Origin of the sequence: Cypionkella sp. (genome assembly GCF_028290025.1) — a bacterium.
Classification (GTDB): domain Bacteria; phylum Pseudomonadota; class Alphaproteobacteria; order Rhodobacterales; family Rhodobacteraceae; genus Cypionkella.
This window is the reverse complement of the sequence record NZ_JAQGKQ010000111.1, coordinates 1-57,671: the sequence shown is the minus strand read 5'-3', so window position 1 is coordinate 57,671 and position 57,671 is coordinate 1. Positions and strand designations below refer to the sequence as shown.

Sequence of the window (57,671 nt, the reverse complement as noted above, 5' to 3'; positions counted from 1 at the left end):
GCGCGATTTTTGAACGGTTGATGAGTTTTGACACGGTCAGTTCCAAACCCAATATCGCGCTGATGCAATATGTGCAGAACCTGCTCGCCGAGTCTGGCATCCCCTCCACCCTGATCCCCGATCTGGCAGGCGGCAAAGCCAATCTCTACGCCACGGTGGGCCCGCAAGACCTGCCCGGCGTGATGCTGTCGGGTCATACCGACGTCGTCCCGGTTGAAGGTCAGGCGTGGACGGTGCCGCCGTTTGCGTTGACCGAGAAGGATGCCCGCTACTACGGCCGGGGTGCCACCGATATGAAGGGCTTCGCCGCCTGCGCGATTGAGGCGGTTCTGAACGCAGCCAAACGCCCGCTGAAAGTGCCGCTGCATCTGGCTTTGTCTTATGATGAGGAGATCGGCTGCATGGGCGTGCACAGCCTGATTGATATGCTGCAAACAGCCCCAATCCGCCCACGGCTGTGTATCGTGGGAGAACCTACTGCGATGCAGGTCGCCACTGGTCACAAAGGCAAGATTGCTCTGCGGGCGACCTGTGTGGGCCGCGAAGGCCATTCGGCGCTGGCCCCGCTCGCGCTGAATGCGCTGCATCTGGCGGCGGATTTCGTCAATGTTGTGCGCAACTTGCAGGCGCGGGTGGCGGCGACGGGCTTGCGTGATGGCGACTATGATGTGCCCTACTCGACGCTGCATGTCGGCAAGCTGAACGGCGGCGTTCAGGTTAATATCGTGCCCAACGCGGCGGTGATTGATTTCGAGATCCGCAGCCTCGCGGGTGAGGATACCGACGCTTTGATTGCCGATCTGCGGGCAGGGGCGGCAGCTATTGTGACCCCGCTGCGGACAGAGTTTCCCGAGGCTGAGATCAGGATTGAACGGCTGTGGGATTACCCCGGCTTGGGCACGCCTTCGGATGCGGCGGTGGTCAATTTTGTCAAATCGCTGACCGGGGCGAATGGCACGATCAAGGTGGCTTTCGGCACCGAGGGCGGTTTGTTCAATGCGCGGCTTGGTATCCCGACAGTGATCTGCGGGCCGGGGTCGATGGCGCAGGGCCACAAGCCGGACGAGTTTGTGTCGGTCGAACAGATTGAGCGCTGCCGCGAAATGTTGGCGGCTTTGGTCGATCGCTGCGAGGCCGGTTTTTAATCCCACGCCGCCCCGGACTCGATCCGGGGCCTCATGGCAGCTGAAGCGAGGCCCCGGATCAAGTCCGGGGCGCCGTTGTTTTAGCTATTCCTGCCCCGCCTTCTCGGCCCGTCCGAATAGCCCGGCCAAAGCCCGACTGGTGGTGGCAGAAGTACCGGGCCGGGGCAGTGCGACGAATGGCATCGGGCGCGACAACTCCATCGCGGCCAGACCCACCCGCGCTGTCAAAGCGCCATTCACCACGCCTTCACCAAATCGCCGTGAGATTTTCGCGAGGATACCGCCAGAGGCCACCGAGCCCACCAGATCATCCGCCAAAGCAATCGCGCCTGCGCCCAGAAGCGCCGAAAACACCCGCCGCATCAGGCGAAAACTGCCCATGCTGCCCGAGCGCCCGCCGTAAATCTCCGACAAACGCCGGATCAGCTTGAGGTTGGAATAAAGCGCCGTCGCCACATCGGCCAAAGCCAACGGCACAAAGGCGGTGACGGTGGCGACTTGGCGCGCGGCGGCTTCGACCTCGGCCAAAGCGGCGCGATCCAAGGGGGCCATCAACTCAACCTCGGCCAGCGACAACAATGCGTCGGCATCGAACACATCCGCCTCACGCTCGGCCAGACGGGCGCGGCCCCAAGCGGTATCGGCACGGTCGGTATAAAGGCTGGCGATGCTGGCCACTACGGCGCGGGCCGCTTTAAGATCGGCCGCCAAACGCGCTTCAGCAGCGGCCACCCGCAGCTTGTCCAAGCGCGCCATGCGGGAAAACGCCATCAACTCTTTGCCCGCCAGCACCACCACGACGAACAAAGCCAAGATCAACAGCACAAAGGCCAGCCAACCCAGAGCATTGTTTGCGCTGAACAATCCGATCACAAAATTCCACGCCGAGACTGAAAGCACCAGCGTGAACAGGCTGCCGAATACCCAAAGCGCAAACCGCTTGAAACCCGAACCCCGGCGCTGGGCAAGAAACGCGGCCGTATGCAGCGCACGCGCGGCACCGGCATCGGGCACGGCATCGGCCAAACCGGGATCGGCGGCGTCGCCTTCATATTCCTGCATCAGCGGGCCATGCAGACGGGGTTGGTCTTCAAGCGGGCTCACAACCGATCTCCGATCAGAAATTCGGCGGCACGGTCCAGCCGGATATGCGGCGGGCCTTCGCCGGGGCGCAAAGTGGTGCGGGCGGGCGCAAATTCCATCAGCGCGTAATCGGCATCCAGCCATTTCTCGGCACCCTCACGCGCGGGCGACAGCAGGCGGGCTGGATCGCTGGGCAGTTGGCCCGGATACATCACCGCCTGCTTGCCATTCGACAACAAACGGCCCCGCACAGCATCAAGGCTAACCCCTTCACGCTGCACGGTTTCCTCAATGGTGGTGCGCAAGGATGCCATCGAAATCGCCGCCGTCTGCGCGCCAGCGAAATCGGCGCGGGAGACCGCTTCTCGCAACATCGCGCGCATGATCCCGGTCAACGCCGGGTGCTGGTGATGGTGCAGATGGTCAGCTTTGGTGGCCGCGAACAAGATTTTTTCCACCCGTTTGCCGCCCAAGATACCCGTCAGCCAGCCGTTGCGACCGGGGCGAAACGCTTCCAGAACATCGGCCATCGTGCGGCGCAAATCTTCCACCGCTTGCGGGCCTTGATGGAGGGCGCTTAGCACATCGACCAGCACGATCTGGCGATCAATCTTGGCGAAATGCTCGCGAAAGAACGGCTGGATGACGCGGGATTTATAGGCATCATAACGGCGCTGCATCTCGCGCCAAAGGCTATTGCGCGGGGTCGAGGCAGGCGCAGGCAGTGGCGCGAAGGTCAGCACAGGCGAGCCCGCGAGATCACCCGGCAGCAGGAAGCGACCGGGGGTGCAATCGGACCAACCATCAGCGCGGGCGGCTTTCAGATAGTCGGTGAAGCGCGCCGCGAGGGCTGCCGCGCGCGGTTCCTGCAACCGCAAGGCGCCATCCTCGGCGCGCGCATGTGCCATGAAATCAGCAGCTTGGGGGCGTTTGGTGATACGGTGAAGCGTTTCCTCCGACCACTCGGTGTAGGATTTATCCAGCAAAGCGAGGTCGAGCAACCACTCCCCGGGGTAGTCAACGATATCGACATGCACGGTGCGCGGGCCGGAAAGGCTGTTGATAAACCCCTGCGGCCGGGTGCGAAACGACAGCCGCAACTCAGACACCGCACGCGTCGATTGCGGCCAACGCGGATCATTGCCGGTCATCGCGGCGAGGTGATCTTCATAAGCAAAGCGCGGCAGGGTGTCGTCGGGCTGCGGTTGCAGATACACAGCCTCAATGCGGCCTTGCGCCTGTGCGCTAAGTTGCGGCATCCGGGCGCGGTCCAAAAGGTTGGCCACAAGGCTGGTGATGAACACGGTTTTACCAGCGCGGGAAAGCCCGGTAACGCCGATCCGCAACACGGGTTCATAGCCGGTCAAGGCCGAGGCTGCGGCCTCAATTTGCCGGGCAATGCCGTGGGTTAGTCCAGAAAACAACTGCGCTCATCCTATTGCTTGCGGTGAACATAGGGCGGGGGCGGCGGTTTTGGAAGGCGTGGCGGGTTTCCAAAGCATGGACAGGACGGTATCGGCGCGGTAACTGAAGGCTTATGCCCAGATATGCCATGCTCATCGACTATGACGGCGGACCGTTCAACGGCTGGCAGCGCCAAGCGGCGGGCCAGTTGACGGTGCAAAGCGCGATAGAGGCGGCTTTGGCACGGCTGGAGCCGGGGCCGCATACCATTGCCGCCGCAGGTCGGACGGACTCCGGTGTGCATGCGACCGGACAAGTGGCGCATTGCGATTTGGCGAAAGAGTGGGACCCGTTCCGCCTCGCCTCGGCCCTGAACGCGCATCTGCGGCCGCATCCGGTTTCGGTGCTGGCGGTGGTAAAGGTGGCGGAGGATTTCCACGCGCGGTTCTCGGCGCGGGAGAGGCGCTATCTGTTTCGCCTTGTGGCCCGGCGCGCGCCTGCGACCCATGATATGGGTCGGGTGTGGCGGGTGCACTCGCCGCTGGATGTGGACGCGATGCGGGCGGGAGCTGCGCATCTGATCGGCAAACATGATTTCACCACGTTCCGCTCAACCAACTGTCAGGCGGCAAGCCCGGTAAAGACGCTGGATGAGGTAACGGTTGCAGAGCTGCCCTATCCGGCAGGCGTGGAATACCGCTTCACCCTGCGGGCGCGCAGTTTCTTGCACAACCAAGTGCGCTCGATTGTCGGCACGCTGGAGCGGGTCGGTGCGGGGGCTTGGACGCCCAATCAGGTGGGGGTGGCATTGGAGGCAGCGGATCGCCAAGCCTGTGGGCCAGTGTCGCCGCCCGATGGGTTGTATATGACCGGGGTGGGGTATCCGGTGGACCCGTTTGCGTGGATTTGAGGCGGCAACCAAGCCGGGGGCCAGCCCCCGGACCCCCGGGATATTTATACAGAGAGGATGACGAAAGTTGGTTCAGACGCCCCGGCGTCAGATCTTATCTGGCCCCGGAGCGTCATCCCCTCTGACGGTCATCGGCGTCCCCGGCTGTACCGCTCGTTGAGTTTGAGCGATTCGGGTTAACAGTCGATTAACGTTAATGGTCATCCTCTCTGCTCAAATATCCCGGGGGTGCGGGGGCTGGCCCCCGCCTTGGTGGATGCAGGGCGCAGCGCCTGCTAGACCATCCGCACCCCATCGCCTATTGTTGCGAAAAGCATTGGAGCCTGCATGACCCTTTCTGATCTGTTCCTTAGCCAACTCTCTGATCTCTTCCGCATCGGGCTGCTGATCGCTCTGTTTATCACCATGCTACGGACGCGGGCGGCTTCGGGTGTGTGGATACCACTCGCGGCGGGGGCGGTGTTTGTGGCGGTGATTTTACCGAGCACAATGCAAGCCACCAGCGTCCCGCTGATGCAGGCTATGCTGGTTGGATTGCTCGCAAATCTGGTGATTTTGGCGGTTATTCTGGCAGCTTGGACGTTGTTTCAGCGGTTGCGCGGCTAGGCCCGCGCCGCTTCAACTCACAGCTTCCAAATAGCAAAAGGGCCGGGAGTTTCCTCCCGGCCGTTTTGCTGATCTCAAGTTCTCTTAGCGGTTGTTCGCGTCCGAGAAGATGTCTTTCTTATGCGTCCCGTTTGGCACAAAGATCGTGCCGATCACCACGGTCATCACGGCGATGACAATCGCATACCACAGGCCCGCGTAGATGTTGCCAGACTGCGCCGAGATCGCGAAGGCGGTTGCTGGCAGCAGGCCACCGAACCAGCCGTTGCCGATGTGGTAGGGCAGCGACATGCCCGAATAGCGGATGCGGGTCGGGAACAATTCCACCAACATGGCTGCAATCGGGCCGTATACCATCGTCACCAGCAGGATCAGATAGGTCAGGATCACCACGATCTTCAGTTTTTGCGCGGTGAAGATATCGAAGAAATGCGCAGCTTTAGCCACCGTGGTATTGCCAGCCGCGACAATTGGATAGCCCGCCGTGGTCAGCGCATCATTCAGCGATTTGTCGAACGCGGCTTTGGCAGCTGCGTTCTCCTCTGCTGTGCCTTTTGCAGCATAGCCGGGGATATCGGTTGCTCCGACCTTAACCGAGGTAATCGTGCCGGGTGCCGCGTCAACCGTCTCGGAGTTTGCCGAACGCGAGGTCAGCGCTGCTTTGACGATATCGCAAGAGTTGGTGAACTTCGCAGTGCCAACCGGGTTGAACTGGAACGAGCAGTCAGCCGGATCGGCGCTCACTACAATCGCGGTTTCGTGCGCGTGGGCCAGCATCGGGTTTGCCGTATAGGTCAGCGCTTTAAAGATCGGGAAATAGGTCAGCGCCGCGAGCAAACAGCCTGCCAGAATGATCGGCTTGCGGCCAATCCGGTCCGACAAAGATCCGAAGAACAAAAAGCCACCGGTGCCCAAGATCAGCGACCAAGCCACCAGCACGTTCGAGGTAAAGCTATCGACCTTCACCACGTTCTGAATGAAGAACAGCGCGTAGAACTGCCCGGAATACCAGACAACCGCTTGACCCGCCGTCAGACCAAACAGCGCGATCAGCGCGATTTTGGCGTTTTTCCATTGACCAAAGGCTTCCCGCAACGGTGCTTTCGACGCCGAGCCTTCTTCCTTGATCTTCTTAAACGCCGGGCTTTCGTTCATTTGCAGGCGGATATACAGCGAAATAGCCAGCAAAACGATTGAACCCAAGAACGGAATACGCCAGCCCCAAGCGTTGAAAGCTTTCATCATCGCAGGCGAGCCATCGGCGGCGGTCGTAGCCACTCCCATCGCATCCAGCACCGGCTGGTCAGGATAGTTGCCGTTCACATAGCCCTGCACCATAAGAATGATGATCAGCGACAAAAGCAAACCAAGCGTTGCGGTGGTCTGGATAAACGCGGTGAAATAGCCGCGTTGGTTTTGCGGCGCGTGTTCAGCTACATAAACCGCAGCGCCACCATATTCACCACCCAAAGCCAAGCCCTGCAACATTCGCAAGCCGACAAGGATGATCGGAGCGGCGATGCCCCAAGAGTAATAACTCGGCAACAGACCGACGAGGAAGGTCGAGACACCCATGATCATAATGGTCATCAGGAAGGTGTATTTCCGCCCGATCAAGTCACCCAATGAGCCGAACACCAGCGCGCCGAACGGCCGCACGATAAAGCCCGCTGCAAACGCCAGCAGCGCAAACACGTTGCGGGTGGCTTCGGGGAACGGCGTGAAGAACTGCGCGCCGATGATCGCCGCGAGCGAGCCGTAGAGGTAGAAGTCATACCACTCAAAAATCGTGCCGGCGGACGAGGCCAGAATGACCTTGCGTTCCTCCGCCGTCATTGGACGTGAGCGTGTGCCCACATCTGCTGCATATGCCATTGTCTGGCCTCCCTTGTTGTGCGGCGCGCTGCCGCTTCCCATCCCAATTCAAAGCGGCAAACCTGTCCCCGGTCTTTTTGCAGGGGGTCAGGCTTATGGCCTTGCCGCTTTGCTCTTTCCTCCGCCCCCGCTCCTCAACGGGGGTAGAACTCCCTTAGGCCGTGATGCCTGTTACGATCTGGCCAAGGCTTTGGCGGATCTCAGCGATGGCACCCATCGCATCAATCCGTTCCAACACGCCTTTGCTGTCGTAATACGCAATCAACGGAGCAGTCTGGGCGTGATAGGCAATCAGCCTGTCGCGCACCGTTTCGGCGTTATCGTCGGCGCGGCGTTTGAACTCCGTGCCGCCGCATTTGTCGTAAACCCCCGCGCGGGCAGGTCGTTTGAATTGGTCATGGTAGCCTTCGCCACAAGCCGCACAGTTATGGCGGCCCGCAACCCGGCCCACCATCGCGGCATCGTCAACCTCAAGGCTGATCGCCGCCGTGATCTTTTGCCCGGTTTCAGCCAGCAACTGATCAAGCGCCGCCGCTTGCCCCGCCGTGCGCGGGAACCCGTCCAGAATGATGCCCTTTGCCACATCAGGCTGGCGCAACCGGTCTTTCAGGATCGCCAAAACGATCTCATCCGACACAAGCGCGCCCGCCGCCATCTCAGCTTTCGCCGCCAACCCTGACGGGGTTCCTGCGCTCAGCGCAGCCCGCAGCAAATCACCCGTCGAAAGCTGTATAAGCCCGAAATCCTCCTCCAAAATCCGGGCTTGCGTGCCTTTACCAGCACCGGGCGGACCAAGCAGGATGATAACCGGGGCCATCGCTTACGCCTTGTTCATGCGGTTGGCGATCAGATCATCAACCACCGCCGGATCGGCGAGGGTCGAGATATCGCCCAGCGCACCGAAGTCGTTCTCGGCGATCTTGCGCAAAATCCGCCGCATGATCTTGCCCGAACGGGTCTTCGGCAAGCCCGGAGCCCATTGGATAAGATCTGGCTTGGCTATCGGGCCGATCTCATTGCGCACCCAAGCCTCAAGCTCTTTGCGCAAGGCATCGCTCGGTTCTTCGCCCTTCATCAGCGTCACATAGGCGTAGATGCCTTGGCCTTTGATATCATGCGGATAGCCGACTACCGCGCTTTCAGCGACTTTCGGATGCGCCACCAACGCGGATTCAACCTCCGCCGTGCCCATCCGGTGACCGGAAACGTTGATCACGTCGTCAACCCGGCCGGTGATCCAGTAATAGCCATCGGCGTCGCGCTTGCAGCCGTCTCCGGTGAAGTAATAGCCGGGGTATTGGCTGAAATAGGCTTCCTCAAACCGCGCATGATCACCCCAAAGCGTGCGCATCTGCCCCGGCCAGCTGTCAGCGATGCACAAAACGCCATCGGTTTCGGTGGCGGTCTGAACCTGCGCCGTCGCAGGGTCCAAGATGATCGGCTGCACGCCAAAGAACGGCAGCGTCGCTGAACCCGGCTTTTGCGCGATCGCACCCGGCAAAGGCGTGATCAGATGGCCGCCGGTTTCGGTCTGCCAGAACGTATCCACAATCGGGCAACGGTTGTGGCCGATATGCTGGTTATACCAATTCCAAGCCTCTGGGTTGATCGGCTCCCCCACCGAACCGAGCAGTTTCAAGCTGGAAAGGTCATGCTTGGCGGGCCACTCTGGCCCCAATCCCATCAGCGAGCGGATCGCGGTCGGCGCGGTGTAGAACTGGCTAACCTTATGCTTGGCGCAAACCTCCCAGAAACGTCCGGCATCTGGGAAAGTAGGCACGCCTTCAAACATCACCGTGGTAGCCCCATTCGCCAGCGGGCCGTAGATGATATAGCTGTGGCCCGTCACCCAGCCGACATCGGCGGTGCACCAAAACACATCGCCATCGTGGTAATCAAAGGTGATCTGATGCGTCATCGCGGCGTAAACCAGATAGCCGCCCGAGGTATGCACAACTCCCTTTGGTTTGCCGGTCGAGCCCGAGGTATAAAGAATAAACAACGGGTCTTCCGCGCCCATCTCGACATAGGCGCAGTACGGTTTAGCGGCGGCCATCTCGGCGCGCACATCAATATCGCGGCCATCCACCCAAGAGGTCTGATCACCGGTGTGCTTCACCACCAAGCATTTCACCCGATCATCGCAATGCATCAGCGCCGCATCGGCGTTGTTCTTAAGCCCGGTCTTCTTACCGCCACGCGGCGCAAAATCAGCGGTGATCACCACTTTCGCATCAGAATCGTTGATCCGGTTCGCCAGAGCATCCGGTGAGAAACCCGCGAAAACAATCGAATGAATGGCCCCGATCCTTGCACAAGCCAGCATCGCGTAAGCGGCTTCCGGGATCATCGGCAGATAGATCACCACGCGGTCACCACGCTTGACGCCCTGTGCTTTCAGCACATTGGCCATGCGGCAGGTCTGTTCCAGCAGTTGCGTATAGGTGATGTGCTGCGCGGGGGTTTTTGGATCATCCGGCTCCCATATGATCGCGGTTTGGTTGGCGCGGGTGAGCATATGGCGGTCGATGCAGTTGGCGGACACGTTCAGCGTGCCATCCTCGAACCATTTGATTGAAACTTCGCCGCGCTTGAACGTGGTGTTCTTGACGCGGCTATACGGCTTGATCCAGTCAATGCGCTGGCCTTCCTTGGCCCAAAACGCCACCGGTTCAGCGACCGAAGCCGCATACATCGCTTCGTATTGTGCGGCGTTCACATGCGCGTTGGCAATAAAGTCTTCCGAGGCCGCATATTTCTGCGCAGCAGCGTGATCGGACATAGTTCTCTCTCCATCCCAGTCAAAGCTTTCGCTCTGTCATAACGGCCTGCTGTGTAAGCAGGGCTCCCCCGTTTGCCAAAGCGTTTAGTGGGCATCGGACACAAATTCGCCACCTACAATAAACACATCACAAATGCCGAACTAATCTCAGAACCATAAAGCATCTGTAAAATATTTGGTAACTCTTTTTATTCATGGGATTTTTCTGTAAATAGTTTACAGATCAAGCGGTGAATATTGTAAATATCCAGAAAAGTGGCAATGAAAGTACGAGTACAACGCCGGCTTGCCTCTCAGGCCAATCGGCGGTGTAGCGATTGCTTAGGCCGAGGTTGCGGTGTCCATTCAGCTCATTTCCTGCGATGCCACCAATCCGCCGCTATTTCGTCCGTTCACAAACAGGTGATTCGGATGATAATCAATGGGCTTAGCGCCCGGCAGCCTTAGCGATGCCACCGACGGCCTCCCTTCCTATTCAAAGGCCCGGAATGACCCAAAAGCGCCCCGATCTTGTTGCCGATGCCGATCTCGAAGCCCGCAGGTTGGCGCTGTCGCTGATGCAAGCCAAACACGCCGCGCTGGCGTGGACCGATCCGCAAAGCCAAACCCCCGGTATCAGTCGGATCGCTTATGGTCTGGATGAAAGTGGTATCCCAATCGCATTGATATCGGGTCTAGCACCACATACCCAAGCTTTGCGCGCCAACCCCGCCTGCGCGCTGATGCTGGGAGAGCCGGGTGACAAAGGCGATCCGCTGACCCACCCCCGCCTGATGATCCGCGCCCATGCAGAGTTTGTGGCAGCAGATGATCCGGCGCGCCCAGCCCTGCGCGCGCATTGGCTAAAGGGCCATCCGAAGACGACCCTTTACGTAGATTTGCCCGATTTCGCTTTCGTGCGTCTTGTGCCGCAATCGGCGCTGCTGAACGCCGGATTTGGCAAAGCCTTCAGCCTGACGCCTCAAGACCTGCGCTAACCCTCACGCCGGGTTATCCACCCGCAACGTCACCTGCACCCGGCCCTTCACCGCGCTGGGCCATTTGAGATTGGCAAACTGCCCGCCCACGCCCTGCTCCACCTGTGCATAAGGTGTCACAAACTGCGCCACCCCCGCGCCATTGGTAATCGCCCCCTCCGCCACCACAGCCACCACATTCCGCGCCCGCCCGCCAAATGGCAGCAGGTTGCTGCTGTTCACCGCGCAAGTGTCGGATTCAGTGTTTTGCGTGTGCTCAATCAACATCGGGCTCAGCGCCCGCTTCACCACGCCATTGAAGGTGTTTTGCGCGAAATGCACGTTGCGGAACGAATTGAACGCCAGAGTCGCATAGCTGGTGTCGATGGATTCCGCCCGGTCAATATCACCCGAGCGCGCATAAAACACATTGCTCGTCACCGATAAACCCGAGACGAAATGCCCCGGCCCGCGTGGCGTGATCACGATCCAACTGAACCAAGCCACCACATTCTGCGCGGTAAAGACATCTCCCGTCACTGTAAGGCTGCCAAATGAGAACTCATTGCTGTAATCCGGCGCGGCATCATGCTCGTTCGACAACTCGATAAAACAGTTGTCGATATAATTGCCGGTGAAAAAGCTCTTTGAACTCGGCAGCGTCAGCACGACCCCCGCGCGACGAATGCCATTGCTGCTGTCATCGCCACCAAAGAAATGGTTGCCCGCAAACAATCCGCCCGAACCCGCCACGATGCCAAAATGCCCAAACCGCGACGAGCGGTTGTTGCGGATCTTGATGTCGTTGGCATTGGCATTGAACACGATAGAGTTGCGGTTCTGCGCCAACTGCCCCTGATCCGCCGAGAAAAACTGGCAGCGGTCAATGTGCAAATCCTGACAGCCCTCACCAGTCGAGGTGATCGCGCGGTCTTTCACCAGCCCGAACATACACTCCGACACATCGAAAATCGCCCCCGCCAACGCGAGATTGATACCGCTGGCGATACCGGCGCAGCTAAACTCCACCTCTTTGATCTGAAACCGCGTCAGCACCGCGAAGCCCGAGAAATCGAGCATATAGGCGTAGCGATCAAAGGTGAATGTCCGCGTCCCCGCCGCCGCCCACAACGGTTGGCTCAGGGTGATCGTGCTGGCGGCGATGTTCTTCGAGGTCACATAAACCTCGCGCCCCACCCCGGTGCCGCTGATCCGCGCGCCAACCGGAATCGCCGCGATATTGGCCACCCCCGTCAGCATCAGCGGATTTGCCACCGTATAGGTCGCAAGCGCCGTCATGCTCTGGGTGTTCCACGCCGTCCCCGGCACCGCCACCAGATTGCCATTCACCAAGCTGCGCCGCGTTGAGAAACTGGTCAAACCGCACAAGGCCGCGACGTTGATCGGCGCGGTCAATTCAACCCGCCGCCCGTTCATATCCAGCGTCACATGATCGGTGAAATAGAACAGCACCTGCAGCGCCTTTTTGAACCCGGTCAGCTCACTACCAAACGCCGCCGCATAGGTGTCGAGGTTATAATTACGGGTGCAGGCGAGTCGCTGGCTGTCCGGCATCACAATGGTGCCCTCAAACTGCACAGGATTTTCGAACGTCAGATGCGAGGCGATGTAATAAACTCCCGGTGACACCACCACAGTCTTACCCGACGCCGCCGCATCCGCTGCATCAAACGCCGCGCGATCATCGCTGACACCATCCCCCACCGCGCCGAAATCCCGCACATCCACAAAATCGAACATCTCGGAGTGAAACACATCCGTCACGTCCTCAATCGTGATGTCGTCAATCCGCACCACCCCGCCGGTTGGCCCAGTCAGATCAACGCCAAAATGCCCGAACGCCGGGGCAGTGCCCCACACCATATCCACCCCCGGCCGATTGCCCGAGCCAATGATTGCGCTGACCACCGTCACCGAGCCGTACCCCGTCAGCGCGACATCTGGCCCGACTTGATCGGCACTGCCGACATTGCCACCCGAGCCATTGCCCGCCCATCCGGCAATCCGCACCATTGGTAACGCACCGCTGATCGCCTTCACCCGCGCCGTCACCCGCAGATACATTCCCGGTTGGCACGGGATTGCCTGAAAACACCGCAACTTTTGCACCGCATTGGTCTTTTGCAATTCAAGGCAGCCCGCAAAGTCCTGATCGGCAGGCACATAAGCCGCATTCGGTTGCGCCAAGTAAGAGCCTTGCCCGCTTAAGCCATCCTCACGCGACCAAAGCGCCAGTCCCGCCGAAAACGGTGGCGGCATCAACACCAGACCTTGAGTAATCGCCTTGTTCATCGCCTAACCTCGCCTAGTTGTGCCAACAATCCGACCCGCTCGGGGCTTGAGGCCGAAGTGCTACCGACAAAGCGTTAACCAAGCTCAACTGCAGCGACCGCTGTCTTTGGACTAACGCAAAGGCCAAACTGGGTTTTTTGAGCGACAGATCGCCTAAAATATTGCGGCGATACCCTATAAGCTCGACCGCGTTGCTATTTTCAGGGCCAAGACTATGTTATCAGATTGTTTACTAAATCGGCCAAATCCGGCAAAAATTTCAACTGAAGCGTTAGCGAAGCATGTTAAGCCAAAGTATAACCGAGGTCGCTAAATGAACCCGATGACAGAGCAGCTTCTGGCGATGAGTCGTTCTAACAAAAGAGCCATTCAGGTTGCGGTCGATGTATTGCTTTTGGTGGCGGTATACTTCCTTTCAATGGTTTTGAAGTTTGAAAGCTTTGCCTTTGTGCATGATCTGCAATCTTGGGTTGTGCTAATTCCGGTGTTGCCAACCACGATCTTTATCTTCGTTCGATTGGGCTTTTACCGCGCCGTGCTGCGCTACATCGCCGGACGCGCGCTGATTACAATCCTGAGGGGAGCTATTCTTTCAGGCATTTTGATGAGCGTCGTGATCGAGATGGCTGACCTTCCGGTGCCGCGCGCCGTCCCGCTGATCTACATCATGCTGACTTTTCTCAGCATTGGCGGCATCCGCTTTGGCTTCCGCGAGCTGATGACCTATCAGCAAAACCGTCGCAAGGAACGCGTTGCGATTTACGGGGCAGGGGCTGCGGGTCGGCAGTTGCTGCAAGTGCTGCATCAGCGCAGCGATTATGTGCCCGTCGCGTTCATCGACGACTCGCGGCAGGCGCAAGGCACTCTTGTCGGTGGTATAAGAGTGTATTCGCCGACGCAGATAGAGCGGCTGGTTCGCGACAACGGCGTGAACTTGGTGTTGCTGGCGATCCCTTCTGCAACCAAATTGCGCCGAAATGAAATTCTGAAATCGCTGGAAAATCAACCGGTTCTCATCCAGTCCGTGCCCGGTCTTGATGACATTATGACGGGCAAGGCCCGCATTGATCAGATCAATGACATCAAGATCGAAGATCTGCTGGGACGCGATCCGGTGCCGCCACGCCGCGAGTTGCTGGGTGCCAATATCACCGGCAAAGTGGTGATGGTGACCGGTGCTGGCGGCTCAATCGGCTCTGAATTATGCCGTCAGATTCTGCGGCTGAAACCCGCGCGTCTGGTGCTTTACGAGATTTCTGAACTGGCGCTTTACACAGTTGAGGAAGAACTGACCGACCTCAAGGCCACGCTGCGCTCTGCTGCTGCGATCTCTGCGGTATTGGGCTGCATTAAGTCGGCACGTCTGGTTGATCGCACGCTGCGGCATTTTCAGGTCGAAACCGTCTACCATGCCGCTGCCTACAAGCATGTGCCGCTGGTCGAACACAATATTGCCGAGGGTGTGCGCAACATCGTATTCGGCACCGCGACTTTGGCCGAGGCGTCAATCGCCGCCGGAGTGAAGTCATTCATTCTGATCTCGTCCGACAAATCGGTGCGTCCCACCAACATCATGGGCGCGTCGAAACGCTTGGCCGAACTGGTCTGTCAGGCGCTGGCCGATGCGCCGCGCAACAATGGCACGACGATTTCGATGGTGCGCTTTGGCAATGTGCTCGGCTCGTCAGGCTCGGTGATTCCGCTGTTTCGCCGCCAGATAGAGGCGGGCGGCCCGATGACCGTGACCCATCCCGAAATCACCCGTTACTTTATGACGATCCCCGAAGCCGCCCAGCTTGTTATCCAAGCCGGTGCCATGGCGCAGGGTGGCGAAGTCTTTGTGCTCGACATGGGCGACCCGGTTCTGATCACGGAACTCGCTGCAAAAATGGCGCGTTTGCATGGGCTCAAGCCTGTCATCTTTACCGATCCTTCCGTTGAAAAGCCCGAAGAGGGTGAGATTGGCATTGTGTTCACCCAGCTGCGCCCCGGCGAGAAGCTGCACGAGGAACTGCTGATCGGCAATGACCCGAAATCCACCAGCCATCCCCGGATCATGTCGGCCACCGAAAGCCGTCAGCCGCTGGACGAGCTTTTCGCCGCCCTCGACCAACTCGCCATCGCCTGCGACCGCAATGATATCGAACGCATCCGCAAGATTATGATTGAGCAGCAAACCGCCTACCAGCCACCAGGCGAAATCGTCGATCAATTCTGGAGTGAGGATGACACCACTCAAGATGTGCCCGAGAAAGTCGGTTCGGACCCGCGCCGACTGATTTTGGTGCACGGCTGACCGGGGTTGTTTGCGCTTCAGCCCGCCGAGACCCCATCTGCGCAATATTATTCATCACTGCGCGTACAAAACCGGATCTGCAAAAACCTTACTGCCGCCACCATAGTTTGTCGATTTCTGCGCAGGATCGGTGGCGGTGATTTCAGTTTTCGTTTAAGAATACCACAAGGCGCTGGGCAACTCAGCGCAACTAGGCAGGGTTTACGGGCATGAATCGATCGAAATCGCTATTTTTGTGCGCGCTCTGCGGTTTTGCGGCCTTGCCTGCGCAATCCGAGATGCGCCCAAGTCTGTCGTTTGCGGGTGTCACTGGCCTGATCGACATGCCATCGGGCGATCAGCAAAGCGACGGCACGCTGTCTTTTGTGAAATCCCAGTTCGGCCCAATCGGCCGCAACACGTTGACGTTTCAGATCACGCCGCGTCTGTCGGGTAGCTTTCGGTATGCGTCGGTCAAGGATTGGTACACCAAGGCCAATCCCAATGACATCACCACCTATTACGACCGCAGCTTCGATTTGCGCTTTCAGGTGACGCGTGAGGGTCGCTATGTCCCGGCGATCACGGTTGGGTTGCAAGATATCATCGGCACCGGCATCTTCGCCGGCGAATATATCGCGGCCACCAAGACTTTTGGCGATCGCGTTAAGGTCACCGCTGGTTTGGGTTGGGGCCGCTATGGCACGTATGGCTCAATCGGTGCGCCATTCGGGGATCGTCCAAAAGTTGATTTCGGCCTTGGCGGCAAGCCACGCTCGGGTCAGTGGTTTCGCGGTGACGTAGCCCCCTTCGCGGGCGTCGAATGGCAGCTGAACAAGCAATGGTCGCTCAAGGCCGAATATTCTTCGGACGATTATGTTGAAGAAGCCACCAAGCGCAGCACCTTCGACCGCAACAGCCCGTTTAACTTTGGCGTGGAATACAATCTCGGCAATACTGTGCGTCTCGGTTTGTATTCGCTTTATGGCTCGAAAATCGGATTCGCGGCGCAATTCGTGCTCGACCCGAAGAAAAGTCCGCGCGGCGGCAGTGTTGGCCCCGGCCCATTGCCCGTAACGACGCGCGCCGCTGCCAAAAGTTGGGATCCAAACTGGGTCAATGACCGCGGCAGCCAGACCGCGATGCGTGACCAGACCCAAGCTATCCTGACGCGCGACGGTATCACCATCGAAACCATCGCCATTTCGCCAAGCCGTGTGCATCTGCGCATCCGCAACACCACGCTCGACAATGCGCCGCAAGCCATTGGCCGCACCGCACGCGCGCTTGCAGCCACCATGCCCGCTTCGGTGCAAACGTTTGAGATCGTGCCAATGGCGCAAGGCGTGCCGCTATCGACGGTGGTGATCAAACGGGCCGACCTGGAGGCGCTTGAGTTTGCCCCCGGCCAAGATGTCGCCATGGAGCAACGCACTCAATTCCTGCCCGCAGCCGCCGCGCTGCCGCCGGGTTCCATTCGCTCTGACGGGCTTTATCCGCGCTTCAAATGGGGCATAGCGCCCTATGCCTCGAGCAGTTTGTTCGACCCCGGTAAGCCGGTTCAGATTGACCTTGGTCTGCGCCTTACCGCAACTTATGACATCGCGCCGGGCCTGATTCTTTCCACCGCAATCACCAAGAAAATTGTTTCGGGGATTGAGAAGGGCAGCTTCGACTCCAACACCGAACTGCGGCCCGTCCGCAGCAACGCCGACATTTACGCGACCGAGGGTGATCCGGCGATTCAAAAGCTGACCTTGGCTTGGTATGCCAAACCCGGCCCCGAGCTTTATAGCCGCCTTACCGTCGGCTATCTTGAACGGATGTACGGCGGCGTCTCGGCCGAGTTGTTGTGGCAGAAGACCGACAAACCCTATGCGATTGGCGCAGAGATCAATTACGTCCAACAGCGCGACTTTAATCAGCTGTTTGGCTTTCAGGACTACAACGTCGTGACTGGCCATGTCTCGGGCTACTACAGCTTTGCCGGCGGTTATCACGCGCGGCTTGATATGGGCCGATACCTTGCCGGCGATTACGGTGCTACTTTGGCACTGGACCGCGAGTTTGCCAATGGAATCAAGGTAGGCGCGTTCGCAACCTTGACCGATGTGCCGTTTGATACTTTTGGCGAAGGCTCTTTTGACAAGGGTCTCCGCGTCGAACTGCCACTTTCGTTCCTGACCGGCCAAGCCACGCAAAAATCTGGCAAGTTGACGATACGACCATTGCTGCGCGACGGTGGCGCACGGCTCGATGTGGATGGTCGGCTGTATGAAACCGTGCGAAAATACCAGAAATCCGACCTTGATGCCGCCTGGGGGCGGTTCTGGAGATGACCTTGCGCCGCAGAATGCCCGTTCTTTTCGCCGCGTGTCTGACGCTCGCTGGCTGTGCCACACCGATAGTGCAAAAAACCGTCGGAACCGTCATGGGCACCAACGCCGCCACAGCGCCAATGGTCAAACCCGGCAAGGACGCTCCGCAAATCTGGATGACCATGGTGTCGCTCGGGATAAAGTTTCCGATGTCACAACTGCAGGTCCGCGACGGGGTGACGATCTACGCCTCAAAGGACGGTTCGCAAGCGTTCTTGCGCAATGGAATCTTGATCGGCACGCGCGGTTTTGGCCGCGATCTGATGTCAGCAGAGGCACCCAGCGTGGCGACTTTGCGCGCAGGCGCTCCACATCAGCGCAGCTATTATGATATGGACGGAACAGACACCATGTTCAGGCATCGCTATGCTTGCACGGTTGCGCGCGATCCTGCCGATGCTGGTCATGTTACCGAAGATTGCACCGCCGATATTGGTTCCATTCGCAATCAATTTTGGTTTGATTCTGCCGATTCTATAAGCAAATCGCGGCAATGGGTGTCACAGGGTGTCGGATATGTCGCGGTTGAACGAAAAGCTAAATGAATTTACTTGAGGCAGACTTTTCTTTTAATGTTCACATCTATATGATAAATCACATCATGCTGTAATCGGAGAATTTACATGAATAAGATCGCTTCCTTCGTTGTTGCTTCCTCGCTCGTTCTGGCTTCGACCTCTGCCTTCGCTGGTGGCCTGGTTGAGCCAATCGTCGAAGTGGCACCTGTTGTCGTCGAAGAAAACACTTCCTCGTCGGCTCTGCCGCTTTGGGCTGTTATCGGTGGCGGCGTGCTTGTTGCTGCAGCAGTTCTGTCGAACGACGACGATGACTCGTCCTCGACCACGACCACTGAATAATCGTTTCTGCCCTTCGGGGTAGTTGCGCTAAGTCTAAACGCCTGGGTTTTTGCCCAGGCGTTTTTTTTTAGGCGTTGTGTCAAAGCTTAACAGACGCTTAACAGGGCCATGCTAACCCACTGATCTATATAGAACGAGGCCCTGTCCACGCGTGGCACTGCTTCAAAATACCTTGCCACGCGCCGAAATCGGCCAGACCACCTCAACCCGGCCAGCCCTGACCCCAACATACCAATCATGTAAATTGCAGGTCGGATCGCAATGCCCAGGCACCAAGCGCAGCTTATCGTTGATCTTCAGGGCACCGGCAGGATCGCTGATCTCACCATGCTCGTCTGAGCAGCGCAAGTATTCCAGCCCCTCACGCCCGAACACCACCGGCAGCCCCGAATCCACCGCCAGAGCCTTCAACCCCGCATCGCAAACCGCCCAATTCGGCCGCACATGACTGATCACCGAGGTCAGCACAAACAGCGCGTTTTCCCAGACACCAGCATCAAACCGCCGCCCATCCTGATCCAACACCCGACCGTAATCAGCGTCCATGAACGCATAAGAGCCGCACTGAAGTTCATTATAAACCCCCGAGCCCGCTTCTAACGGCCAACTTCCCGTACCCGCCCCGCCGATAATATCGCACTCCAGCCCAACACCGCGCAGCGCCGCCACAGCCACGCGAACCTTTGCCACCGCAACCTCTGTCGCGGCCTTGCGGTCGGCAAACGAAGTCATGTGCTGCATCGAACCCTGATACGCCTGCACGCCCGAAAACCGCAGCCCATCGGTGCCCGCAATTGCCTGCGCCAGCCCAACCACCGCCTGCGCGCCCTGCACCCCACACCGTCCCGCACCCACATCCATCTCAACCAGACATTCCACAACAACGCCGTGCCGCACCGCCGCAGCTGATAGATCCGCCACATTGCCCGCATCATCAACGCAAACAATCACCCGCGCGCCCCGCAGTACCAGCCGCGCCAGGCGGTCTATCTTCGCAAGGTCCGTCACCTGATTGGACACCAAAATGTCCATCACCCCGCCGCGCACGAACGCCTCGGCTTCAGACACTTTCTGGCAACACACTCCGCAAGACCCGCCCAACCGGGCCTGCAACAGCGCCACATCCACTGATTTGTGCATCTTGCCGTGCACCCGGTGACGCACCCCCATAGCCCGCGCCGCGTCGCCCATCTTGACGATATTGCGCTCCAAAGCGTCAAGATCGAGCACCAAGCAAGGCGTTTGCACCTCGGCCTCGGTCATACCGGGCAGCGCCGGGATGTCGTAACCTACCTCAAACCCGCTGAAATCCATCCGCCGTCTCCTGCATATATCCGCTCAACGTCGCCTAAATCCGGCAGCTTGGCCACCTTCCGCGCGTCCCCCCGAAAGTTTTTTTCGCCCAGCCTGATTCGTGCTACGCTGCGTCTGCATCCTGTCGAATTGCGCCGTCGCGGTGCTGCCTAAAGGTCTCAGCCCATGTCCAACCCTCCCCGTCTGCGCGGCCGCCCGAAGTCAACCACGGACAAGACCGAGCAGAATACGGTACAAGCTCTCGACCGCGCACTGGGATTGTTGAAACTGCTGGCGGACAGTGCTGGCCTGACGCTGTCTGAGTTGACCGAACAAAGCGCGCTGCCTGTCGCGACCGTTTTTCGCGCGCTCGTCACTTTGCAACGTCACGGCATGGTAGAGCTCGAAGACCCCGGGCAAGTTTGGCACATCGGCCCCGGTACCTTTCGCGCTGCATCAGCCTTCCTTAAGCGCACCAAAGTCACCGAACGCGCCCGTGCGCCGATGGAGTCGCTGATGGTTGCCACCGGAGAAACCGTCAGCCTCGGCATTGAAGCCGCCGGAGAAGTGCTGTTTTTAGCGCAGGTCGAAACCACCGCCGACTTACGCGCGTTTTTTCCACCCGGCACCACGGGCCTGATGCATCTTTGTGCCCCTGGCAAAGCCCTGCTGGCTTGGTATCCCGAGAGAAAAACCGCCGAAATCCTCAAACGCAAGGGACTTGCTCGCGCCACCACGCTTTCGCTTTCCAGCATTGAAAGCCTCGAGCGTGACCTTTCCCGCAGCCGCAGCCGCGGCTTTGCCATCGACGATCAAGAGCGCGCTGAAGGCATGCGGGGTGTCGCGGCGCCGATTTTCAACGCCTTCAGTGAGCCCGTTGCAGCGATCGGAATTGCGGGCCCAAGCTTCCGTATGGGGCTGTCTGATGCGACGCGTTTTGGCAGCCTTGTCCGCGCCGCCGCTGACCAAATCACCGAAGCCATCGGCGGCGCAGTTCCGCAATAAGCAAGGCTTGAGCAAAGCCGCAGGTCCCCAAAACCGGTCCGCCCAAACTAGCGCCGTTTATTTGATCAAAACTCTGCCGTACCCATTGAACGGCACCGGCTCCCGTGATCTGACTTGGCCCAATCGTCAGAAGGGGCAAGCGCATGAACCTGTTCATCAACGGCTTCGGTCGTATTGGCCGCTCGGTGCTACGCGCGGCTTTGAAAGGTGCTGTGCCCGGGGTTACGATCACTGGCATAAACGACATCGCCACTCCCGAGATGTGCGCCTATCTGTTCGAGTTTGACTCGGTTTTTGGCCCGTGGCCGGGGCGTGTCAGCCTCGAAGGCGGCGCTTTGCTGATTGACGGTCACGCAATCGTTTTGCACCGCACGCCCGATATTTCCAGTCTGGCGCTGAAGGGCGTAGACGTGGTGCTGGAATGCACCGGCCGCGCCGATGCGCGTGAAATGGCGACGCGTGGCCTGCGAGGCGGTGCCCGCAAGGTGCTGATATCCGGCCCTGCCAAAGCCGCCGATCTGACTGTTGTTCTCGGTGCGAATGACGCAGAACTGACGACGCAGCAAATCGTCTCAAACGCCTCTTGCACCACCAATGCGTTGGCTCCGTTGGCGCGGCTGATCCACGAGAATTGGGGCGTTGTCACCGGTTCGATGACGACGATTCACTGTTATACCGGCAGTCAGCCGACGGTAGATGCCCCTGCCGCCGATTTCGCCCGTTCGCGTGCCGCTGCTTTGTCGATGGTGCCGACGACCACTTCGGCACAACGGCTTTTGGACCAGGTGCTGCCGCAGATCGCCGGACGGATCGAAGGCTCTGCTGTGCGCGTGCCGACAGCATCGGTATCTGCGGTCGATCTCGCCGTGATGACCGAACGCGCGACCACGGTGTCCGAGGTGAATGCTGCGCTGTCTGCCGCAGGTGGCGTCATTGGCGCGACGATGAAAGCCCTCGTCTCCACCGATCTGCGGGCCCGTCCTGAAAGCATTGTAATGGCGCTGCCAGAGACCCGCGTGACCAAAGGTGGTATGCTGCGGGTGTTTGGTTGGTATGACAACGAATGGGGTTTTTCCAACCGTATGCTCGATATTGCTGCACGGATGGCGCGGTGCTGAAATACTTTTTCATCGCTCGCTGCGGCGAGCAGTCCTTACGCAACATTCGGCAAGGTGAATTGGCGTGATCTATCTTTGCCGTCATGGTCAAACCGAATTCAACGCCGTCGGCCGTCGTCAGGGTCAGGTTGACAGCAACCTCACCCCGTTGGGCCAAGCTCAGGCGACCGCGATGGGCCGCCGCCTTGCTGCGATGAAGCTGCCGGATTTTCGCATCGTTGCCAGCCCCTTAGGCCGTGCCCAGCATTCGGCACGACTGATCGCTGCGGAACTCGGCAACCCAGCCATCACGCTTGATCCGCGTCTGAAAGAGATCGGCATGGGGTCTTGGGATGGCAAAACTGACGCCGATATCGACGCCGCTCACCCCGTCCTGCGGCTTTCAGTTCCAGCCGAGGCTTGGTGGTTTCACTCACCCGACGGCGAAAACTACGCCACCTTCGCGACCCGTCTGATGGCCGCTATGGCTGAGATCAAATCCGATCCAGCGCCGGTCAAAATCATCGTGGCTCATGCCGTCGTTGGCCGGGTCATTCGCGCGCAATGGGCTGGGCTGACCGAGGCGGAAAGCTACACGCTGCCAGTGCCGCAAGACGCATTTTATGCGTTAGGTCCGGATCGAACAGTCACCGAAATCCCCGCCTGAACGCGGCCCTTCGGTCATCCTCTCGGCTTTAATATCCCCGCCCGAGGCTTCAACTTTTCCGCCGATACAGCTTACCAAGCCCGCAAGACCGCTTCCACCGCCCGATCGCCGCAAACCCCGGCGTGGTCACGGTCAAGCCCGCAAAGCGTCGCCTTCCAATGCGTCCGACCCCATTGCCAGCACCAAGCTATTCGCACCCCAAACTGCGGATCATGCGCCCGCTCCGCGTCGTTAAAAACCGCAATCATGGTTGCATCAGGGCGCTGAAGCCCGCTCCCTCTAGTATGAATGGATCGGATGCGTCCCGCAGAACAAAGCCCAAGGTCTCATAAAACCCAACCGCCATAACATTGCTGCGCTTCACCATTAAGGCTAAGAAGCTGGGCTGCCAATCTTGCGACTCAGTCAGCGCTGCGGCCAATAGCCCGCGCCCCATCCCCTTACCGCGCGCCGCGTGCCGCAGGTAAATGTCTTGCACAAACAGGCCCATGGCGCCGCGCCAGCTCGAATACTCCGGCAGAAACAGACAAAACCCCAGCGCCACACCGTGTTCTTCCGCCAGCACCACGCGAAACTTAGGCTCTGGCCCAAAGCCGTGCTGCAACAACCCATCAGTGCCGCCGCCGATCACGCCATCCTCGGCCTCTGCCATCTCGGACAGCATCGCGTGGATCAACGCCACATCGCTCGCCACCGCCCGCCGATATGAGATCAAAATACCACCTCGCGCCGACTTGCCAGCCCGACCTTAAAGCGAGCCTTAAACGGCGTATGAACCGACCCGGTGATCGCGCAGCAAATGATGATTTTCGGCATGGACGGCTCCCTCGCAAGGCCACCCTGCCATGAAGCCAAAGCCTTTGCCAGCGTCAGCTCATGGCAGGAACCCCCCGCCGCGACCGGTCGCTCAACTGAAAGCCCGCTTCATCGCAGGCACGTTCTGCAACACCAAAAAGTCCAGCAGCAGCACCGCAATCAGCGTCAGACCGAGCATCGGAAACGCCACGCCCAACAGCAGCGCAATCACCGCGATGCCGCGCAAAGGCACCCCTATGGGCATCGGCGGCGCGGCCAGTCGAAACGCACCCGAAGGCCGCCGCTTCCACCACATCACCACGCCACTGACGCAAACAAACACCACGATCAGGCAGAAACCGATGTTCAGCACAACATTCCACAGCCCCAGCTGACCCTCATGCAATGCGATGCCAACCGCCATCGACTTCGCCGCCAGTCCGTAATCGGCAAAACCGACCTGCGCCAAAATCTTGCCGGTGAATTGGTCAATATGCACTGTGCGGTCAGCGGTCGGGTCTGGCCCGTCATAGCTGTTGGAATCTTGGCTAAGCGTCCAAACCCCAGCCTCATCCGCTGGGAGCGCAACTTGAAACCGGCCCTGAAACCCAATCGCCCGCCCCAATGCCACGATATTCTCCAGCGAAACCGGAACCCCCATCGGCAGGCCCGTCACGCCCATATCCGACCCTGACATCGGCATCGGAGTTTGCTCCAACCCCCACGGCACCGTATCGTCAGCAGTCATATTCATGTCTTTGTGGCGCTTGTCCGACAAAGGCACGTTGTCCCACTTCGCCGCCGGAAATGTCGCCCAAGCCTGCACATATTTCTCGCCCCAAATCCCGCTCCAAGCCAGACCCGAGATCAGAAAAAATACCAGCCCCAGCGAGATCCAGAACCCCATGACGCTATGCATTGCTTTCCACCAAGCCCGACCCTTGGTGCGTAGATCCGGCAGCAACAGCGCGCGTAGCCCCGACCCATTGCGCGGCCAGACCAGATAAAGCCCGGTAATCACCAACAACAGCCCCAGCGAGGCCGCAATCTCGACCAGCCGATCCCCCAGCGTGCCGATCAGCAGCGTGCCATGCACCTCATTCGCCAGCGTATACCACGTCGCACCGTTCTGAGTGTCGCGCAGCACCGCGCCTGAATAGGGGTCCACTGCGATCATCCGCTGGCCGTCGGCCAAATCCACCCGGAAGATCGCCGGAGTTTGGGCGTCATGCGGCGCAATGTATTGGCCGATCTTGCCCGCAGGATGGGTCGCCAGTGCAGCACTCGCCTGATCGGTGATACCGAGGCTCTGCGTTTGCGGCGTAACCGCCAACCGCTCACCATACTCCGGCGCAATCGCGGTGAACCAGACCATGACGATGCCAGTGACCGCCAGCATGATCAGGAACGGGAGCACATAAAGCCCCGCATAAAAGTGCCAGCGCCAGACCGCGAAGTAGAGTTTATTGATGCCCGCAGGTGGGGTTGTCGTCGTTGAAGACATGGGTGCATTCCAGATAAAGCTGAAGAAAACGGGCGCTTAGGCCCGAAAATTGCGCTTAGATCAGGATAGCAGGCGGCCCGCGCGCAGGCGGCGCACGCGGCGGATGCTCGGTCATATCGGCCAGCGCAACAGCGGGCCAAACCACCGCAACTGCGGTCAACTCAACCGGCGGCAGGCTGACGATCGCGGGCAATTCAAGCGCCGCGACAATACGGCAAGCCGGGCAGGGCGCTTGATCTTTCATGCCGTGATCGGACACACCGCCGTCATGGCACAGCTCTGGCATGGTGCCATCCGGCATCGCATAGGCGCTCAGATCAACCGGATCTTGCAGCGCCATGCGGTGCCCAAAGCCCAACGTCACCAAGGCCACCGCCAACAGCAGGGTCATCACATTCTGGGCAAATTGGCGGGCAAAGCGGATCATGCGCTGTGGCTAACCGATCACAGGCGGCAAGATCAAGTCACACTGCACCGCGACAGCAGGCTTTCTTTCTGCCAACCGCCACCTAAGCTGCGCCGAAAACAGGAGCCTTGCCATGTTCTTCACCGAAACCCCGGATTGGGCCGAGCTTTGTACCAGCATCATCTCGGCGCTGATCGGCCTGCTTGGCGCTGAGGGACTTCAGGCGGACAGCTTCGGCCTTGTGCTGCTAACCTCCGGTGCGACTGGTCCCGAGGGTTTTGCCCATCGCGGCGATATCCCGGTTTACCCCTGCTCCTTGGTGAAAACCTTCCATCTGATCCATGCCCTCGCTTTGCTGGAAGACGCCCGCATCGCCCGGCATGGCGAGATGGATCGGGCCCTGCGCGACATGATCCGCTGGTCGTCGAACGGCGCGACCAATTACGCCATCGACCTGATCACTGGCACCACTGGCGACACGCTGCTGCATGGCGCGGAGTATCTCGATTGGGTCAACAAACGCGAACGCCTCAACCGCTTTTTCTGGGCGTTGGGCTGGGATGAATGGCAAGGCTGCACCATTGCGCAAAAGCTGATGGATGACACCCGCTATGGCCGCGAGGCGCAATTCGCAGGCGTGAATGGCGCGCATCTGAACCGCCTGACGCCACTCGCCGCCGCTCGGGTTATGTGGGAGCTGTTTGACGGCACCCTGCCGCTATCGCCGCCGTCAAAAGCCCGCGCGCAGGCGATCTTGCGGCGCGATAAGGCCAGCGAAGACGCCACCAACCCGGCCTATCAATTGTCGGAATATCTCGGCGGCGATTTGCCCGATGGCGTGCAGATTTGGTCGAAGTCGGGGCATAATCTGTGGACGGGCGATGCCAACACCAGTTGGTATAAGCACGATATGATCCGCTTGCAGGCAGAGAGCCGTAAGCCTTTGATCATCGTACTAACCACGCAAGGGCAGGGCATGGCGCAAACGCATCCCCAAGCCTTCCCGCAGATCGGTCGATTGATCTGGGACATGACAGAAGACATCACGAGGCGTTAATCCCCTCGTCACGCCGCCCCGGACTTGATCCGGGGCCTCAGCGTTGCCCATCCAGACTGGCATCAGGTGCGGTGCGCTGTACAGGCCGCCCTCTCTCCAAGCACGACAGGCTATCCAATCACCCGCGCCAGCACGCCTTGCCAATTCCCCCAACACAGCTTTTCCGTCAGCGTCTCGCCATAATGGGCCGCAAGCGCCGCCGTCAGCTTCGGCAACCCACTCGCGTCGGTGACGAAATTCGGCATCATCGCGCCGTCGAAATCCGACCCCAACGCCACGCCATCTTCGCCCAGATGTGCCAGCAGGTGATCAAGGTGGCGCAGCATGTCTTCCGGCCCGGTGCTGGGATCTTTCACCCCATCCAACCGCAGGAACTGACAGCCAAAGTTCAACCCCACCAACCCGCCGCTGGCCCTGATCGCCGCCAACTGCTTGTCGGTCAGATTGCGCGTCGCCGCCGTCACCGCATGAGCGGCGGAATGGGTGGCGACCAGCGGTTTGCCGGAAATACGCGCGACATCCCAGAACCCGGCCTCGTTCAGATGGCTAAGGTCCAGCAATACGCCGAGCGCCTCACATTCCCGCATCAGCCGCACTCCGGCCTCTGTCAGACCCGGTCCGGTGTCCGGGCTGGCTGGAAAGTTGAACGGCACGCCGTGGCCGAAAATGTTCGGGCGACTCCATACCGGGCCCAACGACCGCAAACCCGCCGCGTAGAAAACGTGCAAGGCGTCCAAATTTTCGGCAATCCCCTCGCAGCCTTCAATATGCAGGATCGCCGCAATCGCGCCGACCTCTTGAGCAGCCGCAATCTCGGCAACCGAGCGACACAGCCTTATCGCATCAGGCCGCGCCGCCTGCATTCGCAACAAAATCGCGATCTGCTCCAGGGTCTGACGCTCGGCTCGCACAGGGTCAATCGCGGAAAATTCGCGGTAGGTCGCCATCGGATCCGGCCCGGTTCCCGGCTCTCCACCCACCCAAACCGCGAAGAAACCACCCGCAAAGCCACCCTTACGGCACCTTTCCAAATCGAGATGCCCGGCGCGGCCGCCGAAAAAACCAGCGCCATCAAAGGATTTTTCTGCCCACAGGCTGGACAACAGATCATTGTGCCCGTCGAAGATCGAAAACCCTGACATTTTATCCTGCCTTGCTGTCATTGTGCCCGCTATGCCCAATTCAACGCAAATCCCGCCTGTTGACAAGGCCGGGCAGAAGTTGCCCAATCGGTCAAGGAAGCCCCAGACTCGGGGCGAATGCGTAAACGACAATGAAAAAAAACCAGGGAGTTACCCATGCTACTTGAACCGACGCTGCGCCGCGTGGGCGCTGTTGCTATCGCGGCCCTTATGCTGGGCACAGCACCTGCTGCGCTTATGGCTGCAACCCCGGCGGATACGCTGGTTCTTGCGGGTGCCATCGACGATATCGTCAGCCTTGACCCGCATGAGGCTTACGAATTCTCTGGCCTCGACGTGGTCAACAATACCTATGACGGCTTGGTAGAGCTTGACCCAACCACGCTGAAACTCATCCCCGGTCTGGCCGAAAGTTGGTCTGTCGCCGAAGATGGCCTAACCTATACCTTCAAGATGAAGGCGGGCCTGACCTTCTCCTCCGGCAATCCGGTGACGGCAGAGACCGCCGCTTATTCGCTGCAACGTGCTGTTAAGCTGAACAAAACCCCGGCGTTCATCTTGAACCAGTTTGGTTGGACGGCTGAAACCGTCGATGCGATGATCACTGGTGCGGGCGACACGCTGACCATCAAGGTTGATAAACCCTACGCGCCGACGTTCCTCTATAACTGCCTGACCGCTGGCGTGGCCTCAATCATTGATGCTGATGTTGTCAAAGCCAACGAAGTCGTCACCGATGGCGTCAGCGATCTCGGCAACGAATACCTTAAAACCCATTCGGCAGGCACTGGCGCTTACACGCTGAAATCCTTCAAGCCGAACGAAGGCTATGTTTTGGAGATGCGTCCCGGCTATTGGCGCGGCGATGCCAAGATGGCGAAGGTTTTCGTGACCCATGTGCCAGAAGCCGCAACCGAGCGTCTGCAACTTGAAAAAGGCGATATCGACATCGCCCGCACCCTGACCCCGTCTGATGTTGCGGGTCTGACCGGCAACGCTGATGTGGCCATTCAAGAAGACGTTGGCGGCCAGATTTATTACCTCTCGTTCAACCAGAAGAATGAGAACTACAAGAACGCCAAGTTCCTGGACGCGATGCGCTGGGCGGTGGATTACAACGGTATGGCTGACACCTTTATGAAGGGTGCCGCAGTTGTTCACCAAAACTTCCTGCCGTCGGGCTATCTCGGCGCGCTAGACGATAATCCCTATTCGCTCGATGTTGAGAAAGCCAAGGCGCTGCTCGCTGAATCCGGCATCAAAGACCCGAGCATGACCCTGTCGGTGCGCAATGCGGCTGACCGGATGGATGTGGCGCAGTCGATCCAGAACACCTTCGGCCAAGTCGGCATCAAGGTTGATCTGAACGTCGGCGAAGGTGCTGAACAGCTGAAAGAATACCGCGCCCGTCAGCACGACGCGACGCTGCAAACTTGGGGGCCGGATTATCCCGATCCGAACACCAACTCATCGACCTTCGCCGAGAACCCCGACAACTCGGATGCTGCCAACAACACCGGCTATCTGGCGTGGCGCAACGCTTACGATCCGGGCGAAATGACTGCGGAGTCTAGAGCCGCCGCTTTAGAGCAAGATCCCGCCAAACGCGTTGAAATGTATGCCTCTTTGCAGAAGAAATTCCGCGAAACCGCACCGTTCATCGTGATGTTCCAGCAGGCCCGCCAAACCGGAGTGCGCTCGAACGTCAAGAACTTCATTACTGGTGGCGCAGTTGACCTTGGTGCCACCTATTGGCTCGCGACCAAGTAAGGCATTGGGCGGCCTCGTCAGGGGCCGCCCGTTTTTTTATGACCAGCACACCCGCTCCGCACTCTCGACTGATGCCGTTGCTGCGCCAAATCGGCGCCACGGTTGTCACGCTGTTTGTCACATTTCTCGGCCTGTTGATGGTGACGTTTTTCATCTCCAACGTGATTCCGATAGATCCGGTCCTGTCGATCTTGGGCGAGCGCGCGACAGAGTCCCAAATAGAACAAACCCGAGAGCGATTGGGTCTGAACGAGCCCCTCTGGAAGCAGTTCGGCATCTATGTCAGCAACACCATGCAAGGCGATCTTGGCACCTCGATTCGCACCCGGGAACCTGTGCTGCAAGAGGTGGCTCAACGCTTCCCCGCCACGCTGGAACTCGCCACCCTCGCCACCATCCTCGGCGTCTTGCTCGGCGTCCCTGCCGGAGTCATCGCCGCCACCAAACCCGGCAGTTTCTTCGACCAATCCACCCGCCTGATCGGCCTTATGGGCTATTCGATGCCAGTATTCTGGCTTGGCCTGATGGGCTTGCTGCTATTTTACGGCCAACTCGGCTGGGTCGGCGGCCCCGGTAGGCTTGATGCAGGCTATCAAATGTCGCTCGATTTTGAGCTGACCCAATACACTGGCATGATCCTGCTCGACACCGCGCTGAACAACCGCTGGGATATGTTCGCCAACGCGTTTTCTCACATCATTCTGCCCGCCGGGATTCTCGCCTATATTTCAATGGCTTATATCAGCAGAATGACCCGCAGCTTTATGATGAACGAGTTGGGTCAAGAATACATCACCACCGCCCGCGTCAAAGGTATGCCCGAACGCCGGGTGATCTGGGTTCACGCTTTGAAAAACGTCATGGTGCCGCTGATCACCGTGATCGCCCTTTCCTACGCCTACCTGCTCGAAGGCGCTGTCCTGACTGAGACAATCTTCGCATGGCCGGGCTTGGGCTCTTATATCACCGACGCCCTAATGGTCGCCGATATGCCCGCCGTTCTGGGCGGAACTGTCGTCGTCGGCATCGCCTATATCGGGCTCAACATGCTGTCAGACCTGCTCTACCGCCTCGTCGATCCGAGGGCGCGGGTATGAGCACACTCACCACATGGCTGCGCGACCCGAATCCCGCCTCGCGGATGCAGTCGCGCTTGGGTCAAAGCTACCTCAGCTGGCTCCGCCTCCGCCGCAACCCCCTCGCGATGATCGGCCTGATGATCACCGCCGTCCTGATCTTCGTCGCCATCTTCGCGCCACTCCTCGCCCCGCATGACCCGATCACTCAAGAACTCGGCCGCCGCCTGCTGCCCCCCGGTACCGCTGGCAACATCCTCGGGACCGATGATTTCGGCCGTGATATCCTGTCCCGTATCCTCTACGGCAGCCGCATCACCCTCTATATCGTCCTCCTCGTGATCCTCACCGCCCCCGTCGTAGGGTTAATCATCGGCACCGTCGCGGGCTATTTCGGCGGCTGGGTTGATACCATCCTGATGCGGATCACCGATATTTTCCTCGCCTTCCCGAAACTGATCCTAGCCCTAGCCCTCGTCGCAGTCCTCGGCCCCGGCATGGAAAACGCCGTCCTCGCCATCGCGCTCACCTCATGGCCGCCTTACGCCCGCGTCTCCCGCGCAGAAACGCTGACTGTCCGCAACTCCGACTATATCGCCGCCGTCAAACTGCAAGGTGCTGGCCCCATCCGCATCATCTGGGGCCATGTCATCCCAATGTGCCTGCCTTCAGTGATTATCCGCGTCACCCTCGATATGGCAGGCGTCATCCTCACCGCCGCTGGCCTCGGCTTCCTTGGCCTTGGCGTGCAACCCCCGTTGCCAGAATGGGGCTTGATGATCTCCGCAGGCCGCAAGTTCCTGTTTGAACAATGGTGGGTCGCCACCATGCCCGGCCTCGCCATCTTCATCGTCAGCCTTGGCTTCAACCTGTTAGGTGACGGCCTCCGCGATGTTCTCGATCCAAAAAGCGCCAGCAAATGAGCCTCCTTTCTGTCAAAAACCTCCGCGTCACCTTCGACACCGAAGCAGGCCGGGTTGAAGCCGTGCGCGGCGTCTCGTTCACCCTTGACCGCGAGCGCCTCGGCATCGTAGGCGAATCCGGTTCCGGCAAAACCATGACAGGCCGCTCCGTCCTCCGCCTGATCCGCCCCCCCGGCAAGATCGAAGCCGATGAGATGACTTTCGACGGTATTGATCTCCTGCGCGCTTCTGAGTCCCAAATGCGCAGCCTTCGTGGCCCCCGTATCGCCATGGTGATGCAAGACCCTAAATATTCGCTTAACCCTGTAATGAAAGTCGGCGCGCAATTAACCGAGGGCCTGCGCCAACGCGATAAAGTCTCCAAAGCCGACGCCATCGCCAAAGCCATCGACGCGCTGAACGCCGTGCAAATCCGCGACCCTCAACGCGTGATGGAGGCTTACCCGCACGAACTTTCCGGAGGCATGGGCCAGCGCGTGATGATCGCGATGATGCTGATCCCGAACCCCGACCTGCTGATCGCCGATGAACCCACCTCTGCCCTCGATGTCACCGTCCAAGCCGAAGTCCTGTCGATCCTCGACAACCTTGTGAAAACCCGCGGCATGGGTCTGATCTTCATCTCCCACGACCTCCGCCTCGTCGCCCGCTTCTGCGACCGTGTGTTGGTTATGTACAAAGGCAAAGTCGTCGAGGAACTGGCCGCGAAAGACCTGATGCACGCCAAACACCCCTATACCCAAGGCTTGCTGAACTGCCTCCCCCGCATCGGCGGCTCGCGCGAACCCCTGCCAAGCCTAGACCGCGACGCAAGTTGGGCGCTTTGACATGCTGATAGAAATCGAAAACCTCTCCGTCACCTTCACCGCCCAAGGCCGCCACGTCCGCGCCGTCGAAAACGTATCCCTCAGCGTCAAAGCCAAAGAATCCTTCGGCCTCGTCGGCGAATCCGGTTCCGGCAAATCCACCATCCTGCGCGCGATCTGCGGCCTCGCCCCGATCTCCGGCGGCAGCATCCGCATCAACGGCAAACCGATCACCCACAACCGCGCCTTCTCGCGCAAAGTGCAAATGGTGTTTCAAGACCCCTACGCGAGCCTGCACCCCCGCCACACCATCGACCGCACCCTATCCGAACCCCTCGCCATCCACGGCCTGCCGCTGACCGACCAAGCCATCACAAAGGCCCTCACCGACGTCGGCCTCCCCGCCAACTTCCGCTTCCGCTACCCGCACCAACTGTCAGGCGGCCAACGCCAACGCGTCGCCATCGCCCGCGCTTTGATGCTGCAACCCGAAATCCTGTTGCTGGATGAACCCACCTCCGCCCTTGATGCCAGCGTCCAAGCCGAAACCCTCAACCTGCTAAGCCGCCTGCGCCAAGAACGCGGCCTGACCTTCCTGATGGTCTCCCACGACCTCGCCGTAATCGACCACATGTGCGACCGCATCCTCGTGATGCAGCACGGCCGCGCCGTCGAGGAACTCAGCCGCGAAGCCCTCGCCACCGCCCAAATGACCACACCCTATGCCCGCAGCCTGTTCGCCGCCTCCGCCGACAGGATGCTCGAAGGCTAACCTGCCAATTTCACCTGCTCCTGAATATCCCACGGGGGTGCGGGGGTGTGAAACCCCCGCCCGCCAGCAAAGCAAACATAGGCTCACAAAATGTTCCCCACCTTCGACGGCCACAACGACCTGCTGCTCCGCCTGCACAACCACCCGGAAAACCGCGAAGCGATCTGGCTCACCGGCGAAGGCAAAGGCCACCTAGACCTGCCCCGGATGCAAAAAGCTGGCTTTAAGGCCGGCTTCTTCGCCATCTACATCCCATCCCCCGCCGCCCACGACTCCCCCGACTACATGGCGCAGATGGAGAACCCGCCCTTCAGCATCCCGCTGGGCGACGTGATCCATGAGCCCGACGCTCTCCCCGTAGCCATGTCGATGGCCCGGCAATTCCTGTGGATGGAGCGTAGCTCCAAAGGCCAGTTCAAACTCTGCACCACCACCGCCGAAATCCGCGCCTGCCTTGCCTCAAACACCATCGCAGGCATCCTGCACATGGAGGGCGCCGAAGCCATCGACGCCAACCTCGACAATCTCTACGCCTTCCACGCCCTCGGCCTGCGCTCACTCGGCCCGGTCTGGTCCCGCCCCACCATCTTCGGCAACGGCGTCCCCTTCGCTTACCCCAGCAGCCCCGACACCGGAGAGGGCCTCACAGATGCCGGAAAACGCCTGATCCGCGCCTGCAATGATCTCAAAATCATGATTGACCTCAGCCACATCAACGAGAAAGGCTTCGACGACATAGCCTCCCTCAGCGATGCCCCCCTCGTCGCCACCCACTCCAACGCCCACGCCATCACCCCAAGCAGCCGCAACCTAACCGACCGCCAACTCCACATGATCCGAGACTCCAAAGGCATGGTCGGCCTCAACTTCGCCACCTCATTCCTACGCCGCGATGGCAAACAGTCGGGAGACATGGGCTGGCAAGACGTGCTCGCCCACCTCGATCACCTGCTGAAAAACCTCGGCGAAGATCACCTCGGCCTAGGCTCCGATTTCGACGGCGCAACCCTGCCAAACGGCATCGGCGACGTCACGGGTCTGCCCGCCCTGCAACAAGCTATGCTCGACCACGGCTATGGCGAGGCGCTGATGCAAAAGCTGTGCTACGACAACTGGCTTGCTCTGCTCGACCGCACTTGGGGCAAATAACCTCGGCATTGCTCTTTCCGAAAACTCAGGCCGGATGAATCTCAGTCCGGCCAGCCGGAGGCTCTTTTCTTAACCACAGCACTCCGGCATGGTGCCTGAAACCGCTCAAAGGTCCATCATGCCCAAACTTGCCCTCGTCACCGCAGGCCCCTCCGCCATCGGCCATGCCCTCGTGACCGCGCTCGCCAGCGCAGGCTATGACGTAGGTTTCACCCACCTAAACCAAACCGTATCCGCCCAAACTCTCATCGCCGCCGTCGAGGCCATCGGCCAACGCGCCCGCGCATGGGAGTGTGACGCAGGCGACGCCGCCCAAACCGCCCAATTCCACGCCGAGGCCGCCGCATGGGCCAACGCGGCCCCGTCCGTCCTCGTAAACAACGCAGGCATCCAAACCTGGTCGAGCCTGCTTGACCTCGCCCCCGAAGATTGGGACCGCACCATTGCCACCAACCTGCGCGGCACCTTCCTCAACACCCAAGCCGCCGCAAAAGCCATGATCGCCGCCCGCCAACCCGGCGCGATCATCACCCTCGGTTCCGGCTGCAACAAACTCGCCTTCCCAAAACTGGTCGATTACACCACCTCGAAAGGCGGCATCGAGCAATTCACCAAGATCGCCGCCGTCGAACTCGGCCCCCACAACATTCGCGTCAATTGCATCGCACCCGGAGCCATTGCCACCGCCCGCACTGCAGCCGAGGCCCCCGATTACGACGCCACATGGGCAAAGGTCACGCCCCTCCGCCGCGTAGGCACCCCGCAAGACCTCACCGGCCCGCTGCTATTCCTGATCTCCGACGCAGCCGCTTTCGTCACAGGCCAAACCCTATGGGTCGATGGAGGAGCCTTCAGCCAAGCCAACTGGCCCTACGAAACGTGAACCCTATAAAATTTATCTAAAATTTGCTTTCAGACTGGCTTAAATATCCCCGCGCGGCGCGCGCACCTCTCAACCCGCGGGCCCCAAAATCGCCGCCCGCACCGCATCCCGCACATGCGCCGCCATGAAATCAGTGAACAGCTTCACCTTCGGATCTTTCAACCGGCGATGCTGCGACAGGCTGGAAAGTTGCGTCGGCAAAGGCGGCGTTGCCACAGCCACAGGCACCAGTGCCCCAGATCGCAAATGATCCGCTACCTCAAACACCGGCTTCATCACAATGCCGCGCCCATCCAGCGCCCATCCGGTCAGCACATCGCCATCGTCGCTCTCAAACGGCCCGGTGATCTCATAGCGCCGCACGCCCTCAGCCGTCTGCAACGCCCACTGAAACTCCTTCGCACCGGGAAACCGCAAGTTCAAACACTCATGTTTGTCGCCCACCAAAGCCGCCCCATCCAACGGCATCCCCCGCCGCGCGATATAGGCAGGGGCCGCACAAAGCACCCGCGGGCAATCGGCAATCAACCGCACCTTCAGCGTCGAATCCTCCAAAATCCCCAGATGAAACGCCACATCCAGCCCCTCGGCCGTCACATCAATGATCCGATCCGACAGCCGCAACCGCACGTCGATCTGCGGGTAAATGTCCTTGAAGACTGGCACATGCGGCGCAATGAACCGCCGCCCCACCCCCAGCGGAGCCGACACAAAGATCGTCCCGCGCGGGTTCTGCGTCACATCCATCACCGCAGCCTCGGCCTCGTCAATCGCCTCCAGAACCTTCTTCGCGCCTTCAAAGAAAATCCGCCCGTTCTCGGTCGGCTGCAAACTCCGCGTCGTGCGCGAAAACAGCCGCACCCCCAGATGCTTCTCCAATTCCGAAATCCGCGCCGAGGCCACGGCGGGCGAGGTCCGCTGATCCCGTGCCGCCGCCGACATGCTGCCCAACTCATACACCCGCACAAACATCTTGATCGTGTTGACATAGGACATTTTCGCGCCAATCTTGAAAGTATTCCCCGGTTTTTCAGGATTAACAGATCAATGCGTGGCAGTATAGCTTACTGAAAACACCTATAGCCTGCTGAAAACCAAGATAGCCCAGCCAAAACAGGAGACTACCGATGTATGACTGGGTTGTGCTGTGGGAATGGGTCGAACTCGCGGTGCGCTGGCTGCATGTCACCACCGCAATGGCGTGGATCGGCTCGTCGTTCTACTTCATCGCCCTCGACCTCGGCCTGCGCAAAACCCCCAGCCTGCCGCCCCTCGCGCATGGCGAGGAATGGCAAGTCCACGGCGGCGGCTTTTACCACATCCAGAAATACCTCGTAGCCCCCGAGATGCTGCCCGAGCACCTGATCTGGTTCAAATGGGAAAGCTACACCACATGGCTTTCCGGTTTTGCCATGCTGTTTCTGGTCTACTACCTCGGCGCGAACCTGTATCTGATCGACCCAGCCGTGGCCGACCTAAGCCAAGCCCAAGCCATCGCCATCTCGCTCGGCAGCCTCGCTTTCGGCTGGATCGCCTATGACCTTATCTGCAAAAGCCGCTTCGGCGACAACAGCACCCGCCTGATGATCGGCCTCTATATCATCCTCGTCGGCATGGCGTGGGGCTACACCCAAGTCTTTTCCGGCCGCGCCGCACTGCTCCATCTCGGCGCGTTCACCGCCACCATCATGTCCGCCAACGTCTTTATGATCATCATGCCGAACCAACGCATCGTGGTCGCCGACTTGAAAGCAGGCCGCACGCCTGACCCAAAATACGGCAAGATCGCCAAACAGCGCAGCACGCATAACAACTATCTGACGCTACCTGTGCTGTTCCTGATGCTGTCTAACCACTACCCCTTGGTGTTCGCCACCGAATACAACTGGCTCATCGCAAGCCTCGTCTTCCTGATGGGCGTTACCATTCGGCACTGGTTCAACACCAAACACGCCGGAAAAGGCAACCCGCACTGGACATGGTTCGCCACCGCCGTGATCTTCCTGCTGATCGCATGGCTTTCGACCGCCCCCATGCGCCACCGACCCGAAGAAGCCGCCCTAAACGCCGAAGCCCTGACCTACGCCAGCGCCCAAGGCTTTGATGAAGTCGTTTCCATCGTGCAAGGCCGTTGCTCAATGTGCCACGCCGCCGAGCCGGTTTACGAGGGCATCTACTGGCCCCCGAAAAGCGTCGTCCTCGAAACCCCCGCCCAAATCGCCACCGAGGCCAAACGCATCTACCTGCAAGCCGGCCTCACCCACGCCATGCCCCCCGCAAACCTAAGCTACATGGAGCCTCAGGAACGCGAAGCCATCATCCTTTGGTTCCAATCCGCAGGGCAGGGCGCTCAAAGCAGCTAGTCCCCCAATAAAATGGGCCGCCCATCAATGGACGGCCCATAGGCTAACTAAACCCAAGTCTCAGTCGCCGCTCTGCTTACGCAACTCACGCAGTTGGTCCGCTGTTATATAACCACTCGCCCGGAGTCCCTCATCGCGTTGCCACGCAGTCATCGCCCGCCGCGTATTGGCACCGAAACCGCCATCCACCCCATAGGTGTTATAGCCGAGCGACGTCAGCCGGCGTTGCACCTCGCGCCGCTCGTCGAAGGTCAAGCTCAGCAGCCGCTCCTCAAGCACATCATCGTTCGCTGACGGCGCCTCAGGCGCGCTGCCGACATCCGAACCCGCCTGTTTCGCCAGCAGACTCACCTGACGCGAGGTCACATACCCCGTGACGCCAAGCTTATTGGCCTTCTGCCACCGCGCAATTGCGTCGCGAGTCTTCGACCCCCACAGCCCGTCCGCCCCGCCAGTAGGATAGCCCACCGCCGTCAACTGCCGCTGAATCTGCATCCGCTGGGTCCGGGTAAGCCCGATCGACTCTTCTATCGCCGCTTGGCTTCGTCCTGCGACGGGTGGCGTACTGACCTCTGGAGCAACGGGCACATCAGCGCCCAACTTGGCCAACGCCTGCTCGGCATTTGCCCGATACAAGCCTTGCGGATACTTCGCCAGATAATCACGATAAGCGCGTGTCGTGTTCAGCCGCTGTGCCGAGATATACGCATTCTTCTCGGTTTCTTGCGCAATCAAAGACTGCGCGATGCCCGATACAACCTTCCCAAGGTCGGTTTCCGCATGAACTGGATAAACAGGCCCCACCACCGAAAAACTGGCAGCAAGCATAATCGGCAACGTTACGTTCCGCATGGTCTTGGTCCTCTCACTTGAACAGACGCGCTAAGCCCCCGCATCTATGCGAAAACGCCCGAGATGCCAAATGGTTGCGCCCGTCGGTTTATCGCTCGAAAAACCCCCGGCACCCACCCAAGAATGCCGGGCATGGTTTTAATGCCGGGATGCTTCAAACGCCGCCACAGCATCCGCGCCCGCAGGCGTGAACATCGGGCAATCCGGATCGGTCGCCGCCCGCCACACCCCATGCGCCACGTCTTCAACCAAAGTCCCACCCGATCCCGCCATCGTCCGCGCAAACACCGCCCTCGCAAATTTGGCATAGGCTTCCGGGAAATCGAGCTTCATCCGCCCGCGCGCATTCTCGCCCAGCTTGGTCTTGCCTTGGCCAGGCAGCACCACCTTCACCTCAATGCCAAAATCCGCCACCTCCAGCGCCAAACTCGCACTAAACGCCTCCACCGCCGCCTTCGACGCAGTGTAAACCGCCAGCATCGGCAAAGCCGCCACCGTCACAGTCGAGGTCACATTCACAATCACACCCGACCGCCGAGCCCGCATCTGCGGCAGAACCGCCCGCACCATCGCCATCAGCCCAATGGTATTGGTCTCAAAAATATCGCGCATCACCGCAACTTCGGTGTCCTCGATCACACTCAGCAGCCCGATTCCGGCGTTGTTCACCAGCACATCAATCGGCCCAGCCTGCGCCATAACCGCCGCAATACTGCCCGCATCCGTCACATCCAACGCCATCACCCGCAGCCGCTCCGACACCGGCAACAGGCACGCATCCGGCCTACGCATCGTCGCTACAACCTTCCAGCCCTGCGCCAGAAAATACTCCGCCGTCGCCAGCCCAAAGCCCGAGGAACAGCCAGTAATCAACACGGTTTTCATCACATCATCCTTAAATTGCCTTCACTGAAAGCGATATAGACCCGCAAACAAGGACAGCCTATAATCCATCATGCCGTTTTATTGCGTGAGCGTCCTGTTATGCCCGATTCAGTTCCATCAATCGACCCGCTGGCCGAGATCGTCACCCTGCTGCAACCCCGTGCCCCCTTCGCCAAAGTGGTGCAGGGCGCGGGCGATTGGCGGGTGCGCCGCGAAGCCAGCGGCCATGTCTCGCACTGGCTGATCCTGACCGGAGAGGTCAGCCTGACCATCGACAACCGCCCCCCGATCACCCTGCGCAAGGGCGATTTCGTGCTGGCCCCCGCGTCCTTCGGCTACACCATCAGCAACCCAGACCTGCCGCCAAGCAACCCGCTGCGCAGCCTGCCGCAGCCGCAACCCGATGGCAGTTACCGCTTAGGCCGCCCGGATGGCCCGCCCGAGGTGCAAATGCTGGTCGGCCATTGCGTGTTTGGCGCGCCCGACGCCGCCCTGCTGGTGTCGCTGCTGCCCGAAATTGTCATCGTTAACGGCCAAGATCGCCTCGCCGCCCTCGCCAATCTCGTCAGCGACGAATGCCGCGCCAACCGCCCCGCGCGTGAGGTTATTCTGGAGCGTCTGCTGGAAGTTCTGTTCATCGAAGCCCTGCGCGCCACCCCGCAAACCGCAGCGCCCGGCCTGATCCAAGGTCTCGCCGACCCCCGCCTCGCCCCCGCCCTGCGCGCCATCCACGCCGATCCCGCCCGCAGCTGGACCATCGCCCGTCTCGCCCAAACCGCAAACCTGTCCCGCTCGCCGTTCTGCGCCCGCTTCCACCGCGTGATCGGAGTGCCGCCGATGGAATACCTGCTCAACTGGCGCATGACCCTCGCCAAAGACCTGCTACACAAAGGCCGCACCAGCATCACAGAAATCGCCACAAGCGTAGGCTACGGCTCCCCCAGCGCCTTCAGCACAGCCTTCACCCGCCATCAGGGAATGCCACCCGGAAAGTTCGCGATGGGAATGGTGAGGGCAGGGTGAGCGGTCTAGGTCCAAGGCTAATGCTGGCTCATCCTCTGCGCAAAAATATCGCAGCCGAAGGCAACACAAGATCGCCACGCGCGCTTAGAAATAGATAATCGCAGAAATGACTGCGGCCCAACAACATGCGCTGGGCCGCAACTCCGATAATCGTCGAAACTAGCGCTTACGACCGTCGAGCGAGAAAATCCCCGCACCCGTAGTCGCAATCAACAGGAAGACGAAACAGAACAGGATTGCAGCATCGCCGCCGTTGGCCACTGGATAGAAGCTTTGCGGCGCATGAGCCATGAAATAGGCAAATGCCATATGTCCAGAAAGCACGAAAGCCACCGGACGGGTAAACAGGCCCAGCACGATCAAGGCGCCGCCAACCAGTTCCAAAAGCCCCGATGCAAGTTGCAGGCTGCTCAAATCGCCCGGCCCCGGAATCGGAAAGTTCAGCAGTTTTTGCGTGCCATGCGCGAAGTAAAGCAGGCCCGCCATGATGCGCAGCGCGGCATAGCTGAAAGGTTGCAGGCTGCTGAGATTTTTGATCATTCTTAAGTCCTTATGGCTTGCGGTTGTAAGGTTTGGCTATCAGCCGACAATCGGGCCAACAATGCTGCGATGCAGTATAAACGGCGGAATGGCGACGCAAGAGTTCACTTTTAATCACGTCATCGTGATAAGGCGGCTGCGTTACGCAATTGCTACAGGTGCCTAACTAGGCCGACTTACCAACCACGTGCGGACGTCTTACCCACCGTGTGCGGACTCTGGCAAAACGTCAGATTCCATCCGTCCGAACCCGTGTAGCCAGTCCAAGGGATTGGCAGTCTCCAGATTTCGGCTGCCCGCCCGTTACAACATCGCTGCGGCCTAGTCGTCCATTTGATGCTAAAAGGGACGGCCTCCGATTCTTAACGCGACCTTAACGCAAAACCTATCGCATTGAAATACAACATCAATTACTAGTTGTCCGCACGTGGCCCCCTCAAGTCCCCCGAGGCTTGGCCCGTAAAGTAGGCTCCGCAACCGTCGGGTCTTCCGGCCAAGGATGCCGAGGATACTGCCCCCGCATATCCTTCCTCACGTCCGCATAAGATGACTTCCAGAACCCCGGCAAATCCATCGTCACCTGTATCGTCTTCTGCCCCGGCGAGGTCAAAACTACCCGCAGCGGCAACCGTTTCGCCCCCACCACCGGATGCACCACCACCCCGAACATCTCTTGCAAGCGCACCTCAATCCCCGGCACCTCACCATCGTAATCAATCGGCACCCGCCGCCCCAACGGCGTCTCAAACGCCCCCGGCACCAGTCTGTCCAGCGCCGCCACCTGCTCCCACGAAAGCCGCGCCTTCAACGCCTCCGTCAGATCAAACCCGCGCAAATCAGCTTCCGTCCGCACCCCCGAAAGATGCGGCAGCAACCAGTCCTCCGCCGTCTCCAGCAACCCCTGATCACTAAAGTCCGGCCACGCATCCCCACCGCCCCGCGCCAGTTCCACCCGAGCCCGAAGCCGCCGCGCCGCCGCCGTGAAATGCAGCCCATTCAACGGCATCCCCTCCAAAGCCGCCCGCGCCACAGCCTCCGCAGGCGCATCCCAATGCAGATCCGCCAGCACCAGCGCGCCGAAACATTCCTGCCGCCGCGCCATCACGCGGCCCTCACGTTTCGACCAGAAACACACCTCGCGCCACGCGATCTGATCGCCGAAAACCGCCCGCAACTCGGCTTCAGAAATACCGACCGCCTGCCGCACCGCAGCCTCCCGCGCATCGCCGTCCAAATCCGTAGCCACAATCAGCCGCGCCCCGGCCAGCGGCGCGCCAGCCGCCATCACCGCCCCCTTACCGCCCGACAACACCCAACGCGGAGCCTCACCTTTTCGCCGCAGCCCAATTCGGTCCGGATAAGCCAGCGCCGCCATCTGCGCCAAACTATACCCCGCGTCCGGCCCGGCAGCAGCCCGCGCCAACCGCCGCGCCTCCAGCTTCACCCGCTCCACCACCGGCCGCAAAACCGGCCACGGATGCGCAGCCTCAAACCGCCGCACATCCGCCACCGCTGCCACCCGCAGCGCCAGATCCGGCGGCGCACCCTTCAGCACATCCCGCTCACCCAACACCGCCGCCAAAGTCGCGGCCTCCGGCCCCGCCACCGCCAGCATATGCGCCAACCGGGGATGCAACGGCAAAGCCGCCAGCACCCGGCCATGCGGCGTGATCCGCCCGCCCGAAAGCGCGCCCAACCCCTCCAACAGCAACCGAGCCTCCGCCATCGCCCCCACATTGGGTGCAGTCAGAAACCCCACATCACCGCCCCACAAAGCCAGCTCCAACGCCAACCCCGTCAAATCCGCCGCCTCAATCTCCGCCGGAGGATACGCCGCGAGCCCACCTTCCTCGCCCTTGGTCCAATAGCGATAACAAACCCCCGCAGCGACACGCCCCGCGCGCCCGCGTCGCTGCTCGGCCTCCGCCTTGGTCACCCGCTCGGTCACCAAGCGCGACATCCCAGAGTTCGGATCAAACCGCATACGCCGCGCCCGCCCGCCATCAATCACCACGCGAATATCCGGGATGGTCAGCGAAGTTTCCGCAATCGACGTCGCCAACACCACCTTGCGCCCCACCGACGGCCCCAAAGCCGCCCGCTGCGCCGCAAACTCCATCGCCCCAAACAAAGGCCGCACCTCACACCCCGGCAGCCCCGAAAGCATCGCCTCCACCCGCCGAATTTCCCCCTCACCCGGCAAAAACACCAACACCCCGCCGGTCGTCTCCTCCACCGCCTGCCGCACCAAACCCGCCACCCCGGCCTCAAACCGCAAAGACGCATCCGGCACCCGCCCCAGCCACCGCGTCTCCACCGCAAATGCCCGCCCCATTGAGGTCACCACCGGCGCATCGCCCATCAAAGCCGCCACTGGTCCCGCATCCAACGTCGCCGACATCACCACCAACACCAGATCGTCCCGCAAAGCGCCGCGAATTTCCAACGCCAAAGCCAACCCGAGATCGGCATTCAAACTGCGCTCGTGGAACTCGTCAAAGATCAGCGCCCCAACGCCTTCCAACCCCGGATCGCTCTGGATCATCCGGGTCAAAATCCCCTCAGTCACCACCTCAATCCGCGTCGCTTTCGATACCTTCGCCTCACCCCGTATCCGGTAGCCCACCGTCACGCCAACAGCCTCGCCCAACGTCTCCGCCATCCGCTCTGCCGCGGCCCGAGCCGCCAATCGCCGTGGCTCCAGCATCACGATCCGACCAGAAATCAACCCCGACGCCAGCAAATCCAACGGCACCAGCGTCGTCTTGCCTGCCCCCGGCGGTGCCTGCAAAACCACCATCCCGCGCGCCGCAACCGCAGCCCGCACCTCGCCCAACACATCTTCTATCGGCAATCTGATCATACCAGCCTTATCCCGCAACCGCCCCGGCTTGGCCAGCACCCACAACTTCCTTCATATTTCACCTATTCACAAATATCCCCGCCGGAGGCTCCCAAACATCCACCAGCACGCCCTTTCAAATCCATCTCCCGGCAGCGCGACCGAGCGGGGGCTCGATGCCCCCCGAGGTCGCCCCTGTTTCAACTCACACTGGCAAAACCCAGCGTCATCGGGCAAAACCAATAAAAGGAGACGCCATGGATCTCGCCACCCTAGCCCGCAACCTGCAATCCGGCGATCGCCGCAGCCTGGCCCGCGCTATTACGCTGGTCGAAAGCGCGCGCAAAGATCATCGCGCGCAGGCGCTGGACTTGCTGCAAATGCTAGGCAACCAAAAACAAGCCTTGCGCATCGGGCTTTCCGGCACGCCGGGCGTTGGCAAATCCACCTTCATCGAAAGCTTCGGGCTGATGCTCACCGCGCAAGCCAAGCGCGTCGCCGTCCTCGCTGTCGATCCGTCCTCGGCGCGCAATGGCGGCTCCATCCTCGGCGATAAAACCCGGATGGAGCGGCTCGCCCGTGATCCGCTCGCCTTCATCCGCCCCTCGCCCAGCCAAGCCCAGATGGGCGGCGTCGCCCGTCGCACCCGTGAAGCCGTGGCGCTTTGCGAGGCTGCGGGCTTTGACATCATCCTGATCGAAACCGTTGGCGTCGGCCAATCCGAAACCGTGGTCGCCGAGCTTTGCGATCTGTTCATCCTGCTGCTCGCCCCCGCTGGCGGTGATGAACTGCAAGGCGTCAAGCGCGGCATCATGGAGATGGCCGATCTGATCCTCGTCAACAAAGCCGACGGCGATCTGAAATCCGCCGCGATGCGCACCTGCGCCGATTACGCGGGCGCGCTTCGCCTGCTGCGCAAACGTCCGCAAGATCCGCCGGGCTATCCCAAAGCGATGACCGTCTCGGCGCTGGAACAAGCCAACCTAAGCCTCGCGTGGACAGAGATGCAGGCGCTGGCCGAATGGCGACGCGCCCAGGGTCATTGGGCAACGCGGCGTGGCCAACAGGCTCAGCATTGGTTTGGCGAGGAATTGCGGCAGGGCCTGCTCGCCGTGTTGCAACAAGAGCCTACCAAAGGCATTGTTGCAGAACACGGCCGCGCTGTCGCCGAAGGCCGCACCACCCCAGAAGCCGCCGCACGGCAAGTCTTGACGCTGCTGCACCGGCTTTGAGAATAGAAGTCTTTCCTGCACATCCTGTCACGGGTCTTATGGGTATCCCGCTTCGAAACTTTAGGATTGGCGACTCTTTAGGCGCAAAACCTACCGTCGAACGCAAGTTCCACTCACATAAACCCTCGCGCGACTCCCACACTCCGCCCAGCGTTTCACATTGGCTCAAATATCCCAGCCGGAGGCGCAGCCCTATCGCGCCACACACCGCTCGGAATAATATCCGCGACAGCGCGGCCGAGCGGGGGCTCGATGCCCCCCGAGGCCGCCCTTTTTTTTACTCAGGCGGATCCTGAAATTACGCCGCCAACAGAACCCGAGCCTCGAATGATCGCAGCGTTGGCCGCGCCGCTTCAAACCGCCCAAGTGCGGCAGTTTCGCTCAACTCCGGGAAAACCTTGTAGATTTCATCGCGCTGATCGGCATCCATGCCTTCCATGGTGCGATCACCGGGCTGGAAGCTTTCGCTCCATGCGCCATCCGCCAAAATCACCTCATGTCGATCAAAAAGGATGTGCAGATAGGTCACCGCCTCAACCTCCGCCACCGAGACGCCGGGCAGACACAACAAATGCTGCGCACGCACCAGAACTTCATCGCTGCCAAACAGCAAGGCGGCGCGCGCCCCGCTGATCAACATGCGGTGCTGCCGTGACACCATCATATCCACCAGCGGCAATCCCTCGCCCAGCGCGCCGGCTTTGATCATAACGGGTTGCAGACTGGCATCGCGGCGCATCTCGCCCCGACTGATCCGACGCGAGCCGATCCAGCGTATCTGTTGCGCGCCATTGTCGCGGGTGATCACCATATCGCCGACCTGCAAAGCTTCTACGGCCACATCGCCTTGCAGTGTTGCGATCTGAGTGCCCGGAGTAAAGCACGACACGATGCTTTCGATGTCGTTAAATACCAGCGTGCCGGTGACATTTCCGTCAGCATCATAAAACGTCACCACGCCATTCAGATGGTTCGCCGGATCTCGCACGATCTTGAACGGAGCCTGCCCGGTTAGATCCAGCACATCCCAATCGCTGCCACTTGATCCACCGTCCACGACATCGCCCGCACCGGCAAAGATCGTATCGGCCCCAGCGCCGCCGATAAAGGTATCGACGCCCGGCCCGCCATAAAGCACGTCGGTGCCATCACCGCCGTAAAGCACATCATTGCCATCGCCGCCAAACAGCACATCATTGCCGCTGCCGCCATAGAGGCCGTCGTTGCCCGCGCCCCCGTCCAGCGCATCATTGCCGCTGCCGCCGTAGAGGCCATCATTGCCGATACCGCCGTCGAGGCTGTCTTCGCCTAGCCCGCCATAGACGGAGTCATTGCCCGAGCCACCGTAAACCTGATCGTTGCCAGTGCCGCCGTCTACGCTGTCATTGCCCGCACCACCGTAGACCGCATCATTGCCCGCATCGCCAAGCACGGTATCGTCGCCGTCACCGCCATCAACGCTGTCGTTGCCATCGCCGCCATAGACCTGATCGTTGCCATCGCCGCCGCCGACCCCATCATTGCCATCACCGCCGTAAAGCTGATCGCTGCCAGTGCCACCGTCCAGCGTGTCGTTGCCCAGTCCGCCATAGACCAGATCGGTGCCAGCACCACCAAACACCTGATCATCGCCAGTGCCGCCGTCAACGCTATCATTGCCATCGCCGCCGTAGACGCTGTCGTTGCCGAGACCGCCCAGCACCGTATCATCGCCCGCATCTCCACTGACACTGTCGTTGCCATCACCACCATCGACGCTATCGTTGCCGGTGCCGCCATAAACCACGTCATTGCCAACGCCGCCGCCGACACTGTCATTGCCCGCATCGCCCAACACAGTATCGTCGCCGATGCCGCCGTCGACGCTGTCTGTGCCGTCGCCGCCAAAAACCCCATCATTGCCGTCGCCACCCGCGACCACATCATTGCCAACGCCGCCGTATACGCTGTCATTGCCAGCGCCGCCGAACACCACGTCATTGCCGGCATCGCCATAGACCGAGTCATCACCCAGCCCACCATCGACGCAGTCATTGCCGTCGCCTCCTAGAACGCTGTCGTTGCCAGCCCCACCAAGCACAGTGTCATCGCCTGCATCACCGCTGACAGTATCGTCGCCGATGCCGCCATCGACGCTGTCCGTGCCGTCGCCGCCATAAACCCCATCATTACCGTCGCCACCCGCGACCACGTCATTGCCAAGCCCGCCATAAACGCTGTCATTGCCAGCACCGCCGCCAACACTGTCATTGCCCACATCGCCGTAAACCGAGTCGTTGCCGTCTCCACCATCTACGCTGTCATTGCCGTCGCCGCCTGACACCACATCGTTGCCGATACCGCCGCCGACGCTGTCATTGCCCACGTCGCCATAGACCGAGTCCTCGCCGTCGCTGCCGTCCAGCACATCATTGCCGTCGCCACCGTAAACGCTGTCATTGCCGGTGCCACCGCTGGAAGTGTCCTCGCCCGCATCGCCGTACAATGCATCATTGCCGCTGCCGCCGTCGGTCGCATCATTGCCTGCGCCGCCGTAAGCCACGTCATTGCCAGCCTCGCCAAACGAGCTGTCGTTACCGTCTCCGCCGTGGATCTGATCGTTGCCAACGCCCCCATAGCCCGCATCATCGCCGGTGCCGCCATAGACGCTGTCGTTGTCCGATCCGCCGTAAAGCACGTCATTGTTGCCCTTGCCGTCCAGGTAGTCGTCACCACCCCCACCAAAGAAAATGTTGGTGTAAACGTCCCCGCTGATGCCTTGATCATCAAAACCAATGATGGTGTCATTGAACGCCGAACCGATCACCCCGTCGGTGCCGGTCAGCTGATCGCCCTGCGCATCGCCATAAAGCGCGGTCCAGGTGGTCAGGTTGATCGACACGGCCGCACCGCTGGCGGAATAATCGGCAAAGTCCTGCCCGGACCCGCCGTTAATCACGTCAACCCCAGCACCACCCGCCAACGTATCATCGCCGTCGCCGCCATAGAGGCTGTCGATGCCCGCGCCGCCCGACAGGTAATTCGCCTCCCAGCTTCCGGTCAAACTATCATTGTAAGCCGAGCCGATCAGGTTCTCGATACCCGCCAGCGTATCACCCGCTGCATCCCCCCCAGTATTGGTGGAGGTGCTGAGCGCAACGTTCACCGCCGCTGTGGATGCGCTGTAATCGGCGGTATCAATCCCCGCGCCACCGTCGAGGCTGTCATTGCCCGCTCCGCCAAACAGCGTGTCGTTGCCATTGCCGCCAAACAGACTGTCGCTGCCCGCCGCGCCATATAGCACGTCGTTGCCATCCGCTCCGCTTAGCGCATTCGCCGCCGTATCGCCGGTCAACGTGTCATTAAAGCTTGAGCCGATTAGGTTCTCAAACCCGCTGAGAACATCGCCCTGCGCATCACCGCCCGACGCCGTGCCAGCCGTCAGCGAAATCGCCACCGCCGCGCCAGAGGTCGTGTAATCCGCCGTATCGGTGCCGCTGCCGCCAATCAGCGTGTCGGCCCCGGCGCCTCCCGCCAACGTGTCATTGCCAGCGCCTCCGTCCAGCACGTTGTTGCTGGCATCGCCCGTCAGACTATCCGCCGAACCCGACCCGGTGATATTCTCGATACCCACCAGAGTATCACCCGCCGCATCGCCGCCAGTCCCCACGCCCGTCGCGAAATTGACAGTGACGCCAGTGGTCGAGGCCGAATAATCCGCCGTATCAATCCCCGCGCCACCTTCCAAGCTATCGCCACCAGCGCCACCGACCAGCAAGTCGTTGCCGTCGCCGCCATAAAGGCTGTCAACGCCCGCCGCCCCGCTCAGACTGTCGTTACCAACCGCGCCATACAAAGCATTGGCATTGCCATCGCCGACAAGCGTATCGTTGAAACCCGAGCCGATCAGGTTCTCGATCCCCGTCAGCACATCGCCCGCAGCCTCACCCGCAGTGCCAGTTCCTGTCGTCAGGCTGACCGCAACCGCTGCCGTTGCCGCCGAATAATCCGCAGTATCATTGCCCCCGCCACCGTCCAGGCTATCGCTGCCAGTGCCGCCTGCCAGGGTGTCATTATCCGCCCCGCCATAAAGCGAGTCATTGCCCGCGCCGCCCTCAAGATCATCCGCCCCAGCCGCGCCGTAAAATACGTTTGCCGCGCCGTCGCCAGTAATCACATCCGCCTGACCCGAGCCGATGATGTTCTCGACCCCAACCAGCGTATCTCCAGCCGCATCACCGCCCGCTGCCGAGCCAGTTGCAAGGTTGATCGTCACCCCCGCGCCCGAGGCGGTATAATCCACCGTATCGGTGCCAGCACCACCGTCCAGCAGATCAGCCCCGCCACCCCCCGTCAGCGTGTCATTGCCAGCCCCGCCGTAAAGCGAGTTCGCACCCGCGTCCCCGGTCAGACTGTCGTTAAAGCCGCTGCCGATCACCGCCTCAATGCCGCTCAGACTATCGCCCGCCGCATCGCTGCCCGTGTTCACATTCGTCGCCAGATTGACCGTCACGGCTGCGCTTGCCGCCGAATAATCCGCTGTATCAATCCCCAAGCCGCCGTCGATAACGTCAGCCGCGGCACCGCCTATCAGCGTGTCATTGCCATCCCCGCCATACAGGCTATCGACGCCCGCAGCCCCGTTCAGGCTGTCATTGCCAGCAGCACCATATAGCGCATTGGCAGTGCCATCACCAACCAGAGTGTCGTTGAAAGCCGAACCCGCCAAGTTCTCAATCGCGTTAAACACATCGCCTGCTGCATCGCCAACCGTGCCGGTATTGGTGGTCAGACTCGCCGCCACACCCGCAGTCGCCGTGCTGTAATCTGCGGTATCAAGTCCCGATCCGCCGGCAAGCGAATCCGCCCCAGAACCACCCGTAAGCGTGTCATTATCGTTGCCGCCATAAAGGCTGTCAGCGCCCGCGCCACCATCCAAATTATCCGCGCCAGCAGCACCGTAAAGCATGTTGGTGGCTGTCGATCCGATAATGGTATCGGCAAAACCAGTGCCGATCACATCCTCGATATTGAGCAGAATATCGCCCTGCGCATCGCCACCCAGCCCCACGCCGCTGGTCAGATTAACGTTGATCGCTGCGGTTGAAGCCGAGTAATCGACATCATCCGAACCACCACCACCGTCTAAGCTATCGGCCCCAGTGCCACCAATAAGCGTATCGCTATCAAGACCGCCGTAAAGGCTGTCATTGCCCGCACCGCCCACCAAACTATCCGCGCCCACAGCGCCGTATAACACGTTGTCGCCTGCGTCTCCGGTCAGCCTATCGGCGTAGCCAGAGCCCACAATATTCTCAATACCCGTCAGCGTGTCGCCCGCCGCATCGCCGCCAGAACCCGCACCCGTCGCCAGTGAAACCGTCACAGCCGAGGTCGAATCGCTGTAATCCGCGCTATCAATGCCCGCGCCGCCATCCAGCAGATCAGAGCCCGCGTTGCCGATCAGAGTGTCATTGCCATTGCCGCCGTAAAGCTTATCGGCAACTGAACCGACTAAGTCATTGCCGCCATAGATCAGGTCGTTGCCATCGCCGCCATAAAGCGTGTCAGCCGAACTTCCCCCATCAAGTGTGTCGTCGCCGCCTAATCCCGTTATCGTATCGGAAAAAGCCCCGCCACCCAGGGAATCATTCCCTGCCGTTCCGCCATATGCTGCCACTGCTCTGCTCTGCTCTGCTCGTTTGCCCGGATCTAACGCCCAAGTCTATTTGCCTCTGAACTATGCCAAATGCGCCTAAACTATGGCGAAAATTGGACAGCACTCCTCGATTTTCTCCCCATAGAGTGATAATTCGGTGACGTATTGGGGCAAACAAACGCTTTTGAGCGCCTAAAGTGTCGCATGAGCGGCGCTCTGGCAGGTAAACATCAACGTCGCGGATGAAATCACTCGCGCGTCATCTGGTGGATCACGCTTGGCGATCATCAATTTGCCCGGCTTTTCTTGGCCAGCCCGCTTGACGCGCCGCCGGATTACCCGTAAATGCCCAAAATCAAATTCGGGTTCTGCCCTTCGGGTGGTGGCCCATCTGTCTTAAGTTGTCTTAACCGACACGGTAAACTGACAAGGAATACGACCATGTCTCGCGTCTGCGAACTCTCTGGCAAAGGCCCGATGTCTGGCAACACTGTCAGCCACGCCAACAACAAATCCCGTCGTCGGTTCCTGCCGAACCTCAATCAGGTCACCCTGATTTCGGACGTTCTGGGCAAATCCTTCTCGCTGAAGATCTCGGCTGCGGCTCTGCGCACCGTCGATCATCGTGGCGGTCTTGATGCGTTCATGGCAAAAGCCAAAGACGCTGATCTGTCGCTCGACGCGCTGAAGATCAAAAAAGAGATTGCCAAGGCTCAGGCCACCGTCTGATTTCTTGCGCTGACTAAGCAAAAGCCCTGCCTGTTCTCAGGCGGGGCTTTTGTCGTTTGAAATGCTCGACAGGGCAGGGCGCAAGCCGCTGACAAACTGTCGCCTTCCCCCGCAGCCCCGCCTGCGCTAAACCCAAACGATGATCCGCCACCTGCTCTCCGCGCTGCTCGCCCTGACGCTTGCGACCACCTCGGTCCACGCGGCGGTGATGCATTCCGAGATGCAGGGCGCTGTCCAAATGGAAATCTGCGCCGACACCAGTGCGGGCCTCACCACCGTCACCCTAGACGCCACCGGCAAACCCATCCCCACCGCGCACCGCTGTCCCGACTGCACCATAGCGCCGGCCAGCCTGCTGCCCCACCAGCCGCAAATCTCTCGTCCCGTAACCCGCAGCATCGCCACACGCCAATACGCCGTCGCCCCTCACACCACCGCCACTCCCCCAAACCAATCCGCCCGCGACCCACCTTTGCCAATCTGACCCGGCCCAATCAGATCAATCGCAAAGGAACCCCCATGCGTCTCACATCCCTCATCGCCGCAGCCCTCCTCATCGCCGCGCCCGCCTTCGCGCAGACAGCCCCGGCCGACCAAGGCGTCCATATCGAGAACCCCTACGCCCGCACCAGCGGCGGTATCGGCGGCACCGGCGGCATTTTCCTCGAAATCGCCAACCACGCCAACACCGATGATCGCTTGATCGGCGTCGCCTCTGACATTGCCGAACGGGTTGAGATGCACACCAGCACCGCCTCCGCAGGCGGCGTGATGAGCATGTCCGCCGTCCCCGAAGGCTTCCCAATCCCCGCCCAGCAAGGCCACGCCCTGAAACGCGGCGGCGATCACATCATGCTGATGGGCCTGCGCCAAAAGCTGAAAAACGGCGATGTGATTCACCTCACCCTGACCTTCGAGAAGGCAGGCGTCGTCACGCTCGATGTCCCGGTCGATAACGCCCGCAAACCCGGTGCTGTTGCCGATCCAATGGCCGATATGCCCGGCATGGATCACGGCACGATGGACGCCCCCGCTAACTGAACCAACAGGCGGGGCCGCAAACCCCGCCCAAAAAGGCCACGCATGATCCCGCATATCTCGCTGCCCAACGCGCTCTCGCCAGATGAGTGTGATCGCCTGATCGCCCTGATCGCGGCGCACCACCTGAAAGACGCAGGGCTAGTCGGCGGCACCACCGCCCACAATATCCGCCGGGCCGAGATCGCTTGGCTTGACGACATCCCCGAGGCGGCTTGGGTGCTGGACCGCATGATCACCCTCACCGCCCAAGCCAACCGCGAGGCGTTCCAGTTTGACCTCACCGATTTTGGCGAAAGCCCACAAGTCGCCCGCTACACCGCCGAACGGGAGGGCCATTTCGACTGGCACAGCGATATTGGTGCAGGTCCATGGGCCGCCAAGCGCAAACTCACCATCGTCGTGCAACTCTCCGACCCCGCCAGCTACGAAGGCGGCACGCTAGAAATCCGCCCCGACAGCAACATCACCCAAGCCCCCCGCAGCCGCGGCGCAGCCACCATCTTCCCCAGCTTCACCCTGCACCGCGTCACCCCCCTCACCGCAGGCACCCGCTGGTCGCTCACCCTCTGGTCACACGGCCCCAGCTTCCGTTAACGCACCTTCCGCTAATAAAACCCTACCCATTTCACATTGGCGATAAATATCCCCGCGCGGCGCGCTCCCCAAGCCAATCCAACCAGCCCCGTCGGCAATCAATAAGAGCACAAAATGACCGAGCCCAAAGCCCCCACCGACCGCGCCCGCGCCCGCCGTATGCACGAGAAAGCCGCCTACGACCGCGCCACGATTGACGCGATCCTCGATACGATGCCGATCGCCCATGTCGGTTATGTCAAAGACGGCGCGCCGATTGTGATCCCCACCCTGCAATGGCGCATCGGTGATCAGATCTACTGGCACGGCTCCACCGCCAGCCGCACCCTACGCACGGCCAAGGATGCGCAGGTCTGCGTCACCGTTACCCTGACCGACGCCATGGTGCTGGCCCGCTCCGGCTTAGAGCATTCAGTTAATTTCCGCTCGGTGATGGTGTTCGGTGAGGCCCGCGCCGTCATCAACGCCCGCGAAAAAGCCGAGGCGCTGAAAGCGATGATAGAGCACATGTTCCCCGGTCGCTGGGATCAACTTCGCCCGATGACCGAGCAGGAACTCAAAGCCACCGCAATCCTGACCCTGCCGCTGACCGAGGCTTCCGCCAAGGTCGGCGCCGGAATGCCCACCGATCCGCCCGAGGATATCAACACCCCGGTCTGGGCGGGCATCCTGCCGATCCAACTCACCATGGGCGCACCTATCCCAGCCCCAGACCTAAGCCCCGACATAGCCATCCCAGACCACGTCAAAAACTACCGCTTTGGTCACTAGGGCAGGGGATGCTACCCCACCTGCACACCCGCAAGATCGCTAAGCGTGGCAATGACTTGCAGGGTTTAAGCCCTCCAACTCACCCGCCGCAATAAACCCGAGCCTGCGCGCTGAATGCCTTGTAGCGATCCCAAAACGCGTCATCGCTTTTGGATTTCGACATCCAGACCTTATGCGCCTTCTCAGGGTCTTTGAAGAAACTCGCCGCCCGCCGCTGGTCGCCGCCACTCAGCGTCTGGTCGGCAACCTGCTCAATACAGCCGCACAACTGCCGATTCGACTGCTTGCGATCGGATCGGTTGCACGCACTCTCAATCGGTCCGGCATGGGCAAAACTGCTCATAACCGGCATCGCCACGGCCAAACTGACCGCGAATAAGATATATTTCATCATCGCTCTACCTCTACCGCCCACCGCCGGGTTGCCCTCAACGACAGGTCATTAACTGCGAGCATTATCCCTTGTCTGGCAACAGTTTTCAAGCGTTTCGGCTGCCTTGATCTTTATCCCGCAGCCCATACCAGCAAAAGCATCGCCGACGCATCCGGCCCCAAAATGTAGGGCCGGAACGCTTGGTCATAGATAGCTTACAGCGTCGAATAACCGCCATCGATAATCAAGTCATTGCCTAGCATGTAGAGACTGTCGTCGCTTGCCAGATACAGTGCTGCTTGCGCCATCTCCTCCGGCAACGCAAACCGCCCGGCGGCAATCTTCGGCAAGAAGCCATCGAGAATCTCTTGCGGCAAACCAATTTTGCTAAAAATCGGTGTTTGGGTAGCTCCCGGTGACAGCACGTTCACCCGAACGCCGCGCGGTGCCAATTCGGCCGAGAAACTTCGCGCCAAAGACCGCACCGCCGCCTTGGTCGCCGCATACATGCTGTTTTGAACGGCAGCTTTGCCAATCACCGCCGAGCCGGTCAGAATAACCGAGGCCGGATTACTCAGATATGGCAACGCCAGTTGCAGGCTCAGCACGACGCCTTTCACATTCACATCCAGCAAGTCGGCGATATGTGCGTCGTCCATCGCCTCCAACGGCTGCGGTGTCGCAATCCCGGCATTGGCAAACAGCACGTCAATCCCGCCAAACGCCGCCACAACTTGCTCAATCGCCCGACTCATATCTGCCCGGTCGGCCACATTGGCCTTCAGCGCAATCGCCCCATCGCCGAGTTCAAGCCCAGCCGCCGCAACTCGGGTCGCATCTTGGCCCGTAATTGCCACCCGTGCACCTTCCGCCAGAAACAGCTTTGCCGTTGCCAAGCCGATGCCGGTGGTGCCGCCGGTGATCAAAACCCGCTTACCTTGCAACTTTCCCATGATGAGCCTTTCCTGCGGCGCTAGTCCGCGTTATATTTATACCGAGTGGTATTTAATACCGATCGGTATAAAAATCGTCAACCCGGAAACGCTTCATGACCGCACAACGTGGCCGCCCACGCAGTTTTGATGATCAGGACACCTTGGAAAAGGTGCTGGATGTGTTTTGGAAACAAGGCTTTATCGGCACATCTCTCACTGATCTTTGCAGCGCAACGGGCCTGAACAAACCCAGCCTATACGGCGCATTCGGCAATAAAGAGGCGCTGTTTTTGGCAGCGCTTGATCGCTACACCAGCCACTTCGGCACGCCCGCAATCGCGGCTTTGCAAGCCGAACCCGACGCATTCACCGCGATTCGCAGCTTTATGCTGGTGACGGTTGATAAGCTGACCGCAAAAAAAATGCCTGCTGGCTGCTTTATAATCACAAACGCCGCCGCCACGGGCAGCACCGACATGCCGGAAGCCGTCGCCGCAGCCCTTGCAAAAGCCAGCCAAAACGCCCGCATCGCGCTCGACGCAAGGCTTAAGCGCGCGGTAGCCGAGGGCCAGTTGCCGCCCGACGCCGACCCCAAATCATTGGCCGATTTCATTGAGATTACCTTGGCCGGTGCCGCCGCTTTGGCACAAGGCGGCGCGCCGCGCGATGCCCTAATCAAAGCCGTCGATATCGCGCTGAATGCGTGGCCAAAAGCCTGAGGCCACACCCCCTTCACGCCTGCGCCGCTTCACGCTATACGCAGCGCATGACCCAGCTTGATCTCATCCGCAACTTCTCCATCGTGGCTCACATTGACCACGGTAAATCCACCCTCGCCGACCGGCTCATTCAGATGACCGGCACGGTGGCTGCGCGCGATATGAAGGCGCAGATGCTGGACAGCATGGATATCGAGCGTGAGCGCGGCATCACCATCAAGGCCAACACGGTGCGGATCGAATATCCGGCGAAGGATGGCAAAACCTACATCCTCAACCTGATCGACACCCCCGGCCACGTCGATTTCGCCTACGAAGTCTCCCGCTCGATGCGCGCGGTTGAAGGCTCGCTGCTGGTCGTCGATGCCTCCCAAGGGGTTGAGGCTCAAACCCTCGCCAACGTCTACCAAGCCCTCGACGCTGGCCACGAAATCGTCCCCGTCCTGAACAAAATCGACCTTCCGGCAGCCGAACCTGACCGCATCCGCCAGCAGATCGAGGACGTCATCGGCCTGGACGCGTCCGATGCCGTGCTGATCTCCGCCAAATCCGGCCTCGGCATTCCTGACGTGCTAGAGGCTATCGTCACCCGCCTGCCGCCCCCCAAAGGCGACCGCGATGCCCCCCTCAAGGCCATGCTCGTCGACTCATGGTATGACGCCTACCTCGGCGTTGTCGTGATGGTGCGCGTCATGGATGGCGTGATGAAAAAGGGCGACCGCGTCCGCATGATGCAGACCAACGCCGTCTATGGCATTGATAAACTGTCGGTTCTCAAACCCCAGATGGTCGATATCGACGAGCTTGGGCCCGGCGAGATCGGCATCTTCACCGCCTCGATCAAGCAAGTCCGCGACACCCGCGTCGGCGACACCGTCACCCACGAACGCAAAGGCTGCGCGCAGGCGCTCCCCGGCTTCAAACCCGCCCAGCCCGTCGTGTTCTGCGGCCTGTTCCCGGTTGACGCTGCCGAGTTTGAAGCCCTGCGCGACGCCATCGAAAAACTCTCGCTCAACGACGCCTCGTTCTCGACCGAGATGGAAACCTCCGCCGCCCTCGGCTTCGGCTTTCGCTGCGGCTTCCTTGGCCTGCTTCACCTCGAAGTCATCCGCGACCGACTGGAGCGCGAATATGACATCGACCTGATCACCACCGCCCCCTCGGTCGTGTTCAAACTCCACATGAAAGACGGCACCGTGCAAGACCTGCACAACCCCGCCGACATGCCCGACCTCACCTATATCGACCACATCGAGGAACCTCGGATCAAGGCCACCATCATGGTTCCCGACGAATACCTCGGCGACGTGCTGAAGCTCTGCCAAGACCGCCGCGGCATCCAGTTGGACCTGTCCTATGCAGGCTCCCGCGCCATGGTGGTCTACGATTTGCCGCTCGCCGAAGTGGTGTTCGATTTCTACGACCGCCTGAAATCGGTCACGCAGGGCTATGCCTCCTTTGACTATAGCATCTCGGAATATCGTGAAGATTTCCTTGTCAAAATGTCGATTCTTGTCAACGAGGAACCCGTCGATGCGCTGTCGATGATGGTCCACCGTGATCGCGCCGAAGCCCGAGGCCGCGCCATGGTCGAAAAACTCAAAGACCTGATCCCCCGCCATATGTTCAAAATCCCGATCCAAGCCGCAATCGGAGCGCGGGTGATCGCCCGCGAAACCCTCTCCGCCATGCGCAAAGACGTCACCGCGAAGTGCTACGGCGGCGACGCCACCCGGAAGAAGAAACTGCTGGAGAAGCAGAAAGCCGGTAAGAAGCGGATGCGCCAGTTTGGTAAGGTGGAGATTCCGCAGGAGGCGTTTATCTCAGCGCTTAAGATGGACAGCTGAGGGTGAATCTCGGATTTGGCTTGGGCCTTAATAGCAGCCGATCGGGGACAAGGAATAATGATATGGCTCCAATTATTTACAAGCTAATTGATGGTGAGTTTTTTCGTGAATTGTGCCGATCATACTCGAAAGAGATTGGCGTGGATATTTGGGCGAAAATAGATTGGCGAAATATCACTGGTAAGGACAGAACTTTCATCTACGACAGTCTTCCGGCGAAAAAATCAAACCAATCAGAGGCCGAGTTTGAAGCGGAGTTCGTGGAGAGAAAAGCGGATCTAGATCGGCTAAGAAAATTGCCGAATATTTTCGTTAAGGATGGTTTCGGGAAGTTTCGGTCAAGAGAAAAGCGGAGGGA

Annotated in this window: 50 protein-coding genes (1 of these 50 running past the window's edge); 30 read left to right on the top strand and 20 right to left on the bottom strand. The window is 60.1% G+C overall.

The annotated features are described in order from the left end of the window. Positions 1-1,145: the 3' portion of an acetylornithine deacetylase gene (gene argE / locus JWS10_RS19580; RefSeq protein ID WP_299509469.1), read on the top strand. It extends 4 nt beyond the left edge of the window; the window shows 1,145 of its 1,149 coding nt (coding positions 5-1,149); its start codon lies off the left edge, out of view; its stop codon occupies positions 1,143-1,145. A gap of 84 nt (positions 1,146-1,229) precedes the next feature. On the opposite strand, the gene JWS10_RS19575 is transcribed toward argE, so the two are convergent. After that, positions 1,230-2,249 carry a YcjF family protein gene (locus JWS10_RS19575; RefSeq protein ID WP_299509467.1) on the bottom strand — a complete coding sequence of 340 codons (1,020 nt, stop codon included), beginning with the start codon at positions 2,247-2,249 and terminating at the stop codon, positions 1,230-1,232. Continuing rightward, complete coding sequence (locus JWS10_RS19570; protein WP_299509475.1) at positions 2,246-3,628, bottom strand: YcjX family protein; 1,383 nt, start codon at positions 3,626-3,628, stop codon at positions 2,246-2,248. Before JWS10_RS19570 ends, JWS10_RS19575 begins: the two co-directional genes overlap by 4 nt. A gap of 137 nt (positions 3,629-3,765) precedes the next feature. Here JWS10_RS19570 and truA point away from each other — a divergent pair, with 137 nt between their 5' ends. After that, a complete protein-coding gene (gene truA / locus JWS10_RS19565; protein ID WP_299509466.1) occupies positions 3,766-4,542 on the top strand; it encodes a tRNA pseudouridine(38-40) synthase TruA in 777 nt (258 codons plus the stop codon). A 327-nt stretch (positions 4,543-4,869) separates the two neighbouring features. Then, complete coding sequence (locus JWS10_RS19560; RefSeq protein WP_299509464.1) at positions 4,870-5,148, top strand: hypothetical protein; 279 nt, start codon at positions 4,870-4,872, stop codon at positions 5,146-5,148. A gap of 84 nt (positions 5,149-5,232) precedes the next feature. Here JWS10_RS19560 and JWS10_RS19555 read toward each other — a convergent pair whose 3' ends face one another. The 3 genes from JWS10_RS19555 to acs all read right to left on the bottom strand — a co-directional run bounded on the left by JWS10_RS19555 (position 5,233) and on the right by acs (position 9,805). Then, positions 5,233-7,023 (bottom strand): MFS transporter, encoded by a 1,791-nt coding sequence (locus tag JWS10_RS19555; RefSeq protein WP_299509463.1) that lies wholly within the window; start codon positions 7,021-7,023, stop codon positions 5,233-5,235. 154 nt (positions 7,024-7,177) lie between these two features. Then, complete coding sequence (locus JWS10_RS19550) at positions 7,178-7,840, bottom strand: adenylate kinase (protein ID WP_299509462.1); 663 nt, start codon at positions 7,838-7,840, stop codon at positions 7,178-7,180. Positions 7,841-7,843: 3 nt separating this feature from the next. Then, positions 7,844-9,805: an acetate--CoA ligase gene (gene acs, locus JWS10_RS19545; protein WP_299509461.1), complete on the bottom strand. Its 1,962-nt coding sequence runs from the start codon at positions 9,803-9,805 to the stop codon at positions 7,844-7,846. A 488-nt stretch (positions 9,806-10,293) separates the two neighbouring features. Here acs and JWS10_RS19540 point away from each other — a divergent pair, with 488 nt between their 5' ends. Further along, on the top strand, positions 10,294-10,782 hold the full coding sequence (locus JWS10_RS19540) for a pyridoxamine 5-phosphate oxidase (RefSeq protein ID WP_299509460.1): 489 nt from the start codon (positions 10,294-10,296) through the stop codon (positions 10,780-10,782). Between the two features lie 3 nt (positions 10,783-10,785). On the opposite strand, the gene JWS10_RS19535 is transcribed toward JWS10_RS19540, so the two are convergent. Beyond that, a complete protein-coding gene (locus JWS10_RS19535) occupies positions 10,786-13,074 on the bottom strand; it encodes a glycosyl hydrolase family 28-related protein (protein WP_299509459.1) in 2,289 nt (762 codons plus the stop codon). Positions 13,075-13,387: 313 nt separating this feature from the next. On the opposite strand from JWS10_RS19535, the gene JWS10_RS19530 reads away from it, so the two are divergent. The 4 genes from JWS10_RS19530 to JWS10_RS19515 all read left to right on the top strand — a co-directional run bounded on the left by JWS10_RS19530 (position 13,388) and on the right by JWS10_RS19515 (position 18,584). After that, a complete protein-coding gene (locus JWS10_RS19530) occupies positions 13,388-15,370 on the top strand; it encodes a nucleoside-diphosphate sugar epimerase/dehydratase (RefSeq protein WP_299509458.1) in 1,983 nt (660 codons plus the stop codon). Between the two features lie 209 nt (positions 15,371-15,579). Then, entirely contained in the window at positions 15,580-17,688 is a 2,109-nt protein-coding gene (locus JWS10_RS19525) for a YjbH domain-containing protein (protein ID WP_299509457.1), read from the top strand. Positions 17,689-17,702: 14 nt separating this feature from the next. Then, a complete protein-coding gene (locus JWS10_RS19520) occupies positions 17,703-18,272 on the top strand; it encodes a YjbF family lipoprotein (protein WP_299509456.1) in 570 nt (189 codons plus the stop codon). Between the two features lie 78 nt (positions 18,273-18,350). Beyond that, positions 18,351-18,584, top strand: coding sequence for a hypothetical protein (locus JWS10_RS19515; RefSeq protein WP_366943564.1), 234 nt, complete (start codon positions 18,351-18,353; stop codon positions 18,582-18,584). 162 nt (positions 18,585-18,746) lie between these two features. On the opposite strand, the gene JWS10_RS19510 is transcribed toward JWS10_RS19515, so the two are convergent. Further along, positions 18,747-19,898, bottom strand: coding sequence for a DSD1 family PLP-dependent enzyme (locus tag JWS10_RS19510; RefSeq protein WP_299509455.1), 1,152 nt, complete (start codon positions 19,896-19,898; stop codon positions 18,747-18,749). A gap of 165 nt (positions 19,899-20,063) precedes the next feature. On the opposite strand from JWS10_RS19510, the gene JWS10_RS19505 reads away from it, so the two are divergent. The 3 genes from JWS10_RS19505 (at position 20,064) to JWS10_RS19495 (ending at position 22,646) form a co-directional block, all read left to right on the top strand. Continuing rightward, positions 20,064-20,882: an IclR family transcriptional regulator gene (locus JWS10_RS19505; protein ID WP_299509454.1), complete on the top strand. Its 819-nt coding sequence runs from the start codon at positions 20,064-20,066 to the stop codon at positions 20,880-20,882. Positions 20,883-21,025: 143 nt separating this feature from the next. Beyond that, complete coding sequence (locus tag JWS10_RS19500; protein ID WP_299509453.1) at positions 21,026-22,000, top strand: glyceraldehyde 3-phosphate dehydrogenase NAD-binding domain-containing protein; 975 nt, start codon at positions 21,026-21,028, stop codon at positions 21,998-22,000. A 64-nt stretch (positions 22,001-22,064) separates the two neighbouring features. Continuing rightward, a complete protein-coding gene (locus JWS10_RS19495; protein ID WP_299509452.1) occupies positions 22,065-22,646 on the top strand; it encodes a histidine phosphatase family protein in 582 nt (193 codons plus the stop codon). A gap of 71 nt (positions 22,647-22,717) precedes the next feature. Here JWS10_RS19495 and JWS10_RS19490 read toward each other — a convergent pair whose 3' ends face one another. The 4 genes from JWS10_RS19490 to JWS10_RS19475 all read right to left on the bottom strand — a co-directional run bounded on the left by JWS10_RS19490 (position 22,718) and on the right by JWS10_RS19475 (position 25,372). Beyond that, positions 22,718-22,894 carry a hypothetical protein gene (locus tag JWS10_RS19490; RefSeq protein WP_299509451.1) on the bottom strand — a complete coding sequence of 59 codons (177 nt, stop codon included), beginning with the start codon at positions 22,892-22,894 and terminating at the stop codon, positions 22,718-22,720. Next, positions 22,891-23,361: a GNAT family N-acetyltransferase gene (locus JWS10_RS19485; protein WP_299509450.1), complete on the bottom strand. Its 471-nt coding sequence runs from the start codon at positions 23,359-23,361 to the stop codon at positions 22,891-22,893. Before JWS10_RS19485 ends, JWS10_RS19490 begins: the two co-directional genes overlap by 4 nt. A 192-nt stretch (positions 23,362-23,553) precedes the next feature. Then, positions 23,554-24,945 carry a PepSY domain-containing protein gene (locus tag JWS10_RS19480; RefSeq protein WP_299509449.1) on the bottom strand — a complete coding sequence of 464 codons (1,392 nt, stop codon included), beginning with the start codon at positions 24,943-24,945 and terminating at the stop codon, positions 23,554-23,556. 55 nt (positions 24,946-25,000) lie between these two features. After that, positions 25,001-25,372, bottom strand: coding sequence for a hypothetical protein (locus JWS10_RS19475; RefSeq protein ID WP_299509448.1), 372 nt, complete (start codon positions 25,370-25,372; stop codon positions 25,001-25,003). A 112-nt stretch (positions 25,373-25,484) separates the two neighbouring features. Between JWS10_RS19475 and JWS10_RS19470 the strand changes: the two genes are divergently transcribed. Beyond that, positions 25,485-26,408, top strand: a complete 924-nt coding sequence (locus tag JWS10_RS19470) for a serine hydrolase (RefSeq protein WP_299509447.1) — start codon at positions 25,485-25,487, stop codon at positions 26,406-26,408. Between the two features lie 110 nt (positions 26,409-26,518). On the opposite strand, the gene JWS10_RS19465 is transcribed toward JWS10_RS19470, so the two are convergent. Continuing rightward, the gene (locus JWS10_RS19465) at positions 26,519-27,550 is read right to left on the bottom strand and encodes a dipeptidase (protein WP_299509446.1); all 1,032 of its coding nucleotides are present in this window, start codon (positions 27,548-27,550) and stop codon (positions 26,519-26,521) included. A gap of 156 nt (positions 27,551-27,706) precedes the next feature. Here JWS10_RS19465 and JWS10_RS19460 point away from each other — a divergent pair, with 156 nt between their 5' ends. From JWS10_RS19460 to JWS10_RS19430, 7 genes are all read left to right on the top strand, one after another. After that, complete coding sequence (locus JWS10_RS19460; protein ID WP_299509445.1) at positions 27,707-29,320, top strand: ABC transporter substrate-binding protein; 1,614 nt, start codon at positions 27,707-27,709, stop codon at positions 29,318-29,320. Positions 29,321-29,391: 71 nt separating this feature from the next. Then, positions 29,392-30,417 (top strand): ABC transporter permease, encoded by a 1,026-nt coding sequence (locus tag JWS10_RS19455; protein WP_299480345.1) that lies wholly within the window; start codon positions 29,392-29,394, stop codon positions 30,415-30,417. Further along, positions 30,414-31,319: a nickel transporter permease gene (gene nikC, locus JWS10_RS19450; RefSeq protein ID WP_299509444.1), complete on the top strand. Its 906-nt coding sequence runs from the start codon at positions 30,414-30,416 to the stop codon at positions 31,317-31,319. Before JWS10_RS19455 ends, nikC begins: the two co-directional genes overlap by 4 nt. Continuing rightward, a complete protein-coding gene (locus JWS10_RS19445) occupies positions 31,316-32,146 on the top strand; it encodes an ABC transporter ATP-binding protein (RefSeq protein ID WP_299509443.1) in 831 nt (276 codons plus the stop codon). Before nikC ends, JWS10_RS19445 begins: the two co-directional genes overlap by 4 nt. 1 nt (position 32,147) lies before the next feature. Beyond that, a complete protein-coding gene (locus JWS10_RS19440) occupies positions 32,148-32,897 on the top strand; it encodes an ABC transporter ATP-binding protein (RefSeq protein WP_299509442.1) in 750 nt (249 codons plus the stop codon). Between the two features lie 90 nt (positions 32,898-32,987). Next, a complete protein-coding gene (locus tag JWS10_RS19435) occupies positions 32,988-34,046 on the top strand; it encodes a dipeptidase (RefSeq protein ID WP_299509441.1) in 1,059 nt (352 codons plus the stop codon). A gap of 118 nt (positions 34,047-34,164) precedes the next feature. Beyond that, positions 34,165-34,929: an SDR family NAD(P)-dependent oxidoreductase gene (locus tag JWS10_RS19430; RefSeq protein ID WP_299509440.1), complete on the top strand. Its 765-nt coding sequence runs from the start codon at positions 34,165-34,167 to the stop codon at positions 34,927-34,929. A gap of 69 nt (positions 34,930-34,998) precedes the next feature. Here the strand turns inward: JWS10_RS19430 and JWS10_RS19425 are convergent, their stop codons facing one another. Next, entirely contained in the window at positions 34,999-35,925 is a 927-nt protein-coding gene (locus JWS10_RS19425; protein ID WP_299482840.1) for a LysR family transcriptional regulator, read from the bottom strand. A gap of 131 nt (positions 35,926-36,056) precedes the next feature. Between JWS10_RS19425 and JWS10_RS19420 the strand changes: the two genes are divergently transcribed. After that, on the top strand, positions 36,057-37,292 hold the full coding sequence (locus tag JWS10_RS19420) for a urate hydroxylase PuuD (protein ID WP_299509439.1): 1,236 nt from the start codon (positions 36,057-36,059) through the stop codon (positions 37,290-37,292). A 60-nt stretch (positions 37,293-37,352) separates the two neighbouring features. Here the strand turns inward: JWS10_RS19420 and JWS10_RS19415 are convergent, their stop codons facing one another. Beyond that, a complete protein-coding gene (locus JWS10_RS19415) occupies positions 37,353-38,144 on the bottom strand; it encodes a peptidoglycan-binding protein (RefSeq protein ID WP_299509438.1) in 792 nt (263 codons plus the stop codon). Positions 38,145-38,282: 138 nt separating this feature from the next. Continuing rightward, positions 38,283-39,029, bottom strand: coding sequence for an SDR family oxidoreductase (locus JWS10_RS19410; RefSeq protein WP_299509437.1), 747 nt, complete (start codon positions 39,027-39,029; stop codon positions 38,283-38,285). Positions 39,030-39,128: 99 nt separating this feature from the next. Between JWS10_RS19410 and JWS10_RS19405 the strand changes: the two genes are divergently transcribed. Next, positions 39,129-40,052 (top strand): AraC family transcriptional regulator, encoded by a 924-nt coding sequence (locus tag JWS10_RS19405; protein ID WP_299509436.1) that lies wholly within the window; start codon positions 39,129-39,131, stop codon positions 40,050-40,052. 159 nt (positions 40,053-40,211) lie between these two features. Here JWS10_RS19405 and JWS10_RS19400 read toward each other — a convergent pair whose 3' ends face one another. After that, complete coding sequence (locus JWS10_RS19400) at positions 40,212-40,592, bottom strand: DoxX family protein (protein ID WP_299482825.1); 381 nt, start codon at positions 40,590-40,592, stop codon at positions 40,212-40,214. Positions 40,593-41,028: 436 nt separating this feature from the next. Next, positions 41,029-43,455 carry an ATP-dependent helicase HrpB gene (hrpB, locus tag JWS10_RS19395; protein WP_299509474.1) on the bottom strand — a complete coding sequence of 809 codons (2,427 nt, stop codon included), beginning with the start codon at positions 43,453-43,455 and terminating at the stop codon, positions 41,029-41,031. A 236-nt stretch (positions 43,456-43,691) separates the two neighbouring features. Here hrpB and meaB point away from each other — a divergent pair, with 236 nt between their 5' ends. After that, complete coding sequence (gene meaB, locus JWS10_RS19390; RefSeq protein ID WP_299509435.1) at positions 43,692-44,666, top strand: methylmalonyl Co-A mutase-associated GTPase MeaB; 975 nt, start codon at positions 43,692-43,694, stop codon at positions 44,664-44,666. A gap of 298 nt (positions 44,667-44,964) precedes the next feature. On the opposite strand, the gene JWS10_RS19385 is transcribed toward meaB, so the two are convergent. Further along, positions 44,965-50,325, bottom strand: a complete 5,361-nt coding sequence (locus tag JWS10_RS19385; protein WP_299509434.1) for a Hint domain-containing protein — start codon at positions 50,323-50,325, stop codon at positions 44,965-44,967. A 420-nt stretch (positions 50,326-50,745) separates the two neighbouring features. On the opposite strand from JWS10_RS19385, the gene rpmB reads away from it, so the two are divergent. The 5 genes from rpmB (at position 50,746) to JWS10_RS19360 (ending at position 53,439) form a co-directional block, all read left to right on the top strand. After that, entirely contained in the window at positions 50,746-51,033 is a 288-nt protein-coding gene (gene rpmB, locus JWS10_RS19380; protein WP_299482816.1) for a 50S ribosomal protein L28, read from the top strand. Between the two features lie 139 nt (positions 51,034-51,172). Further along, positions 51,173-51,517, top strand: coding sequence for a hypothetical protein (locus JWS10_RS19375; RefSeq protein WP_299509433.1), 345 nt, complete (start codon positions 51,173-51,175; stop codon positions 51,515-51,517). A gap of 35 nt (positions 51,518-51,552) precedes the next feature. Continuing rightward, on the top strand, positions 51,553-52,074 hold the full coding sequence (locus JWS10_RS19370) for a copper chaperone PCu(A)C (protein WP_299509432.1): 522 nt from the start codon (positions 51,553-51,555) through the stop codon (positions 52,072-52,074). Between the two features lie 42 nt (positions 52,075-52,116). Further along, the gene (locus JWS10_RS19365; protein ID WP_299509431.1) at positions 52,117-52,668 is read left to right on the top strand and encodes a 2OG-Fe(II) oxygenase; all 552 of its coding nucleotides are present in this window, start codon (positions 52,117-52,119) and stop codon (positions 52,666-52,668) included. Positions 52,669-52,782: 114 nt separating this feature from the next. Then, positions 52,783-53,439: a pyridoxamine 5'-phosphate oxidase family protein gene (locus JWS10_RS19360; protein WP_299509429.1), complete on the top strand. Its 657-nt coding sequence runs from the start codon at positions 52,783-52,785 to the stop codon at positions 53,437-53,439. A 79-nt stretch (positions 53,440-53,518) separates the two neighbouring features. Here JWS10_RS19360 and JWS10_RS19355 read toward each other — a convergent pair whose 3' ends face one another. Together JWS10_RS19355 and JWS10_RS19350 are read right to left on the bottom strand one after the other, a co-directional pair. Further along, complete coding sequence (locus JWS10_RS19355) at positions 53,519-53,830, bottom strand: hypothetical protein (protein ID WP_366943563.1); 312 nt, start codon at positions 53,828-53,830, stop codon at positions 53,519-53,521. Positions 53,831-54,027: 197 nt separating this feature from the next. After that, positions 54,028-54,765, bottom strand: coding sequence for an SDR family oxidoreductase (locus JWS10_RS19350; RefSeq protein ID WP_299509428.1), 738 nt, complete (start codon positions 54,763-54,765; stop codon positions 54,028-54,030). A gap of 95 nt (positions 54,766-54,860) precedes the next feature. Here JWS10_RS19350 and JWS10_RS19345 point away from each other — a divergent pair, with 95 nt between their 5' ends. From JWS10_RS19345 to JWS10_RS19335, 3 genes are all read left to right on the top strand, one after another. Further along, entirely contained in the window at positions 54,861-55,466 is a 606-nt protein-coding gene (locus JWS10_RS19345; RefSeq protein WP_299509427.1) for a TetR/AcrR family transcriptional regulator, read from the top strand. A gap of 47 nt (positions 55,467-55,513) precedes the next feature. Further along, positions 55,514-57,313, top strand: coding sequence for a translation elongation factor 4 (lepA, locus tag JWS10_RS19340; protein ID WP_299482793.1), 1,800 nt, complete (start codon positions 55,514-55,516; stop codon positions 57,311-57,313). 62 nt (positions 57,314-57,375) lie between these two features. Beyond that, the coding region (locus JWS10_RS19335) for a hypothetical protein (protein ID WP_299509426.1) at positions 57,376-57,671 on the top strand (296 nt) is incomplete at its 3' end.

Coding starts and splice junctions, on each gene's coding strand:
- JWS10_RS19460 (WP_299509445.1), top strand. CDS start 27,707: ATGCTACTTGAACCGACGCTGCGCCGCGTGGGCGCTGTTGCTATCGCG.
- JWS10_RS19530 (WP_299509458.1), top strand. CDS start 13,388: ATGAACCCGATGACAGAGCAGCTTCTGGCGATGAGTCGTTCTAACAAA.
- JWS10_RS19420 (WP_299509439.1), top strand. CDS start 36,057: ATGTATGACTGGGTTGTGCTGTGGGAATGGGTCGAACTCGCGGTGCGC.
- JWS10_RS19365 (WP_299509431.1), top strand. CDS start 52,117: ATGATCCCGCATATCTCGCTGCCCAACGCGCTCTCGCCAGATGAGTGT.
- nikC (WP_299509444.1), top strand. CDS start 30,414: ATGAGCACACTCACCACATGGCTGCGCGACCCGAATCCCGCCTCGCGG.
- JWS10_RS19540 (WP_299509460.1), top strand. CDS start 10,294: ATGACCCAAAAGCGCCCCGATCTTGTTGCCGATGCCGATCTCGAAGCC.
- JWS10_RS19535 (WP_299509459.1), bottom strand. CDS start 13,074: ATGAACAAGGCGATTACTCAAGGTCTGGTGTTGATGCCGCCACCGTTT.
- JWS10_RS19400 (WP_299482825.1), bottom strand. CDS start 40,592: ATGATCAAAAATCTCAGCAGCCTGCAACCTTTCAGCTATGCCGCGCTG.
- lepA (WP_299482793.1), top strand. CDS start 55,514: ATGACCCAGCTTGATCTCATCCGCAACTTCTCCATCGTGGCTCACATT.
- JWS10_RS19550 (WP_299509462.1), bottom strand. CDS start 7,840: ATGGCCCCGGTTATCATCCTGCTTGGTCCGCCCGGTGCTGGTAAAGGC.
- JWS10_RS19515 (WP_366943564.1), top strand. CDS start 18,351: ATGAATAAGATCGCTTCCTTCGTTGTTGCTTCCTCGCTCGTTCTGGCT.
- JWS10_RS19465 (WP_299509446.1), bottom strand. CDS start 27,550: ATGTCAGGGTTTTCGATCTTCGACGGGCACAATGATCTGTTGTCCAGC.
- JWS10_RS19410 (WP_299509437.1), bottom strand. CDS start 39,029: ATGAAAACCGTGTTGATTACTGGCTGTTCCTCGGGCTTTGGGCTGGCG.
- JWS10_RS19350 (WP_299509428.1), bottom strand. CDS start 54,765: ATGGGAAAGTTGCAAGGTAAGCGGGTTTTGATCACCGGCGGCACCACC.
- rpmB (WP_299482816.1), top strand. CDS start 50,746: ATGTCTCGCGTCTGCGAACTCTCTGGCAAAGGCCCGATGTCTGGCAAC.
- JWS10_RS19440 (WP_299509442.1), top strand. CDS start 32,148: ATGCTGATAGAAATCGAAAACCTCTCCGTCACCTTCACCGCCCAAGGC.
- JWS10_RS19425 (WP_299482840.1), bottom strand. CDS start 35,925: ATGTCCTATGTCAACACGATCAAGATGTTTGTGCGGGTGTATGAGTTG.
- JWS10_RS19475 (WP_299509448.1), bottom strand. CDS start 25,372: ATGATCCGCTTTGCCCGCCAATTTGCCCAGAATGTGATGACCCTGCTG.
- JWS10_RS19480 (WP_299509449.1), bottom strand. CDS start 24,945: ATGTCTTCAACGACGACAACCCCACCTGCGGGCATCAATAAACTCTAC.
- JWS10_RS19445 (WP_299509443.1), top strand. CDS start 31,316: ATGAGCCTCCTTTCTGTCAAAAACCTCCGCGTCACCTTCGACACCGAA.
- JWS10_RS19520 (WP_299509456.1), top strand. CDS start 17,703: ATGCCCGTTCTTTTCGCCGCGTGTCTGACGCTCGCTGGCTGTGCCACA.
- JWS10_RS19490 (WP_299509451.1), bottom strand. CDS start 22,894: ATGATTGCGGTTTTTAACGACGCGGAGCGGGCGCATGATCCGCAGTTT.
- JWS10_RS19355 (WP_366943563.1), bottom strand. CDS start 53,830: ATGAAATATATCTTATTCGCGGTCAGTTTGGCCGTGGCGATGCCGGTT.
- JWS10_RS19500 (WP_299509453.1), top strand. CDS start 21,026: ATGAACCTGTTCATCAACGGCTTCGGTCGTATTGGCCGCTCGGTGCTA.
- JWS10_RS19525 (WP_299509457.1), top strand. CDS start 15,580: ATGAATCGATCGAAATCGCTATTTTTGTGCGCGCTCTGCGGTTTTGCG.
- JWS10_RS19510 (WP_299509455.1), bottom strand. CDS start 19,898: ATGGATTTCAGCGGGTTTGAGGTAGGTTACGACATCCCGGCGCTGCCC.
- JWS10_RS19370 (WP_299509432.1), top strand. CDS start 51,553: ATGCGTCTCACATCCCTCATCGCCGCAGCCCTCCTCATCGCCGCGCCC.
- JWS10_RS19555 (WP_299509463.1), bottom strand. CDS start 7,023: ATGGCATATGCAGCAGATGTGGGCACACGCTCACGTCCAATGACGGCG.
- truA (WP_299509466.1), top strand. CDS start 3,766: ATGCCCAGATATGCCATGCTCATCGACTATGACGGCGGACCGTTCAAC.
- hrpB (WP_299509474.1), bottom strand. CDS start 43,455: ATGATCAGATTGCCGATAGAAGATGTGTTGGGCGAGGTGCGGGCTGCG.
- acs (WP_299509461.1), bottom strand. CDS start 9,805: ATGTCCGATCACGCTGCTGCGCAGAAATATGCGGCCTCGGAAGACTTT.
- JWS10_RS19470 (WP_299509447.1), top strand. CDS start 25,485: ATGTTCTTCACCGAAACCCCGGATTGGGCCGAGCTTTGTACCAGCATC.
- meaB (WP_299509435.1), top strand. CDS start 43,692: ATGGATCTCGCCACCCTAGCCCGCAACCTGCAATCCGGCGATCGCCGC.
- JWS10_RS19415 (WP_299509438.1), bottom strand. CDS start 38,144: ATGCGGAACGTAACGTTGCCGATTATGCTTGCTGCCAGTTTTTCGGTG.
- JWS10_RS19435 (WP_299509441.1), top strand. CDS start 32,988: ATGTTCCCCACCTTCGACGGCCACAACGACCTGCTGCTCCGCCTGCAC.
- JWS10_RS19455 (WP_299480345.1), top strand. CDS start 29,392: ATGCCGTTGCTGCGCCAAATCGGCGCCACGGTTGTCACGCTGTTTGTC.
- JWS10_RS19430 (WP_299509440.1), top strand. CDS start 34,165: ATGCCCAAACTTGCCCTCGTCACCGCAGGCCCCTCCGCCATCGGCCAT.
- JWS10_RS19375 (WP_299509433.1), top strand. CDS start 51,173: ATGATCCGCCACCTGCTCTCCGCGCTGCTCGCCCTGACGCTTGCGACC.
- JWS10_RS19505 (WP_299509454.1), top strand. CDS start 20,064: ATGTCCAACCCTCCCCGTCTGCGCGGCCGCCCGAAGTCAACCACGGAC.
- JWS10_RS19560 (WP_299509464.1), top strand. CDS start 4,870: ATGACCCTTTCTGATCTGTTCCTTAGCCAACTCTCTGATCTCTTCCGC.
- JWS10_RS19360 (WP_299509429.1), top strand. CDS start 52,783: ATGACCGAGCCCAAAGCCCCCACCGACCGCGCCCGCGCCCGCCGTATG.
- JWS10_RS19405 (WP_299509436.1), top strand. CDS start 39,129: ATGCCCGATTCAGTTCCATCAATCGACCCGCTGGCCGAGATCGTCACC.
- JWS10_RS19345 (WP_299509427.1), top strand. CDS start 54,861: ATGACCGCACAACGTGGCCGCCCACGCAGTTTTGATGATCAGGACACC.